Annotated in this window: 56 protein-coding genes and 2 pseudogenes (1 of these 58 only partly in view); 34 read left to right on the forward strand and 24 right to left on the reverse strand. The window is 67.4% G+C overall.

Annotated elements, in window-relative coordinates; translation table 11 throughout:
* Positions 1 to 124 precede the first annotated feature (124 nt).
* The gene (locus tag ACFV9C_RS42980; RefSeq protein WP_380203563.1) at positions 125 to 1126 is read left to right on the forward strand and encodes a right-handed parallel beta-helix repeat-containing protein; all 1002 of its coding nucleotides are present in this window, start codon (positions 125 to 127) and stop codon (positions 1124 to 1126) included.
* A gap of 199 nt (positions 1127 to 1325) precedes the next feature.
* Here the strand turns inward: ACFV9C_RS42980 and ACFV9C_RS42985 are convergent, their stop codons facing one another.
* Positions 1326 to 1811 carry a hypothetical protein gene (locus ACFV9C_RS42985; RefSeq protein ID WP_380203565.1) on the reverse strand — a complete coding sequence of 162 codons (486 nt, stop codon included), beginning with the start codon at positions 1809 to 1811 and terminating at the stop codon, positions 1326 to 1328.
* A 484-nt stretch (positions 1812 to 2295) separates the two neighbouring features.
* On the opposite strand from ACFV9C_RS42985, the gene ACFV9C_RS42990 reads away from it, so the two are divergent.
* Positions 2296 to 2811 (forward strand): helix-turn-helix domain-containing protein, encoded by a 516-nt coding sequence (locus ACFV9C_RS42990; RefSeq protein WP_380203567.1) that lies wholly within the window; start codon positions 2296 to 2298, stop codon positions 2809 to 2811.
* Here ACFV9C_RS42990 and ACFV9C_RS42995 read toward each other — a convergent pair.
* Positions 2805 to 3110 (reverse strand): hypothetical protein, encoded by a 306-nt coding sequence (locus ACFV9C_RS42995; protein ID WP_380203569.1) that lies wholly within the window; start codon positions 3108 to 3110, stop codon positions 2805 to 2807. The two genes, ACFV9C_RS42990 and ACFV9C_RS42995, sit on opposite strands and share 7 nt — an antisense overlap.
* A gap of 192 nt (positions 3111 to 3302) precedes the next feature.
* On the opposite strand from ACFV9C_RS42995, the pseudogene ACFV9C_RS43000 reads away from it, so the two are divergent.
* The 4 genes and pseudogenes from ACFV9C_RS43000 to ACFV9C_RS43015 all read left to right on the forward strand — a co-directional run.
* Positions 3303 to 3800, forward strand: a pseudogene (locus ACFV9C_RS43000) (hypothetical protein); the annotation flags it as partial.
* Positions 3801 to 3873: 73 nt separating this feature from the next.
* Entirely contained in the window at positions 3874 to 4416 is a 543-nt protein-coding gene (locus tag ACFV9C_RS43005) for a hypothetical protein (protein WP_380203690.1), read from the forward strand.
* 94 nt (positions 4417 to 4510) lie between these two features.
* Positions 4511 to 5356, forward strand: a complete 846-nt coding sequence (locus tag ACFV9C_RS43010; RefSeq protein ID WP_380203571.1) for an SDR family oxidoreductase — start codon at positions 4511 to 4513, stop codon at positions 5354 to 5356.
* A gap of 48 nt (positions 5357 to 5404) precedes the next feature.
* Positions 5405 to 6673, forward strand: coding sequence for a hypothetical protein (locus ACFV9C_RS43015; protein ID WP_380203573.1), 1269 nt, complete (start codon positions 5405 to 5407; stop codon positions 6671 to 6673).
* Positions 6674 to 6758: 85 nt separating this feature from the next.
* Here the strand turns inward: ACFV9C_RS43015 and ACFV9C_RS43020 are convergent, their stop codons facing one another.
* A complete protein-coding gene (locus tag ACFV9C_RS43020; protein WP_380203575.1) occupies positions 6759 to 7427 on the reverse strand; it encodes a helix-turn-helix transcriptional regulator in 669 nt (222 codons plus the stop codon).
* 183 nt (positions 7428 to 7610) lie between these two features.
* On the opposite strand from ACFV9C_RS43020, the gene ACFV9C_RS43025 reads away from it, so the two are divergent.
* The 3 genes and pseudogenes from ACFV9C_RS43025 (at position 7611) to ACFV9C_RS43035 (ending at position 9213) form a co-directional block, all read left to right on the forward strand.
* Complete coding sequence (locus ACFV9C_RS43025; protein WP_380203577.1) at positions 7611 to 7937, forward strand: hypothetical protein; 327 nt, start codon at positions 7611 to 7613, stop codon at positions 7935 to 7937.
* Positions 7938 to 7973: 36 nt separating this feature from the next.
* A pseudogene (locus ACFV9C_RS43030) lies at positions 7974 to 8747 on the forward strand (NAD(P)/FAD-dependent oxidoreductase).
* Positions 8632 to 9213 carry an FAD-dependent oxidoreductase gene (locus ACFV9C_RS43035; protein WP_380203579.1) on the forward strand — a complete coding sequence of 194 codons (582 nt, stop codon included), beginning with the start codon at positions 8632 to 8634 and terminating at the stop codon, positions 9211 to 9213. The pseudogene ACFV9C_RS43030 and the gene ACFV9C_RS43035 overlap by 116 nt, the downstream one beginning before the upstream one ends.
* A gap of 540 nt (positions 9214 to 9753) precedes the next feature.
* Here the strand turns inward: ACFV9C_RS43035 and ACFV9C_RS43040 are convergent.
* The 6 genes from ACFV9C_RS43040 to ACFV9C_RS43065 form a co-directional block, all read right to left on the reverse strand.
* Positions 9754 to 10713 (reverse strand): cation diffusion facilitator family transporter, encoded by a 960-nt coding sequence (locus ACFV9C_RS43040; RefSeq protein WP_380203581.1) that lies wholly within the window; start codon positions 10711 to 10713, stop codon positions 9754 to 9756.
* Between the two features lie 163 nt (positions 10714 to 10876).
* Positions 10877 to 11266, reverse strand: coding sequence for an ArsR/SmtB family transcription factor (locus ACFV9C_RS43045; protein ID WP_380203583.1), 390 nt, complete (start codon positions 11264 to 11266; stop codon positions 10877 to 10879).
* Between the two features lie 48 nt (positions 11267 to 11314).
* Complete coding sequence (locus tag ACFV9C_RS43050) at positions 11315 to 12499, reverse strand: NAD(P)/FAD-dependent oxidoreductase (RefSeq protein ID WP_380203585.1); 1185 nt, start codon at positions 12497 to 12499, stop codon at positions 11315 to 11317.
* The gene (locus tag ACFV9C_RS43055; protein WP_380203587.1) at positions 12496 to 14469 is read right to left on the reverse strand and encodes a heavy metal translocating P-type ATPase; all 1974 of its coding nucleotides are present in this window, start codon (positions 14467 to 14469) and stop codon (positions 12496 to 12498) included. Before ACFV9C_RS43055 ends, ACFV9C_RS43050 begins: the two co-directional genes overlap by 4 nt.
* Before the next feature lie 281 nt (positions 14470 to 14750).
* Positions 14751 to 15890, reverse strand: coding sequence for an N-methyl-L-tryptophan oxidase (gene solA, locus ACFV9C_RS43060; RefSeq protein WP_380203589.1), 1140 nt, complete (start codon positions 15888 to 15890; stop codon positions 14751 to 14753).
* Between the two features lie 34 nt (positions 15891 to 15924).
* Positions 15925 to 16953, reverse strand: a complete 1029-nt coding sequence (locus ACFV9C_RS43065; RefSeq protein WP_380203591.1) for an aldo/keto reductase — start codon at positions 16951 to 16953, stop codon at positions 15925 to 15927.
* Positions 16954 to 17093: 140 nt separating this feature from the next.
* Between ACFV9C_RS43065 and ACFV9C_RS43070 the strand changes: the two genes are divergently transcribed.
* The 5 genes from ACFV9C_RS43070 to ACFV9C_RS43090 are packed head-to-tail and all read left to right on the forward strand — an operon-like array spanning position 17094 to position 22471.
* Positions 17094 to 18476, forward strand: coding sequence for a lyase family protein (locus ACFV9C_RS43070; RefSeq protein WP_380203688.1), 1383 nt, complete (start codon positions 17094 to 17096; stop codon positions 18474 to 18476).
* Positions 18473 to 19657: an ABC transporter ATP-binding protein gene (locus ACFV9C_RS43075; RefSeq protein ID WP_380203593.1), complete on the forward strand. Its 1185-nt coding sequence runs from the start codon at positions 18473 to 18475 to the stop codon at positions 19655 to 19657. Before ACFV9C_RS43070 ends, ACFV9C_RS43075 begins: the two co-directional genes overlap by 4 nt.
* Positions 19657 to 20544 (forward strand): ABC transporter permease, encoded by an 888-nt coding sequence (locus tag ACFV9C_RS43080; RefSeq protein WP_380203595.1) that lies wholly within the window; start codon positions 19657 to 19659, stop codon positions 20542 to 20544. Before ACFV9C_RS43075 ends, ACFV9C_RS43080 begins: the two co-directional genes overlap by 1 nt.
* Before the next feature lie 2 nt (positions 20545 to 20546).
* Positions 20547 to 21377: an ABC transporter permease gene (locus tag ACFV9C_RS43085; RefSeq protein ID WP_380203597.1), complete on the forward strand. Its 831-nt coding sequence runs from the start codon at positions 20547 to 20549 to the stop codon at positions 21375 to 21377.
* A 2-nt stretch (positions 21378 to 21379) separates the two neighbouring features.
* A complete protein-coding gene (locus ACFV9C_RS43090) occupies positions 21380 to 22471 on the forward strand; it encodes an extracellular solute-binding protein (RefSeq protein WP_380203599.1) in 1092 nt (363 codons plus the stop codon).
* Between the two features lie 13 nt (positions 22472 to 22484).
* On the opposite strand, the gene ACFV9C_RS43095 is transcribed toward ACFV9C_RS43090, so the two are convergent.
* Both ACFV9C_RS43095 and ACFV9C_RS43100 read right to left on the reverse strand, forming a co-directional pair.
* Positions 22485 to 23216: a FadR/GntR family transcriptional regulator gene (locus ACFV9C_RS43095; RefSeq protein WP_380203601.1), complete on the reverse strand. Its 732-nt coding sequence runs from the start codon at positions 23214 to 23216 to the stop codon at positions 22485 to 22487.
* Between the two features lie 111 nt (positions 23217 to 23327).
* Positions 23328 to 23726, reverse strand: a complete 399-nt coding sequence (locus ACFV9C_RS43100) for a hypothetical protein (protein ID WP_380203603.1) — start codon at positions 23724 to 23726, stop codon at positions 23328 to 23330.
* A gap of 209 nt (positions 23727 to 23935) precedes the next feature.
* Between ACFV9C_RS43100 and ACFV9C_RS43105 the strand changes: the two genes are divergently transcribed.
* The 3 genes from ACFV9C_RS43105 (at position 23936) to ACFV9C_RS43115 (ending at position 26214) form a co-directional block, all read left to right on the forward strand.
* Positions 23936 to 24322, forward strand: a complete 387-nt coding sequence (locus tag ACFV9C_RS43105; RefSeq protein ID WP_380203605.1) for a hypothetical protein — start codon at positions 23936 to 23938, stop codon at positions 24320 to 24322.
* Positions 24323 to 24383: 61 nt separating this feature from the next.
* Entirely contained in the window at positions 24384 to 24749 is a 366-nt protein-coding gene (locus ACFV9C_RS43110) for an ArsR/SmtB family transcription factor (protein ID WP_380203607.1), read from the forward strand.
* Between the two features lie 7 nt (positions 24750 to 24756).
* Positions 24757 to 26214, forward strand: a complete 1458-nt coding sequence (locus tag ACFV9C_RS43115; protein ID WP_380203609.1) for an amidohydrolase family protein — start codon at positions 24757 to 24759, stop codon at positions 26212 to 26214.
* Here ACFV9C_RS43115 and ACFV9C_RS43120 read toward each other — a convergent pair.
* Genes ACFV9C_RS43120 through ACFV9C_RS43150 form a run of 7 tightly spaced genes read right to left on the reverse strand, consistent with a single transcriptional unit; the run spans position 26204 to position 32762 of the window.
* Complete coding sequence (locus ACFV9C_RS43120; protein ID WP_380203611.1) at positions 26204 to 26914, reverse strand: aspartate/glutamate racemase family protein; 711 nt, start codon at positions 26912 to 26914, stop codon at positions 26204 to 26206. The two genes, ACFV9C_RS43115 and ACFV9C_RS43120, sit on opposite strands and share 11 nt — an antisense overlap.
* The gene (gene solA, locus ACFV9C_RS43125; protein WP_380203614.1) at positions 26914 to 28029 is read right to left on the reverse strand and encodes an N-methyl-L-tryptophan oxidase; all 1116 of its coding nucleotides are present in this window, start codon (positions 28027 to 28029) and stop codon (positions 26914 to 26916) included. The genes ACFV9C_RS43120 and solA (ACFV9C_RS43125) overlap by 1 nt, the downstream gene beginning before the upstream one ends.
* Entirely contained in the window at positions 28026 to 29072 is a 1047-nt protein-coding gene (locus ACFV9C_RS43130) for an isocitrate/isopropylmalate dehydrogenase family protein (protein WP_380203616.1), read from the reverse strand. The genes solA (ACFV9C_RS43125) and ACFV9C_RS43130 overlap by 4 nt, the downstream gene beginning before the upstream one ends.
* On the reverse strand, positions 29069 to 30541 hold the full coding sequence (locus ACFV9C_RS43135; protein ID WP_380203618.1) for an NAD-dependent succinate-semialdehyde dehydrogenase: 1473 nt from the start codon (positions 30539 to 30541) through the stop codon (positions 29069 to 29071). Before ACFV9C_RS43135 ends, ACFV9C_RS43130 begins: the two co-directional genes overlap by 4 nt.
* Positions 30538 to 31782: an aspartate aminotransferase family protein gene (locus ACFV9C_RS43140; RefSeq protein WP_380203620.1), complete on the reverse strand. Its 1245-nt coding sequence runs from the start codon at positions 31780 to 31782 to the stop codon at positions 30538 to 30540. Before ACFV9C_RS43140 ends, ACFV9C_RS43135 begins: the two co-directional genes overlap by 4 nt.
* Before the next feature lie 12 nt (positions 31783 to 31794).
* The gene (locus ACFV9C_RS43145; RefSeq protein WP_380203622.1) at positions 31795 to 32199 is read right to left on the reverse strand and encodes a hypothetical protein; all 405 of its coding nucleotides are present in this window, start codon (positions 32197 to 32199) and stop codon (positions 31795 to 31797) included.
* A complete protein-coding gene (locus tag ACFV9C_RS43150) occupies positions 32196 to 32762 on the reverse strand; it encodes a GNAT family N-acetyltransferase (RefSeq protein WP_380203624.1) in 567 nt (188 codons plus the stop codon). The genes ACFV9C_RS43145 and ACFV9C_RS43150 overlap by 4 nt, the downstream gene beginning before the upstream one ends.
* A gap of 319 nt (positions 32763 to 33081) precedes the next feature.
* Here ACFV9C_RS43150 and ACFV9C_RS43155 point away from each other — a divergent pair, with 319 nt between their 5' ends.
* The 9 genes from ACFV9C_RS43155 to ACFV9C_RS43195 are packed head-to-tail and all read left to right on the forward strand — an operon-like array spanning position 33082 to position 42992.
* On the forward strand, positions 33082 to 34626 hold the full coding sequence (locus tag ACFV9C_RS43155) for an ABC transporter substrate-binding protein (protein WP_380203626.1): 1545 nt from the start codon (positions 33082 to 33084) through the stop codon (positions 34624 to 34626).
* A gap of 11 nt (positions 34627 to 34637) precedes the next feature.
* On the forward strand, positions 34638 to 35312 hold the full coding sequence (locus tag ACFV9C_RS43160) for a haloacid dehalogenase type II (protein ID WP_380203628.1): 675 nt from the start codon (positions 34638 to 34640) through the stop codon (positions 35310 to 35312).
* A gap of 4 nt (positions 35313 to 35316) precedes the next feature.
* Positions 35317 to 36594: an NAD(P)/FAD-dependent oxidoreductase gene (locus ACFV9C_RS43165; RefSeq protein ID WP_380203630.1), complete on the forward strand. Its 1278-nt coding sequence runs from the start codon at positions 35317 to 35319 to the stop codon at positions 36592 to 36594.
* A 6-nt stretch (positions 36595 to 36600) separates the two neighbouring features.
* Positions 36601 to 37545: an ABC transporter permease gene (locus tag ACFV9C_RS43170; protein WP_380203632.1), complete on the forward strand. Its 945-nt coding sequence runs from the start codon at positions 36601 to 36603 to the stop codon at positions 37543 to 37545.
* Positions 37532 to 38413, forward strand: a complete 882-nt coding sequence (locus ACFV9C_RS43175; protein WP_380203634.1) for an ABC transporter permease — start codon at positions 37532 to 37534, stop codon at positions 38411 to 38413. Before ACFV9C_RS43170 ends, ACFV9C_RS43175 begins: the two co-directional genes overlap by 14 nt.
* 32 nt (positions 38414 to 38445) lie before the next feature.
* Positions 38446 to 39171: a GntR family transcriptional regulator gene (locus ACFV9C_RS43180; protein ID WP_380203636.1), complete on the forward strand. Its 726-nt coding sequence runs from the start codon at positions 38446 to 38448 to the stop codon at positions 39169 to 39171.
* A 37-nt stretch (positions 39172 to 39208) separates the two neighbouring features.
* Positions 39209 to 40198, forward strand: coding sequence for an ABC transporter ATP-binding protein (locus ACFV9C_RS43185; RefSeq protein WP_380203638.1), 990 nt, complete (start codon positions 39209 to 39211; stop codon positions 40196 to 40198).
* Positions 40195 to 41538, forward strand: a complete 1344-nt coding sequence (locus ACFV9C_RS43190) for an oligopeptide/dipeptide ABC transporter ATP-binding protein (RefSeq protein WP_380203640.1) — start codon at positions 40195 to 40197, stop codon at positions 41536 to 41538. The genes ACFV9C_RS43185 and ACFV9C_RS43190 overlap by 4 nt, the downstream gene beginning before the upstream one ends.
* Positions 41535 to 42992, forward strand: a complete 1458-nt coding sequence (locus ACFV9C_RS43195) for an aldehyde dehydrogenase family protein (RefSeq protein WP_380203642.1) — start codon at positions 41535 to 41537, stop codon at positions 42990 to 42992. The genes ACFV9C_RS43190 and ACFV9C_RS43195 overlap by 4 nt, the downstream gene beginning before the upstream one ends.
* Before the next feature lie 648 nt (positions 42993 to 43640).
* Here the strand turns inward: ACFV9C_RS43195 and ACFV9C_RS43200 are convergent.
* From ACFV9C_RS43200 to ACFV9C_RS43225, 6 genes are all read right to left on the reverse strand, one after another.
* Positions 43641 to 44081, reverse strand: a complete 441-nt coding sequence (locus tag ACFV9C_RS43200) for a hypothetical protein (protein WP_380203644.1) — start codon at positions 44079 to 44081, stop codon at positions 43641 to 43643.
* A gap of 494 nt (positions 44082 to 44575) precedes the next feature.
* The gene (locus ACFV9C_RS43205) at positions 44576 to 45409 is read right to left on the reverse strand and encodes an alpha/beta fold hydrolase (RefSeq protein ID WP_380203646.1); all 834 of its coding nucleotides are present in this window, start codon (positions 45407 to 45409) and stop codon (positions 44576 to 44578) included.
* A gap of 27 nt (positions 45410 to 45436) precedes the next feature.
* A complete protein-coding gene (locus tag ACFV9C_RS43210) occupies positions 45437 to 45859 on the reverse strand; it encodes a DoxX family protein (RefSeq protein WP_380203648.1) in 423 nt (140 codons plus the stop codon).
* A gap of 37 nt (positions 45860 to 45896) precedes the next feature.
* Positions 45897 to 46742: an ABC transporter permease gene (locus ACFV9C_RS43215; protein ID WP_380203650.1), complete on the reverse strand. Its 846-nt coding sequence runs from the start codon at positions 46740 to 46742 to the stop codon at positions 45897 to 45899.
* Positions 46739 to 47704 carry an ATP-binding cassette domain-containing protein gene (locus tag ACFV9C_RS43220; RefSeq protein ID WP_380203652.1) on the reverse strand — a complete coding sequence of 322 codons (966 nt, stop codon included), beginning with the start codon at positions 47702 to 47704 and terminating at the stop codon, positions 46739 to 46741. Before ACFV9C_RS43220 ends, ACFV9C_RS43215 begins: the two co-directional genes overlap by 4 nt.
* A gap of 103 nt (positions 47705 to 47807) precedes the next feature.
* Positions 47808 to 48449, reverse strand: a complete 642-nt coding sequence (locus tag ACFV9C_RS43225; RefSeq protein WP_380203654.1) for a PadR family transcriptional regulator — start codon at positions 48447 to 48449, stop codon at positions 47808 to 47810.
* A 1978-nt stretch (positions 48450 to 50427) separates the two neighbouring features.
* Between ACFV9C_RS43225 and ACFV9C_RS43230 the strand changes: the two genes are divergently transcribed.
* From ACFV9C_RS43230 to ACFV9C_RS43265, 8 genes are all read left to right on the forward strand, one after another.
* Entirely contained in the window at positions 50428 to 51285 is an 858-nt protein-coding gene (locus ACFV9C_RS43230; protein ID WP_380203656.1) for a hypothetical protein, read from the forward strand.
* A gap of 92 nt (positions 51286 to 51377) precedes the next feature.
* The gene (locus ACFV9C_RS43235) at positions 51378 to 52241 is read left to right on the forward strand and encodes a hypothetical protein (protein WP_380203658.1); all 864 of its coding nucleotides are present in this window, start codon (positions 51378 to 51380) and stop codon (positions 52239 to 52241) included.
* Between the two features lie 32 nt (positions 52242 to 52273).
* Positions 52274 to 53317 (forward strand): toprim domain-containing protein, encoded by a 1044-nt coding sequence (locus ACFV9C_RS43240; protein ID WP_380203660.1) that lies wholly within the window; start codon positions 52274 to 52276, stop codon positions 53315 to 53317.
* Between the two features lie 49 nt (positions 53318 to 53366).
* Positions 53367 to 54092, forward strand: a complete 726-nt coding sequence (locus ACFV9C_RS43245; protein WP_380203662.1) for a hypothetical protein — start codon at positions 53367 to 53369, stop codon at positions 54090 to 54092.
* Between the two features lie 186 nt (positions 54093 to 54278).
* Positions 54279 to 54884 carry a hypothetical protein gene (locus ACFV9C_RS43250; protein WP_380203664.1) on the forward strand — a complete coding sequence of 202 codons (606 nt, stop codon included), beginning with the start codon at positions 54279 to 54281 and terminating at the stop codon, positions 54882 to 54884.
* Positions 54885 to 55057: 173 nt separating this feature from the next.
* The gene (locus ACFV9C_RS43255; RefSeq protein ID WP_380203666.1) at positions 55058 to 55417 is read left to right on the forward strand and encodes a CHAP domain-containing protein; all 360 of its coding nucleotides are present in this window, start codon (positions 55058 to 55060) and stop codon (positions 55415 to 55417) included.
* On the forward strand, positions 55414 to 55719 hold the full coding sequence (locus ACFV9C_RS43260; RefSeq protein ID WP_380203668.1) for a DUF6112 family protein: 306 nt from the start codon (positions 55414 to 55416) through the stop codon (positions 55717 to 55719). The genes ACFV9C_RS43255 and ACFV9C_RS43260 overlap by 4 nt, the downstream gene beginning before the upstream one ends.
* 12 nt (positions 55720 to 55731) lie before the next feature.
* Positions 55732 to 56247 carry the 5' portion of a hypothetical protein gene (locus ACFV9C_RS43265; protein ID WP_380203670.1) on the forward strand. The gene runs 645 nt beyond the window's last position, so only the first 516 of its 1161 coding nucleotides appear in the window; its start codon is at positions 55732 to 55734; its stop codon lies off the right edge, out of view.

The following is a 56247-nucleotide window of genomic DNA, read 5'->3' on the forward strand; positions in this document are numbered from 1 at the left end:
GCGCGTACGTCACACCCCCAGGCGCCCTGACGAACCGCTGGCTCTACACCGGCACCATCCAATCGATCCGCATCACCTCATGACCGGGACAACTGCCCGGCGGAGCGTACTTGCGGGTGCACTCGTGGGTTCCGTCGGGATCGCCTCGCGGAAGACTGGAGTCCTTCCGGTTCTGGAGCCGGACGACGACTTCGGAGCGTTCCTCGCGTCGCATCCGCAGGTCGAGTTGGTGCCGGCGGCGTCGTACGTACTGCCGGCACCGGTGGAGGTGCCGGACAATTGCGTGATCATCGGCAACGGTGCGCGGATCACGGTCACCGGGACAACCGCCGCCCTGCGGATCACGGGCCGTCGCGACGTGACGATCCGCGACGTCCGGTTCGTTGGCCAGCCCGCCGATCCGCTCGGAGCCGACCCGGTCTTCGAGCACGTCGCCGTCCGGATCACGCGCAGTACGAACGTCCGCGTCGTCGACTGCGACTTCGCGAACTGGCGCGGCGCCGGCGTCGTCTCGACCGGATCGGTGGCCGACGACTACTTCGGCTACCGCGTCAAGCTCCGCGGCAACTCGTTCATCCGGTGCTATTTCGGAGTCTCGGTGGCCGATCGCAGTGAGTACTCCGTCATGTCCGGGAACAGCTTCACGTACTGCCGGCTGGCGATCTGGAACTCGTCCGGGAACTGGGAGATCAACGACAACGACATCATCGGTTGTTATGGCGCCTACTACTCGTTCAACCGCACCTCGCCGTACGGCGTCGCATCGTCCGACAACTGGGGTCACGGCTCGTTCGCCGGGAACACTGCGAATCACAGCAATGGCGGCGCGAAAGCGCTCTGGTCGACCGGCACGTCGTTCCCGATCGGTGGCGTCCCGACCGACCCGGGGCACGGCATCGTCGTCAGCGGCGTCCTGCCGCCGACCTTCACCGGCAACACGTTGTGGTACACGGATCTGACTGCGAAGGATCTCGCCGACACCCGCTGGTTGATCACCGGCTGTACGCTGTCCAACCTCACGGTGAGCGCGACTGGCGCTGTACCCGTACAACTGGTTGGCGTTCAGTCGAACGTTGCCCCGATCCTTTCCGGCAGCGTGACCGACTTGCTGGCTTCGCTCTACTGACATGCTTGAGCCCAGGCAGTTGCCCGGGCTCAAGCGTCAGGTGCCGGAGTGCGTTCCGAGTACGGTCTTGGCCTTCGTCACCGCGGCCGTGGTGACGCCGTCGATGTCCTCCGGGGCGCCCGTGGGTTCGTGCCCGCCTTCGGAGCCGATACCTGGCTGACGCTGATCGGAGACCGGCCCTCACCCGGGATCGTCAGCGTCATCGTGCGGCAACTGGCGATCGCGTGCTGGAAGGAGCAGCGCAGGGCCTGGACGGCACCGGGGATCCCATCGGGTCCAGACTCTCGTCGATGAACGGCCCCTGGGCGCCGGCTGAGTACGACCGATTGGCGGACGCCTTCGAACCGGGCGGGTGGTCGGCATTGGTGAGGGCGACGAGCCGCGCGCAGCGTGCGTCCATGGACGAGACCGAGACGTCGGCACCTCCATCGCCGCTGTCGTCCTTGTCGATCGAGAATCCGGCCGGCAGTTCGGCGAGGGCGAGCAGCTGGCCGCCGGAGTTGACGGTGCAGCGGTAGGTCTGGTCACCACCGGAGTGCCGACGTCGGCGTCGCTGATGGGTCGCGGCGGTTTGGCCGTTAGCGGTCGAACTGGCGGACTGGGGCTTCGAGTCGCCGGAGCAGGCGGTCACCGCGAGCAGACGGATCGTGCTTGCGACGGAATGCTTTCGGAGGGAGTTGGGCATCGAGGGCTCTGCTCGAGCAGGGGCAGACCGCACAGTGTGTTACGGCCGTCGCCTGATCGTGACCGCACCCGATACGACGCCTCGTGTCCGCGTGTGGGAGCGTGATGGTGACGTCGGTGGTCGTATCGCGCTTCACGTCTCGGGTCGAGCCCGACCCATCCGCGGGGACGACGGCACCGAATTGAGAGTGTCCGGCAGTGCCCCTGCGCGGCCGGGCGCTCCGGGCGACGAGTAGCAGGTTGCCCGGAATGAGCGCGCCGTTGGATCAAAGGGGCGCCGCGCAGGACTCGTGGGTGCCGGCGGACTTCCCGGATTCGTCGTCCGCCCGGTCGGCCTACGGGCAGGCGGCCGGCTCCAGCAACTGGAGCCGGCCGTCGTGCATCCTAGGGAGGTTCGCATTGAGTGATGAGTCGGATCAGCCGGCTTCGGCAACAGGGGGTCTAGAGTGCCAGCCGAGAAGCTGAGTCAGGACTACCGTGCTCGGTTGGCCGAGTTGCTCGGTGAGCCGGTGATGGTCGACGACCCGTTGATCACCACCGCGCAGGCTGCCGTACTGCTCGGGGTTTCGCCGCAGCGCGTCGCCGGGCTCGTGCGCGCCGGGCACCTGCCGGCGCGCACGCGCACCCATCGACGGCTGCTGCTGTCCGACGTTGTCCAGTCGGGCCTTGACCACTGGATGTCGGTCTTGGAGGCGGGGGCGGTGCTGGGGCTTGGTTCTACCGGAGTACGGCGGTTGATTTCCGCGGGGCTCCTGCCTGCGTACGGCGCGCTGTTTCCGCTGCGCCGTGCCGACGTCGAGGCATTGGCCGGGTTGCGTGCCGCCTGGCTGGCGTTGCCGGCGGCGGCGAGTGCGCTCGGCGTCGATGTCAGCGAAGTTGAGCAACTGCTGCGGACCCGCGTTCTGAGCCACACAGGCGACGCCGCTCGCCCGGAGGACCGGAATGCTGTCATCCGCCTGCCTGCCGAACGATCCGCCGACCGTAGTGGGCTGAATCAGTAGCTGGTTTGCAGCGTCCAGGCCTCGCGGAGGACGAGGCTGATCAGCCCCGGGTCGGCGAGGTCGATGCGGACGACAACCTTCTGGTGTGCGTCGAACCGCGGCGGAACGAAGAGCGCCTCCGGGTACTGCTGCAGGAGTATCTCCCGCCGGGCGAACCCCATCCTGACGACCAAGGACTGCTCGTCGAGTCGACGGGCGACCAGCCGCCCGCCGATGGTCCAGCGGAGTGCTCCGTCGGTCGGGTACTCCTTCACCCCGGCGAGCGACCTCGCGATCTCGCACACTTCTGGCCACTCCATACGGCCAGACTCGCACGGATCCGCTGCGGTGGCGTCACAGGATCATCGCACCGACGTACAGACCTCGCGCTCGGGCTCTGCACTTTGCTGGGGGTGCCCCTCGGCGAGGGGGGAGGGCTGAGAGGCACCCCGGCCTGGGGCTGATGCCGAGCAGCCCATGGGTGCTGGTACCCACCGCCCGCGATTCGACGCATGGCCCGCTGGAACTGGCAGGCGACCCCAGCTGATTGGTGCGGCGCAGCGGCCCACAGTAGCTTGACTGCTGGCGTGGTCTGGCGGTTTACCCCCGTTGCGGCCAGACCCGTCGTCATCGAGCGCGCCCCGGTCGGCTACGGCATCGACTTCTCCGGTACAGGGTACGAGATCGCCCGCCGAATGGGCATCCTCGATCGACTCGCGGAGCGTCCACTGCGCTCGGACTCGATCGCATACGTCGACGACTCCGGCCGGGTCACCGGCCGCCTGGACAGGCCGCTCACGGAGAAGGTGCGGCGCGGCCCGTACCTCGCCCTGATGCACACCACGCTCGAGTCCGTCCTCGCCGACGCCGTCCGGCACCACGTCGAGGTCCGCCATCGTCAGAGCATCGCCGAGGTACAGCAGCGCGACGATGCCGTCGAGGTGATGTTCGCCGACGGCACCCGGGAGAAATTCGACGTACTGGTAGGCGCCGACGGTGTGCACTCGCGTACCCGTGAACTCGTCTTCGGTGCCGAGTCACGATGGGCCCGCGACCCTCGGATTTACCATGGCCTGCTACGCCGTGCCCGACGTCGCAGGACTTACCAACGTACGCGCCCACTTCGCAGAACCCGGGCGGCAGACCGTTCTCTATCGCACCGACGAGGTCGGCACCTCGATCGCACTGTTCCTCTACCGGGACCCGTCGCACGAGTACGTCCCGCGCCCAGAACGGGCGGCACGGTTGCGGACGATCTACGCCGGATCCGGCTGGCACACGCCCGAACTCCTCGCACACGCACCCACAGGCGACCTCTTCATGGACACCCTCACCCATATCGAGACGCCCCGCTGGTACGCCGGTCGCGTGGTACTGATCGGCGACGCCTCCGGTGCGCTGACCCTCGCCTCCGCGCAGGGTGCCTCGCTCGCGATGGCCGGCGGCTACCTGCTCGCCGAAGCGCTCGTTGCCCACCCCAACGACCCGCGGCCGCGTTCGCCACCTACGAGACCCGCCTGCGACCGGTCGTCACCGCCCGCCAACGCCGTACCCGCTCGTTCGCCCACAGCCTCGTACCGGCCACCCACGCAGGCCATGCGGTCCAGCGCCTGGCCGCCCGGCTGATCCTGCGGGGGAGCTGGGCGCCCTTGCTGCGCCGCGGCTTCGGCGACACCAGCAGCATCCTGCCCACAACACCAATTATGTAAGGAGAACAACGATGAGGGTTCTCGTCGCCGGCTCCACCGGCTACCTGGGACGCCACATCGTCCGCGTCCTGAAGGATCGCGGACACTACGTACGAGCGCTGGCCCGCAACCCCGCCCGGCTAGAGCCGGTGCGCGACTCGGTCGACGAGGTGTTCACCGCCGACGCCACCGACCCGAAGACACTCGCGGGCTGCTGCGACGACACGGACGCGGTCATCAGCTCGATCGGACTCGTGGGCAAGGCAGGCAAACAAACCTGCTGGGACGTCGACTACAGAGCCAACAGGAACCTGCTCGAAGATGCAGTCCGCGCCGGAGTCAGCAAGTTCGTCTATACCTCAGTAGTTCGCGCGCCCGCCCTCGAGAAGCTGCAACTGGTCCGCGCGAAGCGGGCCTTCGAACAAGAACTTCGCGAATCCGGTCTGGCGCACACGATCCTGCTGCCCAACGGCTACTTCTCCGACTTCGACGCGTACCTCGACATGGCCCGCAAGGGTCGCGTCTACCTCTTCGGCGACGGCAACTTCCGGATCAATCCCATAGACGGCGCCGACGTCGCCGCAGCAGCAGTCGACGCCCTCGACGCCGACGCGAGCGAGGTGGAACTGGGCGGCCCCGAGGTCCTCCCTCACGAGGAGATCGCCCACGAAGCCTTCGGCGCATTGGGTACGCAACCACGGATCACGCACATCCCGACCTGGATCATCGCGTCGAGCGTCGCGCTGATGCGGTGGCTGACGCCACTGCGCGTGCACGGCGTCGTCGAATTCCCGCTCACCGTCCTCACCCACGACGTACTCTCCCCGACCACCGGACGGCAACGTCTCCGCGACCACTACAAACAGACCGCACTGTGACCACTACCTCGACTCCCGGTACGGGCGGGCAAGGTCGATCATGTGAGGATGCAGATCAAGACGCACGAGGAACTCCAGCGTGCCGACGAACGCTCGCTCGCCTTCACGCCAAGGGGCCTCGGGCACATGGAGGCCGCGGCTGCGGCTGAGTTCCAGCAGGAAGTGGTCAGTGCGATCGAGCTGTCGAGCGATCTCGCCGCGCCGACGCGACGAGCGTTCGAACGGCTTCGCACCGTCTACGCGCACGGTGTTCTGTGTTACGAGACGTACACGTTGGTCCATGACCACTCGCTGCTGCTCGTCGAACGAGCATTACGAGATCGGCTGCTCGAGCACTACAACAACGTCGTACCCCTGGTGGACAAGCAAGGCAAGACGATCCCCGTCGAGGCTGACAACTACGAGACCGTGTTCGAGGCATGCCGCCGTAACCCTCGCCTGCTGGTCGGCGGCAACGATCCGATCCTGCCGTTCAGAGGAATGCTGGGACACCTCACCGACTGGGCGCGGAGAGTGGGGTACTTCCGCGGGCAACAGAACCGCCACCAAGAGCGTACCCACGGCGACCTGCGCAACATGATCGCCCATGGCAGCCCGCACCTGACCAGCCCTGTCGCCGCGTCCAACGAACTGCGTGCGGCGGCCGAGATCATCAACCAACTCTGGGGCCATCCGACACCAAACGGAAAGTACTACCCAGCACGGCGGCAGCGGCAGATCATCGCCATCGGCTGGTCCGGGGCCGGCGGCATCCAGATCGTCGACGCGCACCGGCTCGACGCCGAACCGGGCGTACACCAGGATTGGAAGTACACCGTCGTCAGAGCCGTGGCCGACGACCCGGACCTGTTCGACTTCAACTCGCGGTACGAGCAGACCGCCTACGCGGCCGAGTGGCTGTGGGGGCCCGGGTCAGTCGATGATGCCGTGGCATGGATGAAAGCCGCAGCGCCTGCTGTCGACGAACAGGACCACCTGGACCGAGTCTTCGCGATCCGGATCCACGACGGCCAACTGTGTGCGCCACAGCGACCCGAGATCGCACTCAAGGCCGCTCCCGCCGACCAGGCGGGGGAGTGGTCCGCGGTCAGAGCCGACTTCCCGACCCAGGCCCTGGTCCACGTCCGCAACCGGGTGACCACCGAGTACTGCCAAGACAGCGGGCCGTGCGAGACCTGCGCCGCAGACCTCCTCGCGCACGGTAGCTACGACGACATCCGCGAGACGCTCAGCCAATCGACCAGCCGGACTATCGACCAGCTCCCTCCGGAAGTGTCGACGCCGAGCTTCGTTCACCACCGAGCGGCGATCCAGTAGGCCGGCCGGTCACTTGTCGAGGAGGCGAGGTGTCACGGCCCGAACGCGGCGCCGATGTGTCGCGGAGCCGGGAACGGGCTGTTGTCTATTGGTGTTCGAGGCGGACGCAGCAGTGGCCGGGCGAGGGGTTGAGTTCGGCGTGCAGGTCGGTGGTCTTGAGGCTGGTGAGGAGGGCGTCGAGTAGGCAGAGGTTCATTTCGCAGACCAGGTCGGTGTGGTGCTCGGCGAGGGTGTGGAACGGGCAGTTGCCGAGCACGATGGCCGTTCCGTCGGTGCGTGGCTCGAATCCGTGGGCCTCGACTACGCGGAGTACTGCGTCGGGTCCGGCGCCGGCAGTGGCGGCGAGTTCGTTCCCCAGTTGGCGTGCGCGGCGGTTGAGGGCGGATCGGGGGGAGTCGCCGGTGGTTTCGGCATCCTCGATGGCGGTGGCGAGGAGTTGTCCGGCGAGGTCGTAGCGGTGTTCGGGCAGTGACACTTCGATGTGCCGGTCGGAGCGGAGGTACAGCTTCGACGGCCTGCCGGCGCCTGGTCCGGAGCGGCCGTTGCGGCGTTCGTGCACGGCGTCGAGGAGTCCGTCGCGGACTAGCCGGTTGAGGTGGAAGGCGGCAGTGGCTCGCGGGAGGCGTAGCGCGGTGGCTGCCTCGTCGCGACCCACCGGCTTGGCTCGTCGTACGACGTATTCGTACAGGCGGCGTCTGGTCGGTTCCTCCAGCGCGGCGACGGCGGTGATCCGTTCGGTCCGGCTCTCGTCCACGTCCTCATTCTAAACACAACGTTGATTGACGAAAGCTGGTTGACACTTCTAAAGTCAAAGTAGATCGATTTTAGAAGGAGTGGTAGCTATGAAGACCGGCGTACCGACTACCGGCACTGCCCGCCGCCCCGACCTGTCCGATCCGGCGTACCAGGCGTTCCTGGCGTTGCGGACCGTTTCACGGTGGCGCCGATCCTGTTCGGGCTCGACAAGTTCGCGAATCTCCTCACCGACTGGCCGCACTACCTGGCGCCGTGGATCAACGACATAGTCCCGGGCTCCGGGCAGGACGCGATGTACGTCGTGGGGATCATCGAGATCGTCGCCGGCGTCGCCGTCGCGTTGATCCCGCGGTACGGCTCGCTGCTGGTGGCGGCCTGGCTGCTGGGAATCATCGTGGACCTGCTCACGGTCCCTGGCTTCTACGACGTGGCACTACGGGACTTCGGCCTCTTGGTCGCGGCCGTCGCATTGTCCCGTCTCGCCCTGAAGTACCCGGCTCGGCGCTGAGCGCCGCCGGCCGGGAACTCGTGATCGAAGAGTGTTATGAGCAAGGAATCGACGTACGTGATCGTCGGCGCCAGCCTGGCGGGTGCTACCGCCGCGCAGACGCTGCGTGAGCTGGGGTTCGGTGGCCGGATCGTCCTGATCGGCGACGAGAGCGAACTGCCGTACGAGCGCCCGCCGCTGTCGAAAGGGTACCTGGCTGGCCGGGACGAGCGCGCGAAGATCTACGTCCACGACGAGGACTGGCACGACGAGCGCGCAGTCGATTTGCTGCTCGGCCACCGAGTGACCAGGCTCGAATGCGCGGCTCACCAGCTGGAACTCGAGGACGGCGAACGGATCGGGTACACGAAGTTGCTCTTGGCAACCGGAGCGTCGCCACGGCGCCTCGGCGTACCGGGCGCTGACCTTGACGGCGTGCATTAGCTGCGGCGCGTCGGCGATTCCGATCGGCTGAGGGCCGCGATCGCCGCCGGTGGCCGGATCGTCGTGGTCGGCGGCGGCTGGATCGGGCTGGAGGTCGCCGCGGCCGCGCGGGACGCCGGTGTTGAGGTCACTGTCATCGAGCCGCAGTCCGCGCCGCTGCTGGCGGCAATGGGCGAGGAGATGGGTGCGTTCTTCGCGGGCCTGCACCTCCACCATGGCGTCGATCTGCAGTTTGGGGCTCGCGGTCACTGGCTTCGAGGGCACGACGCGGGTGACCGGCGTCCGCACGGACGACGGCAGGGTGTTCGCGGCGGATGCGGTCGTGATCGGCATCGGCGCCATACCGAACGCCGAGCTCGCGGCGCAGGCCGGACTGGACTGTGCTGACGGCATCGTCGTCGACGAGGCGCTGCGCACGCACGATCCGGACGTCTTCGTGGCCGGTGACGTCGCAAGTGCGTACCACCCGTTCTACGGAACGCATCTGCGCAGTGAGCACTGGGCCAACGCGCTCCACGGTGCACCAGTTGCTGCCAGGTCGATCCTCGGCCGGCCGGCGGCCTACGACCGGCTCCCGTACTTCTACACCGATCAGTACGACATCGGCATGGAGTTCTGCGGACGGATCGGACCCGACGGTTACGACCAGCTGGTCACCCGCGGCGACGTCGAAGGCGCGGTGTTTCAGGCGTTCTGGCTGACCGACGGTCGCGTGGTCGCGGGCATGCACATCAACCTGTGGGACGACGGCATCGCACCAATCGAGGAACTGATCCGTAGAGCGGAGACCGCAGATCCGGCACGACTGACCGACCCGTCCATCCCATTGACAGCTGACACCGTCCCTCGCTAAGCCGATTCGAGCAGTTTGCGCCCCGCAACCTCGATCCGCAACGCCAGGGTCAACCTGCCGTGCGGATCCGCGAGGTCGACGCGGTCCACTTCTGCGGCGCACCTCAGCTCCAGGGCGTTCTCGCGGATGCGCACAGCTTCCGTGGCGGCCGGAATGTTGCGTGAGCCTCCACCCCGCGCGCCGGCCGAGCGATTTCAACCGCCCGCATGGCAATTACCAGGGACCGCGTGGCCTGCGAGGCACTCGCCTGGGATTGGAAGCGGGCTGCAAGGGGCGCTCCAGGACGCCGCTGTAGGTGGCGATGGTGCAGCACATTGGTAGCGATCGGGTCACACCGACAGAGCTGAGTACGTCTGACGCCGAACGGAAACGAACGCGCGGACGCGTCCTTCGCACCGCGGGCAGCCCTCGGTCACCGGCACCTACGCCGACTACTCGCCAGACATGTGGTGCTCGTTCGCCGAACTGGCCTGGCCAGGCGCCACCGATCCGAGGTTCCAGCGCGCCCTGGATGCCGTCGCGCGGCAGCAGCGGCACGGCCTAGTGGTGGTGGGCAACCAGTTCGTGCGCTGCCGTCGCCTCCGGATCGAGGGGTTCGGCGTGGATGGTGGCCGAGGTCAGTCTCCGGACGCCGTGCACGAGGTCGTGCTCGACCTGGTGGCTGAGGTGGTGGGCGTCGACGAGGGAGGTGTTCGTGTCGACGCTGATCCGGGCCTCGGCGCGCAGGCTGTGCCCGAGCCAGCGGAGCTGGACGCCGTGGACGTCGATGACGCCGGGCGTGGCGCGGATGACCTGTTCGGCCTGGTCGACGAGCGCCGGGTCGACCGCGTCCATCAGCCGGCGGTACACCTCGCGGGCGGCGTCGCGCAGTACGAACAGGATCGCGATCGTGATCAGCAGGCCGATGATCGGGTCGGCCAGGCGGAAGCCGAGCCACGCGCCGACCGCGCTGAGTACCACGGCCAGGCTGGTGAAGCCGTCGGTGCGGGCGTGCAGCCCGTCGGCGACCAGCGCGGCCGAGCCGATCCGCTTGCCGGTGCGGATCCGGTACTGCGCGACGACCTCGTTGCCGAGGAAGCCGACGACACCGGCGATGATCAGTACGCCGACGTGCCGGACGTCGGACGGGTGGATGAAGCGCATGATCGCTTCGTAGCCGGCGTACGCCGATGACAGCGCGATCAGGACCACGACGACGATGCCGGCGAGGTCCTCGGCGCGGCCGAAGCCGTAGGTGTACGCGCGGGTCGCCAGCCGGCGACCTACGAGGAATGCGATCGCCAGCGGGATCGCGGTGAGGGCGTCGGCGTAGTTGTGCAGGGTGTCGCCGAGCAGGGCGACCGAGTTCGTGTAGATGACGATCACGGTCTGGATGAGCGCGGTGCAGATCAGCCCGGCGAAGCTGATCTTCAGGCAGCGCATCCCCTCCTGGCTGGCCTCGAGCGCGGAGTCGACCTTGTCCGCGCTGTCGTGCGAGTGCGGGACAAAGATCTCCTTCACCTTGCCCAGGAAACCCTCGTCGTGTTCATGCCCATGACCATGCCCGTGACCGGCAGTCGGCTCGGGTGCGTGGCCGTGCCCATGTCCGTGACCGGCGTTGGGGGAGTCGTGGTGGGGGTGTCCGTGCTCAGTCGCGCTCATCGGCTCTTCGTCCTCTGAAAGGTCAGGAGTTGGCAGCGGTCGGGTCGACGTGCGTCACCGCACCGGTCGCCCGGTGGTGCTCGGGGAAGCCGCCGCTGGAGTGCTCGGCGTGGTAGATGGCGTCCTCGACCAGCTGGCTGGCGTGTGAGTTCTCGATCCGGTAGAAGACCTGGTTGCCCTGCTTGCGGGTGCGCACCAGCCGTGCCATCCGGAGCTTGGCGAGGTGCTGCGAGACGCCGGCGGGCGACTTGCCGACCGCGTCGGCGAGTTCGTTGACCGGCTTCTCGCCGTCGAGCAGCGCCCAGAGCAGCCGCACCCGGGTGGCGTCGGACAGCATCCGGAACACCTCGACCGCGAGCGCCACGTGCTCTTCGTCCGGGTCTCGCCGCGGTTGCTTAGTATCTGCACGCATACGTAGATACTAAGTCTGTCAGACACCTTCAGGCAAGAACCGCCGAGATCAAGCCGAGATTGACTGCCGCAGCGTGTTCGCGTGATCGGCAAGGTGGCCGGAGGCGTTCAGAGCTACGACAGCCACTGCGGTGTCGCCGCGGTAGAGCGCGATGACGACGGACTCGGCGCTGATCGAGCCCCACACCACGCGGCTCCGGTTCGCCGCCTGCGGGAACCCGGTCGCGCGGACGACCGCGCCGTGGATCGTCGTACCGAAGGTGGGCAGCGCTGACCAGGTCTGAGCCGCCGCCGGTCCGTGCAGCAGGTTGCGAGCCGCGAGGGCGGCCTGGTCGATCGCGCTGGCCCAGTGCTCGGCCCGGACGGGCGTTCTGCCGAGCAGTGGGTGCGGGACTCTGACGGCATCGCCGGCGCCGACCACCCCATCGTTGCCGAGGGCATGCAACGAGGGTCCACAGTTGAGGCCGTCGGTGACGTCGAGACCGGATCGGTCGAGCCAGTCGGTGTTCGGTTTGGTTCCGGTCGCCATGACCACGACGTCGGCTGGGAGCCGCAAGCCGTCGGACAGACGTACGCCGGTCACGCGGCCGGCCGAGCGGTCGAGATGTGCCACCCGAGCACGCCGGATGACACGTACGCCTGCCTTTCGATGCAGTGCCAGCAGATGACCGGCGACCGGGAGGCCGAGGTTGCGATGGGTCGGCAGGTTGCCGCTGTCGATCAGCGTGGTGTCATGACCGAACCCGACGGCCGCCGAGGCGACCTCAGCGCCGATGAGTCCGCCGCCGACCACCACCACGCGGCGGCCGCCGCCGGTCAGGGCGTTCCGCAGCAGGTGTCCGTCTTCCACGGTTCGGAGCACGAAGGCACCCTCGACGCCCCGGACGGTGGCGCAGTCTCGTGGGCGTGCGCCGGACGCGACCACCAGGCCGTCGTACGGGAGTTGGGTGTTGTCGTCGAGGTCGAGGATGCGTCGGGACAGGTCGACGCCGCGCACCCGCGTGCCGAATCGCCAGCACACGTCGGCGGCCGGGTCGGCCAGGTCGAGTGCTTGCCGGTCGGTGTCTCCGGTGAGGAACGATTTGGACAACGGGTAGCGGTCGTACGGGCGGTGTGGCTCGGCTCCGATCACTGTCAGGCTGCCGTCGAATCCGAGCCGGCGGAGGGCCTGTGCGGCGTGGTGGCCGGCGAGGGAGGCGCCGACCACCACGATGCGCCGCAATGCCACTGTCATGGGGCCGTTCGGTCTGCCTTGCGCCAGGCGGACCGTGCGAGCAGCCGGAGACCGTTGAGACCGACGACCATTGTCGAGCCTTCGTGGCCGGCGACGCCGAGGGGCAGCGGCAGGATCCAGACGATGTCCCAGATCACCAGGACCGTGATGACCATCGCGGCGAAGACGAGGTTGGCCTTGACGAGCCGATGGGCACGGCGTGCAAGGCCGATAACCTTGGGTACGGTGGCGAGTTCGTCGCGGACGACGACCGCGTCGGCGGTTTCGAGCGCGAGGTCCGATCCGTTGCGGCCCATCGCGATGCCGAGTTCCGCGGCAGCCATGGCGGGTGCGTCGTTGACACCGTCGCCGACCAGCATCACGCGCTGGCCTTCGGCTTGCAGGTCGCGTACGGCGGTCACCTTGTCGGCCGGCAGCAGGCCGGCGCGGACGTCCGTGATACCGACCTCCTCGGCGAGCCGGCGCGCGGCCCGCTCGTTGTCACCGGTCAGCAGGATCGGGCTGCGGCCGGTCAGCTCGGTCAGCTTGGCGACCGTCTCCCGCGCGCCGGGGCGAACTCGATCGGCCAGCCCGAGCACGCCGACCGCGCGTCCGTCCGCGACGACGACCACCGCCGTACGACCGGCCTCCTCCAACTGCGAGACCAGCACGTCGGCCTCCTTGTCGGCGACATCGTTCAAGAGCACAGGGGAGCCGACCTGGACGATGCGACCGTCGACAACAGCCGTGACTCCGCGCCCTGGAGTGGAAGTGAAGTCCTCGCCGTGTGGTACGGCGAGCTCCGCCTCGTGCGCCGCCAGGACCACGGCTCGCGCGAGCGGATGTTCGCTCGGTCGCTCAGCGGCCGCGGCCAGAGTCAGCACCTCCGCGGCCGTCAGCCCGCCTGCCGGGACGGCCTCGACCTCCGAGACGCGCGGAGTTCCTTCGGTCAGCGTGCCGGTCTTGTCGAACGCGACGAGGGTCGTCGTACCGAACTTCTCCAGCGCCACGGCCGACTTCACCAGCACGCCGTGCCGGCCGGCGTTGCCGATCGTGGACAGCAGCGGCGGCATGGTGGCCAGCACGACCGCACACGGGGAGGCGACGATCATGAAGGTCATCGCGCGGAGCAGGGTGGGCTCGAACGCCGCCCCCAGGACGAGCGGGATCGCGAACACCGCGAGGGTCGCGACGACGACCCCGACGGAGTAGCGCTGCTCGACCTTCTCGATGAACAGCTGCGTACGGGCCTTGGTCTGTGAGGCCTCTTCGACCATCGTGACGATGCGTGCGACCACCGAGTCGCGCGCGGCCCGGTTGACCATGACCTTCAGCGCGCCGGTGCCGTTCAGCGTTCCGGCGAAAACCTCGTCACCGACGGTCTTCGCTACCGGCAGCGGCTCGCCGGTGATGGATGCCTGGTCCACCTCACTCAGACCGTCGAGAACCTCACCGTCCGCACCGACACGTTCACCCGGCCGCACCAGCACGACGTCGCCCACAGCGAGGTCGACGGTGTCGACGAGCTCCTCGTCGCCGGACGTGGTGAGCCGGGTCGCGCGCTCCGGCGCGAGATCGAGCAACGCCCGGACCGAGTCCGCCGTACGCCGCGTGACGAAGGCCTCCAGGGCTCCGGACGTCGAGAAGATCACGATCAGCAGGGCACCGTCGAAGATCTGGCCGATCGAGATCGCGAGCAGGGCCGCGACGATCATCAGGATGTCGACGTCGAGCGTCTTCTCCCGGAGGGCCTGCAGCCCGGACCATGCGGGCTCCCAGCCTCCCGTGACGTAGCAGATCAAGTAGCACGCCCACCAGACCGGTGCCGGAAGGCCCAGTGCCTGGAGACCCGCACCGAGGAGGAAGAAGGCCGTTGCGAGCGCGGCCCAGCGGACCTCCGCCAACGAGAGCAGCGTCCAGAGCTGCGAACGTCGACTGATCGGACCGCTCTGGGGCAGTTCACGGGCAGGTGCGGACAAGGTCGAGGTCATGCCGGAAACGGTAAAACATGAACATGTATTCATGCAAGCCTGTGTCTGTGAGATGCTGTGCGGTATGGGCCGCGGAGTGGATGCGCGTGCTGTCACGTCGACACGGCTGGACCTGGTGTCTGAGAAGGCCTTCGAGGCGATGCTGCAGGCCTCGCCTCCTCCAGATGGAGTAGTCCGCGGTGTCCCATCCGCAACCTCGGACCGGTCGAGGGGCGTCCGGCGGGGCGCACGGTCGTCTACTCCCCGGGGACTTGTCAGCGGGGGCGTGGCCTGTGCTCTGGTCAGAACCGCTCGGGGGAGAAGCGGTCGATCGGTAGTTCGGTGGCGCCGTCGATCGCGAGGTCGACCGCGACGTCTCCACTGGCGCTCGCGTGTTTGAACCCGTGCCCGGAGAAACCGCCGGCAAGGACCAGGGATGGTGCTTTCTCCGGAATTCCGATGATGAAGTCTCGGTCAGCGGTGCGTGAGTTCATGCACGGTTCCGCGGCCTTGGCAACTGGGTCGAGTCCTGGAAATGCGCGCTCGCAGAAGCGCTCGCACGGGCCGGTGTCTCGTTCGTCGATCGGATAGGAGTTGTCGTCTGCGCGGTCGAGCAGCGGCTTCGGGGCAGACGGTCCGGCGCCGATCTTGACGCCTTTGCCGTCGATGTCGGTGATACCCCATCCGTCGAGGTCACCGCTCTTGCGGACGAAGACGGGGAATCGGTCGGGGCCGTAAGCAGCCCGATCTGGTCCGGTGAACCAGACCAGTGGGGAACGCACGATAGTGAGGGGAAGCGCGAGATCGGGGACGAGGTCAGTGAACCACGCCCCGGTGGCCACGATCGCGCGGCGTGCGAGGACCTCATTGCCCCCGCATACGATGCGTACCCCTTGGTCCTCATGGTCGATGCTGTCCACTCGCGCGTTCACAGCCACCTCGGCACCGTGCTGACGCGCCTGGGCCACTGCCGCCCGGATGCTCGCCTCGGGGTTCATCACGCCGGCACCGCGTTCGAAGACGGCGACATCGCCCTGGATGTGCGCGTGCTGCGGATACGTGCCGGCCAGGATTTCCTCATCCAGGAGTTCGTGTTCGAAACCCCCGGCTTGCGCCGACTCGAGTGCGACCTTGATGAGGGAGCTGCCGGCGGGACCGATCGTCAGGCCGCCGGTGCGCTGGAACAACTGGGCGCCCGATTGCTGCTGCAACTGCTGCCACAACCGCTTCGCCCTCCTGGCCAACGGGACGTACTCGACGCCTTCGAAGAGCGTCTGACGGAAGATGCGCGAGCCGCCGTGCGAGGATCCCCGTGGATGTCCGGGCTCGAACTGCTCGAACCCGATGACGCTCGCACCACGAGCGGCAGCCCGCCACAGCGCCGAGGCGCCGACCGCTCCGAGGCCGAGTACTGCGACGTCGTACCGCTGCGGGTTTGTCACTGTTCGTCTCCTGACTCTTCAATGGGTATTGGCGTCACCAGGCATAGGCCTCAGGTGCTGGACCCATCGGCGGAAAGATCTCGTCGAGGCGCGCGAGCACCTGCTCGTCGAGCGCGAGCGCGGTCGCCCGGAGGCCGACCTCGAGGTGTTCGATGGTTCGCGCGCCGATGACGGGTGCTGTGATGCCCGGTTGGTGAAGCAGCCAGGCGAGCCCGACCGCGGCCGGGTGTTCGCCCAACTCGGCACAGAGCTTCTCGTACTGCGCGATCTGGTCCTGGTACTGCGCCAACCCGCCGACCGCACGGCCGCTGGCGCTCCTGGAACCCTTGCTCGACTTCTGCAGTACGCCGGCCAGTAGGCCCGAGTTGAGCGGGCTGTAGGCGATGAGTCCGATGCCGAGGGCAACGCAAGCCGGAAGCACCTCGAGTTCGATATTGCGCTGCATCAGACTGTAGATGCTCTGCTCGGCGACGATTCCGAACATCCCGCGATCGACCGCGGCCAGCTGCCCCTGAACCAGTTGCCACGCTGCGTGGTTGCTGGTGCCGGCGTACACGATCTTGCCCTGCTGGCGAAGGACGCTGAGCGCTTCCCAGATCTCGTCCCAGGGAGTGTTCCGGTCGACATGGTGCAGCATGTAGATGTCGATGTGGTCGGTCTGCAGCCGTCGCAGCGATGCGTCGCAGGCCTTGCGGAGATGTACCGCCGACAGGTTGCGGTCGTTCGGCGCGGCTCCCATGGTCCCGAAGACCTTGGTGGTCAGCACCACCCGGTCACGTCGTCCCGGGGCCCCGGCGAACCAGCGGCCGAGGATCTCCTCGGTGCGGCCCTTGGCGGCGCTGACGCCGCCGATCGTGCGGTTGGCGTCCGCGCCGTACACATCTGCTGTGTCGATCAGGTTGACGCCCTCCGCCACGGCGGCGTCGAGGATCGTGTGAGCCTCCGGCTCGAAGGTGACGGGGCCGAAGTTCATCGTCCCGAGCGCAACGGGACTGACGCGTAGACCGCTGCGTCCGACCAGTCGACAGTCCATCACACGATCACCTCGTTCGCCAGGCTGCATGGTTGCCTGACCAATATTGCGCACCCTTTGCGCAGTTGGCAAGAAGGTCGCCCAATCCCTTGACGACCTCCATCGCCTGATGCAGATTGGTCAGGCAAACAGGTTACCTGTCGTCTTTAAGGCGGTTGAACATGGACCGGATGCGCAGTACAGAACCGCACAACGACGCTCGGCTCCGTCGTCTCGAGCACGACTTCCTCGGGGCCTGCGAAGTACCCGCGAGCGCACTTTTCGGAATCCATACGGTGCGAGCAATGCGAAACTTCGAGCTGGGTGGCCGGCGGCTGTCTGACCAGCCGACGCTGGTCGAGGCGCTGGGTGTGGTCAAGATCGCGACGGCCAGGGCGAACAAGGAGCTGGGGACGGTCGACCCCGAGCGCGCCGACGCGATCATCGGCGCCGCGCAGGAGCTCCGGGAGGGATCGCTCGATTCCAGTCTCCAGGTCGGCATGGTCGCGGGCGGCGGCGGTACGTCGATCCACATGAACGTCAACGAGGTCCTGGCCAACCGCGCGGGACAGCTTCTGGGGCATCCGGCCGGCAGCTACCACGTGCATCCCAACGACCACGTCAACCGAAGTCAGTCCACCAACGACGTAATCCCGACCGCTGCCGGCATTGCCGTGTATCTCGCGGGCCAGACGTGTCTCAGCCGTCTGGACCATCTGCGGCAGGCGCTGATCGAACAGGCGGAGCGGCACCAGGGCTGGGATCACCTCGGTCGAACCTGCCTCCAGGACGCGCTTCCCGTGCCGATCTCAGCGGTGCACGAATCGCAAGCCGCGGCGCTGGCGCGAGCGGCCCGCGGCCTGTCCGACAGCCTCGCCGCTCTGCTGGAGGTACCACTGGGCGGGACCGCGGTTGGGACAGGCGCCGGCGCGCCCCCCGGATTCCGGGATGTGGCCGTGGCCCGTCTCGCCGAAGAGACGGGCCTGCCGATCAGTGCCGCGGACAACCCGTTCGAAGGCCTGGCGTCTCTCGAGCCGCTTGTCTCCGTCGCGGACCGGATGTCCGCGGCGGCGCGGACGTGTGCACGAACGGCCGCGGATCTCCGGCTGCTGGCTTCCGGACCGGTCGGGGGCATCGCCGAGGTGGATCTGCCCCCTGTGCAGGCCGGGTCGTCCGCGATGCCAGGGAAAGTCAATCCGGTGATTCCGGAACTGGTGCTGCAAATGTCCTTCCGCTTGGCCGGCTCCGCACACACCGTCCAGCTCGCGGCCGGGGCGGGCGAGCTGGAGGTCAGCCCGATGGCGCCGGTCGCCATCGACGAGCTTCTCACCGGCCTTCAGATGCTCGGTCGAACCGCGCAGATCTTCGCGGACCGCTGCATCGCCGGCCTGAGCTGGTCCCGTGACGCCGTCCAGGCGAACCTGCGCGGGTCACTGGCCGCGGCGATGCAGAACGTGCAGAACGACGGCTACGACTCCGCGGCCCAAAGCTACTACGAAGACTCCAGGCAAAGGGCACGGCTCGTCGCCCTCCCGGCTCACCGATTCCCCGCCGGCTGGGAGGTCGAGCGATGAAGACTCCGTTCGCACTCCGTGCGCCGCAATCTCACGTCCAAGGTCGGCCAGCGACCACCGGAGCACCTGAGAGCCGGGTTGCGCTGGAGCTGACCGGGTTGCGCAAGGAGTACTCCGGTCAGCCCGTGGTCAACGACGTCGATCTCGCCGTCAACCAGGGCGAGTTCGTCACATTGCTCGGTCCCAGCGGGTCCGGGAAGACCAGCATCCTGATGATGATCGCAGGCTTCGTGATCCCGGAGGCCGGGAGTATCGCGATCGGCGGACGGCCGGCAACAAACACCAGCCCGCACCAGCGAAACATTGGGCTGGTCTTCCAGAACTACGCCTTGTTCCCGCACATGACGGTCGCCGACAACCTGGCGTTCCCGCTGAAGATGCGGCATCTGCCGAAGTCCCAGATTTCCCGCAAGGTCGACGAGATGCTGGACCTGGTCGACCTTGCGGAGAAGGCACACCAGAGGCCGGCGAGTCTCTCAGGAGGTCAGCAGCAGCGGGTCGCGCTGGCACGGGCACTCGTGTTCGATCCCGCCGTCGTGCTCCTGGACGAGCCGCTGTCCGCTCTCGACCGCAAGTTGCGTGAGCGTCTGCAACTCGAGATCAAGCGTATCCAGCGCAAGATGAACGCCACGATCATCCTGGTCACCCACGACCGCGACGAAGCCCTGACCATGTCAGACCGGATCGCGGTGATGCGGTCGGGTTCGATCCTGCAGTGCGACCGGCCAGAAGTCATCTACGAGCGGCCCCAGGACCGGTTTGTCGCCGAGTTCCTCGGTGAGTCGAACCTCCTGTGCGGCCGGGTGCGCGAGAGCACTCCCAGTGTGATCAGCGTCGAGGACCAGGACCTCGGCGTCGTACGGCTATGCCCGGATCCCGGCCGGTCGATCGCGGCCGGCGAGTGGGTCAGCGCAATCGTTCGGCCGGAAAGGATGGCGCTCTGCCGCGAACGCCGTCCGAACGCCGTCAACCAGTTCGCCGGACGGGTAACCGAGGTCGTGTACGTCGGCGACGCCGTGAGATACCAGATCGAGTGTGGCAACAAGCACTTCGTCGTCAAGTTGTCCAGTATGGACGCGGCCGCGCTGTCGCTCCACGAAGGCTCCGAGGCATACGCGCTCTGGACCGCCGCGGACGCCGTCGCGCTCGACCGCGAGCCGCTACGCGAGGCAGACGTCTGATGACCGCGCAACTGCTGCAAACGCCCCGGATCGACGCGCGGCAAAGCACGCGGACGAAGCGAGGGACGCAGCGTCGCGGCTATCTGGCGCTGCCGGCCGTTGTGTTTCTCGCCGTGATGTTCGTCCTCCCGCTGGCGAAGATGGTCATGCTGAGCGTTGGCCTTCCCAATGGTTTCTCCGTGGAGACCTACCGACGCATCCTCGGTGAGCCGGAATATCTGCGAGTCTTCCTGACCACGTTCGAGATCGGGGCAGTCTCTGCCCTGGCCAGCCTGGTCATCGGATACCCGTTGGCCTACATCCTGACCACATCGTCCCGCTGGATGACCGCGGTGTGCATGGTCGCGCTACTGGTCCCGTTCCTGACCAGCATCCTCGTGCGGATGTTCGGCTGGATCGTCATCCTCGCACCGAACGGCCTGGTTCCGGACGCCTTGCGGTCCCTCGGGCTCGGCGACGTCCCCCTGCTCTACAACCGGACTGGCGTACTCGTGGGGATGGTATACGCACTACTCCCCTACAGCGTGCTGACCGTGCGCACCGTGATGCTGCAACTGGATCCCCGGCTGATGCACGCCGCGCGAAGTCTCGGGGCGAGCGGCTGGCACACGTTCCGGCGTGTCTACTGGCCGTTGACGCTGCCTGGAGTCGTGGCCAGCCTGACCCTGACCTTCGTACTGTCCATCGGGTACTTCATGGCGCCGCGCCTGATGGGCGGCCCCAAGGACCAGACCGTTGCCTCGGTCATCGAGAACGCGGTGGAGGTGACGTTCGACGAGCGCCTTGCCGCGGCACTCGGAGTAGTGCTCCTGGTCGCCGTACTCACGCTTGTCGGCATCGTCAGCCGGATCGTCGGGCTGGCCCGGCTCGTGGACGTGAGGCGATAGCGATGAAGCCAGGCATCAAGATCCTCCGAGCGACCTTCGCCACCGCCGTCGTTCTCCTGATGGTCTTCCCGATGGTCGTCGTCGTGGCGTCGTCGTTCAACCCGGCGACGTACATCAGCTTCCCCCCGCACGAGCTGTCGCTCCACTGGTACGGGTCGTTGGCCAACGACCCGTTGTGGGCGATGTCGGCCGTCAACAGCGTGATCGCCGGCCTGGTGGCGACGGCGATCACGTTCGTCATCGGTCTGCCGGTATCGATTGCCCTGGTGCGAGGGTCCTTCCGTGGACAGCGGTTGATCTACGGATTGGTGATGTCCCCGATCATCGTGCCGCAGATCCTCACCGCACTGGGCCTGTACTACGTGCTTACCCCGGTCCATCTCACCGGGTCCCCGCTGATCATCGGTCTCGGTCACGTGGTGTTGTGCCTGCCGGTCTTCGTCCTGATCGTGTGCTCGAGCCTCGCCGGGTTCGACGTACGGCTGGAGGACGCAGCCGTGAGCCTTGGCGCCTCCCGGTTACGAGCCGTCCAGAAGATCACCTTGCCGGCGCTCGCACCGGGGCTGATCGCCGCGTGCCTGTTCTCGTTCCTGACGTCGTTCGACGAACTCGTCATCGCGTTGCTGCTCAGCGACCCGACGAGCAGGACGCTTCCGGTCAGCATCTGGAGCTCGATGATCTTCGAGACCAACCCGATCATCACCGCGGTCAGCGTGTACGTCTTCCTGCTGACGATCGCCGCGTTCGTGCTCACCCACCTCTTGAGTCGCGCGCGCCGGCAACAACGCGAGCAATCCCCTGCTGCTCTCCCAGCAGCCCGCACCCAGGAGTAGTCATGAACCAACTGAATCAGCCAACCCTCGGCCGACGGAGCCTGCTCAAGGCTGGAGTGCTGCTGGCCGGTGCCGGTACGGCGACGTCGATGACCGGCTGCGCACTCGGGGCGATCGGCAATGCCGGCTCGAAGAAGCTTTTCGTACGGTCGACGGCCGGGGCCAGGGAAGACGTGATGCGGAAGTATGTCTGGCCGCAGTTCACCAAGGAGACCGGGGCCGAGATCGTTCCGGTGACGGCGAACACTGCCAAGATGGTCGCGATGCTGAAGTCGGGCAGCGCTGATCTCGACGTGGTTGACACCGGCGGGCTCGGGATCGGCAAGCTCCGCAAGAGCGGCGGCCTGCTGCAGTTCGAGATGGATCGCTTCAAGCGGTTCAAGCTTGCGGACATCAGGCAGTCCGCACCGGACTGGCTGAGCCAGCAGATCTACTCGGAAGTGCTCGTCTACAACACCAAGCAGCTCAATGGAGCAGCACCCGCGAGCTGGGCGGACTTCTGGGACGTGAAGGCTTTTCCCGGGCGCCGGGTTCTCGAGGACGCGGCGGGGGAGAAGCCTCCGCTGGAGCAGGCGCTGATCGCCGATGGTGTCGCCCTCGACGCGCTCTACCCGCTCGACGTCGACCGGGCGTTCCGTGTCCTCGAGCAGATCAAGCCGCACATCCTGAAGTTCTGGACCTCCGGCTCCGAGAACGAGTCCCTGTTCTCTACCGGTCAGGCTGCGCTGGGCCAAGGCTGGTCGCCGCGGATGGCGGCGCTTGCCCATGGTGGCCTGCCGTTGCGGATCGTCTGGGCCGGTGCCGGCAACGCTGCCCAGTGCCTGGCGATCAACAAGGCGACCGCCAACAAGGACCTCGCCTACAGCTACGTGGACTTCATGATGTCGCCCGAGGTGAACGCCGAGTTCTCCACCTGGTTCCCCGGCGGGCCGGGTAACAGGGTGGCGCTCGGGCTCATCAAGGACCGCACCCGCCTCGCAGACTTCGGGAACGCCGATCAGTACAAGGGAAAGGTCTTCGACATCGACATCTCGTGGTGGGACGCGAACATGGCCGCGGTCCTGGATCGATGGGCGCGCTTCGTGTCCGCTTAGCCCGCCGGCACGATCACTGCGTCTCTCCCCTGCCCAGCATCTCGTCGCGGTACCGGAGCAGGTGGCTGCGCCATACCTCGGCCGCCTGGTCGGCCTCCCCGCGGGCGATGTGGTCGACGACCGCTCTGCTCTCGGCGACGTGGCTGGCGCGGTTGTCCTCCTGCGTCAGCGCGCGCGCCCGGAGCTCCGTCCACAAGTCCGTGTTCTGGTGCCGGAGGGCATCTTCGAGCGCCTCCTGGAGGAGCGGGTTGCGGGCCGCCCTGGCGATCGCGCGGTGCATCGCGAGATCGCTCTGGTAGGCGTGGGTCGCGGCGAACTCCTCCTCGAGGACGGTAAGGACCTGGCGCAGCTCCTCGATGTCCTCCGGGTAGCGTTTCGTCGCGGCCAGTGCGGCAAGATGCGGCTCGATCGCGATCCGTGCTTCGAACACCTGCGGTGGAATGATTTCCAGCCCCCAGGTCGCCACCTGCGCCGGCGTCGCGATCACGACGGTGCCGCTGCCGCGCTGCGAGCGAACCAGGCCGGCAAGCTCGAGCGCGGCAAGCGCCTCGCGGATCGTCGGGCGGCTGACACCGAAACGCTCGGCCATCTCGCGCTCGGTCGGCAGCCGGTCGAGCACCCGCCCCTCGCGAATGCCCAGCACCAGCTGGTCCGCCACCTGAGCGGCGGCACTGCGATGGACAACAGGCGTCATCCCGCTCAGCGGATGATCAGTCGACGTCACGGCTACCTCCAGTGGATCCACACAACCAAGATAAGACTAGCCTAGTTGCCAGGCTAATTGAGGACAGCAACGGGCCTGGCGGCGAACGCCGCCAGGCCCGTCCGGCGAGCAGTGACTCTCAGCGTCGACTCGTCACTGGCCCCAGACCATCTCGCGGAACAGGCGCTGACCGATGCTGACGCGCCATTGGTCCTTGTCCTTTAGCATCTCCGCCAGTTCTGGCCGGTCGGTCAGCAGTTTGGTCCGGTTCTCCTTCTCGATCCGGCCGAACTCCTCGTCCGGCCGGTCCAGGGCCGCCATGTTCTCCAGTTGCAGCAGGATGGCGAAGTTCCAGTCCTGAGGCGACCGGTACCGCGAGGTCACGAATTTGTAGTCGAGGATCAGGCCCGCCTGCTTCTGGGCCTCGATGTCGTGGCGATGCACCTCGCTGATGAACCGCTTGTAGTCCGCCCGGGTTTCCGCCGGAACATGGCAGAACCAGCCCTTCCAGACCGGCCCCGAACCGATTCCTGAGCTCTGACTCTCTCGCATGGACCCTCCAGAACTTATGTAAAGTAGCTAGGCAACTTGGCTTCCAACTATGCAGACACGCTGGAATGCCGTCAAGACGGAAGATCAGAATTTGCCTGACCACTTGTCCAATTAGGGCTCCTATGTTAGTAATTACGTAGATAGGCAGATTCGCCAGAGAGCACCAGGAAGGGAAGCTCATGAGCAGGCGACGCGAAACCATTGTGCTGATGTCGAAGCCGGGCAAGGATGCGCAGGCGCAAGACGCCCTACGCGCCTTTCTGCGGGAGATCGAGGGCCATCCGGGCTACCTCGGCGGTTCGGTGACGAAGAATTCCTCGGCGAGCGAACTACGCCATCTTCCGGGAGAACTCTTCGTGCTCACGTTCGACTTCGAGTCGACCGACACTGTGCGCGCGTTCCGGAAGGCGATCGGCGACGGCGTCAACCCGATCACCCAGGACGACAAGGCGACCAAGTCGAAGGACCAGGGTGCCGTCATGTTCGACGAGCAAGCCTCGGGCGAACTCGACTACGAGAAGGGCGGCGGCGTGTTCGCCCAGCTCATGCACGTCCATGCCTATCTCGTCGACGAGTATTCCTCGTCCTCGGCGTGAGGCGCCCTCATATGAACACGTGTTCATGCAATCTGGTGTTCATGTGTGTATGCTCTGGTGCATGGGGCATGGAGTGGAGGCGCGCCCGGGTGCGGCGGCCCGCCTGGATCTGACGTCGGCGAAGGCGATCGCCGCGACGTTGCAGGCCCTTGCCACGCCGAGCAGGCTGCTCATCCTCGGGCGGCTGCGTGAAGGGCCGGCGTCGGTGGGGGAGCTGGCGGAGACGGTCCAGATGGAGCAGTCCGCGGTGTCTCAGCAGCTTCGGGTGCTGCGGAATCTCGGTCTCGTCGACGGTGCGCGGCAGGGCCGCAGCGTCGTCTACTCGCTGTACGACAACCATGTTGCCCAGTTGCTCGACGAGGCGATCTACCACGCGGAGCATCTCCGGCTCGGCGTACCCGACCGGCCGTCGGACGCCGTCGGCTGACGGCGACATGGGGCTCGCCGGGGATCTCGTCGTACGGAACGGCCGCGTCGTCGATCCTGAGTCCGGTCTCGATCGAACGGCGGATGTGCTGGTGTCCGGCGGCCGGGTCACGGCGATCGGTGCGGGACCGTACGACGCGCCGCTGGCACTGGACGCCCGCGGACTGGTCGTCGCGCCGGGGTTCGTCGATCTGCACAGCCACGCGCAGAACGTCCCCTCGCAGCGACTCCAGGCACTCGACGGAGTCACGACGGCGCTCGAACTCGAGGCCGGGGTGCGAGATGTACGACGTGCCGTGGCAGAGGCAGCCGCCGAAGGCCGCCCGATCAACTACGGGTTCGCGGCGTCGTGGACCGCGGCCAGGATGCGGGTGCTCGACGGCTTCTCGGGATCGGACGAGAGCATCTTCGACTTCACCGCCGGAATGGAGGGGACGTCCTGGCGAGCGCCCGCGAGCTCGGCCGCACTCGTGCGGGTGCTGGGTCGTATCGAGGACGAGGTCGCCGCGGGTGCGATCGGCATCGGTGTGCTGCTCGGGTACGCGCCGGACACCGATCCGGGCGAGTACCAGGCCGTCGCGCGGCTCGGTCACCGGCTCGGGGTCGGCCTGTTCACCCATGCCCGCTCGAAGGCCGGTGAGGGCTCGGCGCCGCTGGCTGGTGTCGCCGAGCTGGCCGAGGTGTCGGCGGCGACCGGTGCGCAACTGCATGCCTGTCACCTGAACTCGACCTGCTTGCGCGTCGTCGAGGAGGGCCATCGGCTGGTCGAGAGCGCCCGGGCGAACGGCGCGCGGGTCAGTACCGAGATGTATCCGTACGGCGCGGGCATGACCGCCGTCGGCGCCGCCTTCCTGGCTCCGGATCGGCTGGCCGGTCTCGGGCTGGTGCCGCACGACCTCGTCGTCGCCGGGACCGGGCGGCCCGTCCACGACGCCGAAGAACTGCGCCGGCTGCGCGCCGAGGCACCGAGGACGCTGGTGATCATCCACTATCTCGATGAGAACGCCGAGCTGCTGCCGCGGGCGATCGCGGGCGCGGATGTGGCGGTCGCGTCCGACGCGGTGCCGTTCGTCGACAGCGAAGGGCGGATGCTGGATCGGGGCGATCCGGTACCCGGGGAGAGCCGTACTCATCCCCGGAGCGTCGGGACGTACGCCCGTTTCCTGCACACGATGCGGACGACCGGACGGCTGGATCTCGCCGCGGCGCTGCGGCGCTGTTCGTTGCTCCCGGCACAGATCATGGAGCCTGCCGCGCCGGTGATGCGGCGCAAGGGCAGGGTGCAGGTCGGTGCCGATGCGGATCTCGTGGTGTTCTCGCCGGACGAAGTACGCGATCGCGCGACGTACGCTGATCCGACCCTGGCGTCGACCGGCATGCGGCATGTGCTGGTCGGCGGCGTGCCGGTAGTCCGCGACGGTGTTCTCGACCGGTCGGTGCGCCCCGGCCGCCTGGTCAGGCCGTGACCGGCTCCACGATGTGCGCCAGTACTGCCTGAGCCAGCACCAGCGCGGGGTCGATCAACGGCCACGGCATGTCAGCCGGTGGCAGACCCAGTGGGATCTCCGTGCACCCAGCGATCAGCACCTCCGCGCCCTGCCCGACAAGCCCGGTCGCAGCCAGCAGGAGGTCTCGCCTGACCTGGTCACCGCGATCGCCTGCCTTGACGGCCCGCACGGCACGGTCCACGCGCAGACGCTGGACAGGCCCCGGTGGGACCACCGCGCGGATGTCCACCGCCGACAAAGCCTGCTGGTAGAGGCCAGCGCTCACTGTCCCGGCTGTTGCGAGTACGCCGGCCGTCCTGACGTCGGGCCTGGTCGCCGCCAGGAACTTCGCGACCTCGTCGATCATGTGCACCACCGGGATGTTCACCTGACCGGTGATACGAGGCAGGAAGGCGTGCGCGGTGTTGCAGGGGATCGCGAGTACGGTCGCGCCCGCCCGCTCGAGCGTCCGTACACCGTTCAGCAGCCACGGCGTCGGGTCCGGTCCGTCGCCGGTCAGCGCACGGGAGCGATCCGGAACGGTCGGGTCGGCCCAGATGACCACCCGCGGCTGGGCCTGGTCGGTACCGGCCGCGGAGAGCATCACGAGTTTTGTGTAGAAGTCGGCCGTTGCCGCAGGCCCCATACCGCCGAGGACGCCGATCACTCGGCCCGTCATCAGAGCCGTCCGGGTGCCAGGAAGGACACGTCGCGGGCGGTCGATCCATTGGTCGCCAGGTCGGCCGCGACATCGCCCAGCACCGGCGCGAACTTGAAGCCCGCGCCGGAGAACCCGCACGCGATCACGAGCCGTGGGTCGGACGGCGCGAGTCCCAGCAGCGGCAGGTCGTCCGGGCTGTATCCCTCGATGCCCGTCTGCAGGTTGACCGGGTCGGGGTGCAGACCGGGGAAGAACTCGCGGACCACCGTGGCGAGACGTGCCGCGAAGTCCACGCCTACCGACCGTTCGACATGGTGGAGGTCGTCGACCACCGGGTGCTGCTCCAGCTTGATCCCGATCTTGACGGTCGCGCCGTCGAGCGACGGGAAGCCGTACGCCGAGACGTCGCCGACGCGCTCGAAGACACCGAAGACCTCCGGCCGGTAGTCGGCCGGCCTGCGCGCCAGGTACCAGGCCTGCACGAGCCGTCGCGGTACGACGGTCTTGGCCGCCGGCACCAGCTCACTCGCCCAGGCACCCGGTGCCAGGACCACGCGGTCGTAGGCTTGCCGGCCGGCGGCGGTCACGACCCGTATGCCGTCCTCGCCTGCCTCGATCGCGAGAACCTCGGTGAAGAGATTGACCTGCGCGCCCAGTGCGGCCGCGCGTTCGACGGCCGTGGCGACGCTCGCCTCGGGGCGCAGATAACCCGCGAGCGGGTCGATGACGCCGACGTCTGTGTCCCGTACGGCGTGCTGCGGGAACCGCGAGCGCAGGACGTTCGCGCCGAACAGCTCGCACGGGAGTGCGTTCTCGTCCGCGGAGGCGATTGCCGACAGCAGCGCCGGCGTACCTTCGGGCCCGATGATCACGCCGCCGGTCTGGTGGAACAGTTCGCGGGCGGTGACGTCGGACAGCTCGCGCCACAGGTCGAGAGCTTCCACCGCGAGCGGGGTGAAGCGGCGTTCGCGCTGGCTCTGCACCGAGAAGCGCCGGGTCTGTCCGGCCGAGGCGCCGCGATCGTGCGCGAGACCGAAACGCTCGTACCCGTGCACGACGACGCCGCGCTGGGCGAGCCGCCACAGGGTCATCGACCCGATTGCCCCCAGGCCGATGACGGCCACCTCGGTCATTGGCCGATCCTCTCTGTCACGAAGGCGGTTACATCGGTTGTCGACGCAGTACCGCCGAGATCCGCGGTGCGGGTCTTGGGATCACGCAACGACTCCTCGATCGCGGTCATCAGCGCGGCGGCGGGCTTTGGCTGGTGGAGGTGCTCGAGCATGAGTACGACGGACCAAAGCATGCCGACCGGGTTGGCCAGGCCCTTCCCGGCGATGTCGGGCGCGGAGCCGTGGACGGGCTCGAACATCGACGGTCCCGGTCCGTCCGGTGCGAGGTTGGCCGACGGCGCGATGCCGATGCTGCCGCAGACGGCGGCGGCGAGGTCCGACAGGATGTCGCCGAACAGGTTCGAGGCCACCACGACGTCGAAGTCGGTCGGGTGCAGCACTATCCGGGCCGCCATCGCGTCCACGTGCTCACGGTGCAGCGTGACACCCGGGTGCCGCGCGGCGACCTGGTCGACCACCTCGTCCCAGAACGTCATCGTGTGGACGATCCCGTTGGACTTGGTCGCGGACCGGACCTGTCCTCGCCGGGTCTCTGCCAGTGCCATCGCGTATTCCGCGATGCGCTCCACGCCGACGCGGGAGAACGTTGCCTGCTGCAACGCGACCTCCGACGCCCCCTTGCCGAGCCGACCGCCCACCTCGCCGTACTCGCCCTCGGAGTTCTCCCGCACGATCACCAAGTCGGTACCCGCCGCACCCCGCACCGGAGCCGGGACGCTCTCGAACACCCGCATCGGACGGAGATTGACGTACTGCTCGAAGGCACGCCGGATCGGGATCAGCAGACCCCACAGCGACACGTGATCGGGTACGCCGGGCCGGCCGACCGCGCCGAGCAGGATCGCGTCGTGCCGGCCGAGGATCTCGAGACCGTCGTCGGGCATCATCGAGCCGGTCCGGTCGTACCGCTCGCAGGACCAGTCGAGCTCTGTCGTCTCGAACGTCGCGCCGTACCGGTCCTCCACGGCCGACAGCACCTGCCTGGCGGACTCCATCGCTTCGAGGCCGATGCCGTCGCCGGGGATGAGCGCGAGCCGGGTCACAGCTGGAACCCCGGTGACGACAGGTACTTGAAGTTCAGGTACTCGGCCAGTCCCTCTGGCCCGCCTTCACGTCCGAGCCCGGACTGCTTGATGCCGCCGAACGGCGCCGCCACGTCCGACACCAGGCCGCGGTTGATGCCGACCATGCCGCTCTGCAGCCGGCTCGCGATTCGGCGGGCGCGGTCGATGTCGCGGGTGATCACGAACGCGGCCAGGCCGTGCTCCGTGTCGTTGCCCGCCGCAACAGCCTCGTCCTCGGTGCCGAACCGCCGGATCGCCGCCACCGGGCCGAAGACCTCCTCGCGCAGGATGTCGGCGTCGCCGGGCACGTGGTCGAGCACGGTCGGGGCGGCGTAGTGTCCCGGGCTGTCCGGGATCGGCGCGCGGGCTACCACGACCGCGCCCTTGGCGACCGCGTCGTTGACCAGCCGGTTGACCTTGTCGACGGCGCGCGCGTCGACCAGCGGTCCGAGTTCCGAGGTGTCGTCAGCAGGAGGGCCGACGACGACCGAGCCCATCCGGCCGGCCAAGGCGTCGACGAAGGCGTCGGCGATGCCGTCCGCGACCAGGAACCGGTTGGCGGCCACACAGGACTGCCCGCCCATCCGCATCTTGGCGATCATCGCCTCCCGGACGGCGACGTCGAGATCCGCGTCGTCGAAGACGATGAACGGCGCGTTGCCGCCCAGCTCCATGGAGGTCCTCAGCACCCGGCTGCCGCTCTGTTCGAGCAGCAGGCGGCCGACCGCGGTCGATCCGGTGAAGGAGATCTTCCGCAACCGCGGATCGGACAGCAGCGGTCGGGAGACGTCGGCGGGAGTGCTTGTCGTGACGACTGTCAGCACCCCTGGAGGTGCGCCGGCCTCGAGCAACAGTTCGCCGAACACGAGTGATGTCAGGGGGGTGAGCTCGGGCGGCTTCAGTACGGCGGTGCAACCGGCAGCGACTGCCGGCCCGACCTTGCGCGCCGCCATCGCCAGCGGAACGTTCCACGGCGTGATGAGCAGACAGGGGCCGACGGGCTCGGCGACGGTGACAATGTGGTTCCGGCCGTCGGGTGAGACCGTACTGCGACCGTGTGGCCGCACGGCCTCTTCGGCGTACCAGCGGATGTAGTCGGCGGCGTAGACCACTTCGCCGCGGGCCTCTGTGATGGTCTTGCCGACTTCGAGCGTGAGCAGCTGGGCCAGCCGCTCCTTGTTGCTGTGCAGGAGTTCGTACAGGCGATGCAGTACGTCGGCCCGCGTGCGTGCGGTCGAAGCCGCCCAGTGCGGGGCGGTCCCGGCCGCGGCGTCAAGGGCAGCGAGAGCGTCGGCCGGCCCGCAGTCGGCCACCGCGGCGATGGGTTGTTCGGTCGACGGGTCGAAGACGTCGAACGTCGCGCCACCCGTCGCTGCCCGCCAATCGGTTGCCAGAAACCCGGCCGGAACAGATTGGAGGGCGTCGGTTTCCTCAGCGATCGTTGTCATGCGGCGTACCTTTCGGCGAGTGCGTCCGCCATCACGTCCGCCGCGAAGCGGATCTCGTCGGGAGTGATCACGAACGGCGGGCAGACATGCAAGGTGTTGGCGGCCAGCAGCCGGGTGAGAACACCACGTTGGCGACAGCCGCGGATCACGTCGTCGGCGGCGACATCGGGCAGCAGTTGGACGCCTGCCATCAGCCCGACCGAGCGGACCTCCTGGACCAGCGGTGAGGCGGTCAGCGCCCCGAACGCCGCCGCCAGCACCGGTTCGAGGGTGCCGACCCGCTCGACGAGGTTCTCGTCCTCGATGATGTCGAGGTTCTCCATCGCCACCGCGCACGCGGTCGCATGGCCGGCGTACGTGATGCCGTGCCGGAAGATCGGAGCGTCGTCGCCCGCCATGAACGGTTCGGCCACCCGGTCGGAGACCGCGACCGCGCCGAGTGGCAGGTAGCCGGACGTGAGGCCTTTGGCCATCGTCATCAGGTCCGGCTCGATGCCCCACCGGTGGCCGGCGAACCACTCGCCGGTGCGGCCGAAGCCGGTGACGACCTCGTCGGCGATCAACAGGATGCCGAACTCCCGGCACAGCGCCTGCAGTCCGGCGAGATAGCCGTCGGACGGCGGATGGACGCCGCCGGTGCCGACGACCGGCTCGGCGACCAGCGCGGCGATGTTGTCCGGTCCGATCCGCTCGATCTCCGCCCGCGTGCCGGCCAGGTCCATGAGGGGGATGCGCGCGGTTTCAGGGATCAGCGAATCAGTGCCGTAGCCGGCCCGGTTGAAGTCCAGCCCGGCGATCGACGTACCGAAGCCGTGCAGACCGTGATAGCCGCCGTCGCGGCTGAGAACGATCGTCTTCGTTGGCCTCGCCAACTGCTGCCAGTAGCGGCGGGCCAGTTTGCAGGCGGCGTCGATCGAGTCCGAGCCGCCGGAGGTGAAGATGATCGACGCGTCGCGGACCGGCACCAGAGCGCGGAGCCGTTCGGCGAGGTCGAGGGCCGGCCGGTTCGCGTGGATCCCGAACAGGTGATAGGTCTCCAGGGTTGTCAGCTGCCGTGCCGCTGCCTGTGCCACCCGCTCGCGGCCGTGGCCGATGTTCGCGTACCAGAGTCCGGCCGGCAGGTCGAGGAGGCGTTGGCCGTCCTCGGTCGTGAGCCACACACCCTGCGCGGACGCGATGACGAGGCGCTCCTTGAGGGTGGTGGGCATGTGGGCCTGCGGATGCCACAAGGCAGTGGACACGGCGAGCCCCTGTTACCGCACGCCGGCTGGCTCGGTGCTGAACTCGTCCGCGACGGCCGCGTGGATGTGCAGCATCCGGGCGAGCAGCCCGTTGCCACGGGTGTAGTTGAGGTCGGTGCTGCCGTCGAAGAACGCGGTGCCCTGGTCCGGCGACTTGTCGCTCTTGTCGTCGGGGTACAGCGGGTTGACGGTGTTCTCGATCTTCGGCCAGAGCGCCCGGGCCGCCTCGGTCGACTCGAACTCCAGCAGCATCACGAGGGTGTCCGGGAGGAGTTCGCCGGCCGTTTCCTCGAGCACCGAACCACCCAGGTAGCCGGGGTGTTCGCCGAGCGAGCGGAGCCAGTCGCCGAGGTAGGCCTTGGCCTCGATCGCCTTGCCTGGCTGGGGAACGAAGATGAAGATGTCGCGTCGCTTCACAGGGAAGTCCTTTCGGTCAGGGGGAGTTCGAAGAAGATCGCCCGGGTCGTGCCGTTCACGTCGTCCTCGACGACTTCGCAGCCGAGTGACTGCCAGAACGGCAGTGCGCCGGGGGAGTGTGGATACGTATGCAATGCGATCGTGTCGTAGTGGCCTTCCGTGCGGGCCCGGTCCAGGACGGCCTGGACGAGCGCCCGGGCGATGTGCCGCCGGCGGTGCTCCTTCAGGACGTACACGCGGACGAGTTGGCCGGTGCGGCCGTTGCGGTAGCGCTCGACGAGGTGTTCGGGGCTGAGTCCCTCCTTGAGCGCGCCGCCGCGGATGCCGCAGGTGGCGATCACCGCGCCGGTGATGGTGTCCTCGGCGACGAGCAAGAACGGCCCGTCGGGCTCGACGTACCAGCCCGTGATGTCGTCGATGTCGGCGTGCACGACCGGGTCGTACGTGGCGCCGAAGTCCTCGGTGACCGAGCGCATCATGACTGCCTGGGCGGCGGGGATGTCGGCCTCGGTCAGGTCCCGGATCCGAACGCCCTCCGGGCTGCTGGGGATGTGGGTGGTCATGTCCCGTCCTCTCCGGCCGCCGACCACGCGGCCTCCGGTTCGCTTCATGATGGACCACAGGACGGATTGTTGACAACCCTTCATCGCGTAATCTTGCCGTCATCTGAGCGTCATCGCCAAGAGTGGCTTCGCTGACTCATCCATCGACAATATCCCTTGTATTTAAGGCGTTCTGAGCTTCCGGGATCGCTCTCCAGCAAGTTACGCAGCGAAGTCTTTTTCGTCGACAAGCGATTCGCGGCCGTCGAGTTGTTGACAATCTTGCGCAGCCGCTCCTACCTTCCCAAACAACATCTCCTACCGATCCAGGTGGTGAAGCATGCGACCCATTCGTCCCCTGCCCGGCGCCGCGCTCGCGCTCGCCGCACTCCTCACGGTCACGGCCTGCGGAAGCTTCACCAGCTCCGGCGGCTCCGCGAACGCCGCGGACCGCAGCCTGACCATCGCACTCCAGTTCACGCCGAAGGCCGGCTACGCGCTCGAGACCGACGACGCGTTCGTGCTCTCGCAGGTCGGCTGCCTCGAAACGCTGCTGACGTACGACTTCGACGCCGGTGAGCTGAAGCCGTTGCTCGCCACGAAGTGGACGCAGACAAGTCCGACAGCGTGGGACTTCACCCTCCGCCAGGGGGTGAAGTTCCAGGACGGTACGGCGCTCGACGCGACCGAGGTTGCCTTCGCGCTGAACAGGCTGCTCAAGTCGGCGACACCGCCGCGGGCGTTCACACCGAAGGTGGTCACCGGCGTGCAGGCGGTCGACGCGTCGACCGTGCGGATCACTACTCCGACGCCGAGCGCCTTGCTGCCTTATCGTCTCGCCAGTGTGAACACCGGCATCCTGGCCAAGGCGGCGTTCGCCGGTCGCGGTGTCGATGTGATCAAGCACTGCACCGGGCCGTTCACCATCACCGCGCAGACGCCGCAGCAGTCGATGTCCCTGGAACGCAACGACGGTTACTGGGGCGACAAGGCGAAGCTGGCGAAGGCTGTGGCCAAGTTCCTCCCGGACGGCAACGCCCGGGCGACCCAGGTTCGCACCGGTGAGTCCCAGATCGGCCTCGGCATCCCTTCCGCGGCCATCGCCGAACTCAAGGCCGACAAGAGCGTGACTGTCTCGGATGCGAGTACGCCGCGGACGACAGGCCTCTACCTGAACGACGCGAAGGCGCCGTTCACGAATCCCGATGTCCGCAAGGCGATCCAGATGACCGTGGACCTGGACGCGATCGCGAAGACGATCTACGACGGCACCGCCACTCCGGCGTTCGGGCCGTTCTCGGCGAAGGAACCGTGGGCACCGAAGGGCGTGGAGCCTGCCAAACCCGACGTGGCGGCGGCGAAAGCCTTGCTGCAGAAGGCCGGTTACGGTCCGGGCAAGCTCACGCTCTCGCTGCGGGGCTACACGGAACGTCCCGAGTTCGGCGACCTTGCCGCGGTGGTTCAGGAACAGCTCAAGCAGATCGGCATCACGGTGAACGTGTCGATGACCGACTACGCCGGCCTGGAACCGTCGCTGCTCAGCGGGAACTACGACATGGCGCTGCTGTCGCGGAACCACCTCACCGACATCGCGGACCCGATCGGCTTCCTCGAATCCGACTACACCTGCAAGGGCACGTACAACATCAGCCACTACTGCGACCCGGCGTTCGACGCGAAGCTGGCGCAGGCGAACGGGGAGAAGGATCCGGCGGCTCGCTACGTGATCTACGCGGAGCTGGCGAAACAGCTGCAGGAGCGGGCGATCACCGTCTCCCTCGTGACCGAAACGACGATCGCGGCCCGGCGGTCCGGCGTACAGAATTTCGTCGACGACCCGCTGGCCCGGTACGCACTGACACCGCAGCTGTCTCTCACCGACTGAAAGGGCCTCCGATGGATCTCCTCGGGTTCAAGCCGAAGTACATCACCTTCGACTGCTATGGGACGTTGACCAACTTCCAGATGAACGACGCCGCGCGCCCGCTGATCGCGGACGTGATCGCGGCGGAGCAGACGGACCAGTTCCTGAAGGACTTCCGGGCGTACCGGATCGACGAGGTGCTCGGGGAGTTCAAGCTGTACCCGCTGGTCCTGCGGGACGCGTGGCAGCGGACCTGTAATCGTTGGCGGATCCAATTCAAACCGTCCGACGTCGACGCGATCGTCGCGGCGCTCGGCTCGTGGGGCCCGCATGCGGACGTGCCGGAGCCGTTGCAGAAGCTGGCGTCGCAGTACCCGTTGGTGATCCTGTCGAACGCGGTCGACAGCATCCTCGCGGGTAACGTCGCCAAGCTCGGCGTCGACTTCCACCGGCTCTTCACCGCCGAGCAGGCCGGCGCGTACAAGCCGCGGTACCGCGCGTTCGAGTACATGCTCGACCAGTTGAACGTCGACCGCACCGAGATCCTGCACGTGTCGTCGCACATCTGGTACGACGTGATCCCCTGTCACGAGCTGGGGATCAAGCACAAGGTGTACGTGAACCGCGGGTACGACCCGTCGACGCCGTACTACGAGTACGCCGAGACCACCGACCTGACCGGGGTCCCCGGGCTCCTGGGGCTCTGAGGCGATGAAGCTGACCTCGTACTGGCTCGACACCGCCAAGCCCGCCGGCGACTTCCGGCACCAGGATCTGCCGGCGTCGGTGGACGTCGCTGTGGTGGGCGGCGGCCTCACTGGCCTGTCCACCGCGCTGCACCTGGCCAAGCAGGGTGCGAGCGTAGCGGTCCTGGAGGCACACACCTTGGGCTGGGGCGCGTCGGGGCGCAACGGTGGGATGGCGACGACCGGGTTGGCGATCGACTTCACCAAGGCTGTCGAACGGTACGGTCTCGACGACGCGACGCGGATGTTCAAGCTGTACGACGAGGCGATCGACACCGTCGAGAACATGGTCGAGGCCGAAGGGATCGACTGCGACTTCGAGCGCGTCGGCAAGCTGAACCTGGCCTGCAAGCCCGCGCACTACGACGAGTTCGAGCGATCCGCCGACCTGTTGGCACGGCACGCGGATCACCAGATGACGCTGGTGCCGCGGAGCCGGATCCGCGAAGAGATCGGCAGCGACTTCTACAGCGGTGCGATGGTCGACCCGCTCGGTGCGGCAGTGCACGTCGGCAAGCTGTGCAGCGGACTGGCGATGGCCGCGTCGCAGTACGGCGCTTCGCTGCACGAGGACTGCGAGGTCGTGAAGCTGGTACGGATCGGCGATCGCCGGCACCGGGTGGTCACGTCGCAGGGGTCCCTGGTCGCCGAGAGCGTCGTCGTCGGGACCAGCGGGTACTCGGGCAAGTTGCTGCCGTGGCTGCGGCGCCGGATCGTGCCGATCGGCAGCTTCATCGTGGTGACCGAGCCGCTGGACCGGGCCGTCCTCGACGAAGTACTGCCCAAGCGGCGGGTCGCGTCCGACAGCAAGAACCTCACGTACTACTTCCGGATCACCCCGGACGGCCGGCTGCTGTTCGGCGGCCGGGCGCGGTTCGCGATGTCCAACCCGGGGTCGGACCTACGCTCGGGCGACATCCTCCGGCAGGCGGTGACGAAGGTGTTCCCGATCCTGCGAGGCGTCGGGATCGACTACTGCTGGGGCGGACTTGTCGACATGTCACTGGACCAGATGGTGCACGCCGGCTGGAAGGACGGCGTGTTCTACTCGGTCGGCTACAGCGGGCACGGCGTACAGATGGCGACTCATATGGGGAAGGTCGTCTCGCAGGTGCTGGGTGGCGACACCGGAGCCAATCCGTGGGGTGATCTGACGTTCCGCGCGGTGCCGGGCCATGTCGGGCCGCCGTGGTTCCTGCCTCCGGTGGGGGCCTATTACCGGTTCTTGGATCTAGTGAAGTAGGTCGTCATGCGATTTCTGCTCAGGCGATCGGCGGTCCTGGCCGCCGCGCTGCTCGTGGTCTCGTTCCTGGTGTTCCTGATTCCCTACCTGACACCGGGGGATCCGGCCCGCAAGATCCTCCGCGGGCGCGTGAACGCGCTGGAGATCGATCCGGAGCAACTGGCCTCACTGCGCAAGCAGTACGGCCTGGACCGGCCGTTGCTGGTGCAGTACGGCGATTGGCTGGGGTCTGTGCTGCACGGCAACTTCGGGTACTCGTACACCAGCCAGGCCGCTGTCATGCCGCAGATCGGCGCGGCCGCGATCGTCACGCTGGTCCTTGCGGTCGGTGCGCTGACGCTCGCCGTCGCGGTGGCCCTGCCGTCCGGGATCCTGGCCGCGATGCGGCGCGGCGGGGCGGTCGACACCGCGATCACGACGGTGACGCAAGGGTTCGTCGCGGTGCCGGAGTACTGGCTGGCCCCGCTGCTGATCCTGGTGTTCGCCGTCAAGTTCGGGGCGTTGCCGTCGGCGGGCTGGGCAGGGCCGGCGTGGATGGTGCTGCCGTGCGTGACGCTCGCGCTGCGGCCGATCAGCTACTTCACGCAGATCACCAGGGCGTCGATGGCCGAGGTACTGGATTCGCCGTACATCGTGGGTGCGCGTGCCCGCGGGCTGAGCTACTACCGCACGATCCTGCGGCACGGTATCCGGAACGCGTTGATCCCGGTGCTCACCTTGTTCTCGGTGTGGCTCGGCGGTCTGCTCGGCGGATCGGTCGTGGTCGAGGTGATCTTCGGGATCCCCGGGATGGGCCGGCTGGTCTACAACGCCGTACACAACGGGGACATCCCACTGATCCAGGCGTCGATGGTCACGATCGTGACGATCACTGTCGTGCTGGCGACAGTGACGGACGTGCTCTACACGGTGATCAACCCGACCGTTAGGGGAAGCCATGTCGGTGCTTGAGAGACCGAAGAGCATTGCCTCCGGGACGCTGGCGCCCGCAGGGCAGAAACGTTCCAAGCGTGTGTTGCGGCAGCCCTGGCAGCTCGTCGTGGGCGGCACGGTGCTCGGGCTCGTGGTGCTGCTCCTGCTGCTGACGCCATGGATCGCTCCCTCCGACCCGGCACAACAAGACCTCGGCCAGCGGCTGGCCGGCAGCAGTGCGGCGCACTGGTTGGGTACAGATCAACTGGGGCGCGATCTGTTGTCCCGGTTGATGTACGGCGGCCGGTTCTCGGCGACGATCGCCGGCATCACGGTCGTGATCTGCGCGGTCGTCGGTACGTTGCTGGGTATCTTGTGCGCCCGTATCCGGGGAGCGTTCGACGAGGCCGTGATGCGCGTCTGCGACGTACTGCTCGCGTTCCCTGAGATGATCGTCGCGATGTTCGTGGTGTCGATCCTGGGGGCGAGCAAGACGACGTTGATCCTGGCGCTGGCTGTGGGCGGCTGGACGCCGTTCGCGAAGCTCGCCCGCGGTGTCGCGATGGAGGTCGACGCGCGCGGCTTCATCGAGGCCGCGCGGGCGCTCGGCTGCTCGCGGCGGTTCATCGTGCTGCGGCACCTGCTGCCGAACTCGCTGAACCCGCTGCTGGCACATGCCGCGCTGCGCTTCGGGCACATGCTGATCACCGTCGGGGCCTTGTCCTTCCTGGGGCTCGGGGTGCAGCCGCCGGCCGCCGACTGGGGTTCGATGCTCGCGGCCGCGCAGCCGTTCCTGAGCCAGGCTCCGCACCTGGTGATCTATCCGGGTCTGACGATCTTCGTGACGGCGCTGAGTGTGACGATGATCGGCCAGGGCATCAACGCGCGGCGCGGGAGCCGGTCATGAGACGGCCCGTCGGGGGTCCGAAAGGGGACGAAATGGCGAAGAACCCAGAGGTACGCAAACGTCCGGCGCGGGTGCCGAAACCGACGCTCGCGGCGGTGATCACCGCCGAGCTGCGCGACGCCATCATCAGCGGGCGGATCCCGCCGGGCAGCCAGATGAACGAGGTGGAGCTGGCCGCCCGGTTCTCGACCAGCCGCGGGCCGGTGCGCGAGGGGATGCAGCGCCTGGTCCAGGAGGGGTTGCTGGTCAGCAGCCCGCACCGCGGCATCTTCGTGCCGGTGCTGTCCGCGGAGGACGTGGAAGACCTGTACTTCGCCCGGTCGGCGCTGGAACGGGCGGCGATGTTCCGCCTCGTCGATCGCGGCGTCCCGGCGGCGACACTCGCCGTACTGGAACAGGTCCTGGGGGAGATGGAGCTCGCCATCGCCGACGCCGACCCGGTGGCGGTGGCCGCCGCGGACCTCCGCTTCCACGAGGTGCTCGTGTCCGCAGCCGGGAGTCCGCGACTCAAGCAGATGTACGAGCAGCTGATCGGGCAGATGCGGCTCGGCCTGAACCTCGTCATCGACACGTACGTCGAACGGGCCGGTCTGGTCTCCGAGCACCGCGACATCGTCCGGCAGCTGAAGACCGGTGACCGGATGGCGCTGATGAGGGCGATCGACGAGCACTTCGACGTCGCCATGGACGACCTGGAGGCCGGCGCCGACAGCGCGGGCCATCGACATCACACCGCCCGGGCGACCCGCCGGGCCTGATCGCTGCGGGCGGGTCACTGCCCGGTGAGGAACGATCATGGAAACCCTTCTCGAGGTGGACGGCCTGACCGTCACGACGCAGGACCGGTCGAAGTGCCTGCTGGACGAGGTGAGTCTGCGGGTCGGCGTCGGCGAGGTACTGGCCGTCGTGGGGGAGTCGGGGTCGGGCAAGAGCCTGACCGCGCTCTCCGCGATGCAGATGCTGCCGCGCAACCTGACGATGTCGGCGCGCGGGATGACCCTCGCCGGTACCGACCTGAGGTCCTTGCCGCATCGCGAAGTCGACGCGTTGCACGGCGGCCGGATCGGCATGCTGTTCCAGCAGCCCCGCCGGATGCTGGACCCGACCGCGACGGTCGGCAGCCAGGTTGCCGAGCCGCTCGTGAAGCACCTGCGAGTGAGCCGGTCCGAGGCCCGCCGACGGGTGCTCGAGCTGCTGGCCGACGTTGGCATCGACGAGCCGGCGCGGCGCGCGCAGGCCTATCCGCACCAACTGTCCGGTGGGCTCGCGCAGCGCGTGATGATCGCGATCGCCATCGCGGCGTCCCCGCAGCTGCTGATCGCCGACGAGCCGACCACGGCACTCGACGTCACGGTCGAGGCGCAGATCCTGCAACTGCTCGAACAGAAGAAGCGTGAGCTCGGGATGAGCGTGCTCTTCATCTCGCACGACCTGAACGTGGTCTCCTCGATCGCCGACCGGATCGCGGTCATGTACGCCGGACGTGTCGTCGAGGTGGGGACCGCGGACCAGATCATGACCAGCCCGGAGCATCCGTACACGAAGGCACTCATCGAATGCGCGACACTGCGCCCCGATGCCGACGGTCAGCTGTACGTCATCCCGGGCGGCAGTGACACCGCACGCGAGCTCGACCACGGCTGCCGCTTCCGCCCGCGATGTGGGCTGGCGCAGGAGGCACGCCTGGAGAAGGTCTGCGGCGCGGACGAGCCTGTGCTGCTGTCGATCGGGCCTACCGCGACCGATCACGAGTGCCGCTGCTGGGGCACGAAGGAGGGGGCATGACGGCTCTCAGGCTGGAGAACGTGGTCAAACACTTTCCGTTGCGACGCCGCGGGTTCGGGAAGCGGGAGTTCGTCCATTCCGTCGACGACGTCACCGTCAGCCTCGACAGCGGACGGTCCCTCGGCATCGTCGGCGAATCCGGATCGGGCAAGAGCACCCTCGCCCGCATCATGCTCGGCCTGCAGGTACCGGACTCGGGACAGGTCGACGTCGCCGGCGTGCGCGTCACCGGCCTGAAACGCAAGGACGACAAGGCGTTCCGGCGCAAGGCGCAGATCGTGTTCCAGGATCCGCACGCGGTGATGGATCCGCGGATGACGGTTCGCGAGAGTCTGGTCGCCGTACTGGCGCAGCACCGGATCGGCACCGGCCCGGAGCGTGAGCGGCGCGTGGTGCGGGCACTGCAGGAGGTCGGGCTGGATGCGTCGTACCTCGACCACTATCCGGCGGACTGCTCTGGCGGTCAGCTACAGCGCATCGTCATCGCCCGGGCGCTGCTGCTCGAACCCACGGTGCTCGTGTGCGACGAGCCGACGTCGGCGCTCGACGCCTCCGTTCAGGCCACCGTACTGAACCTGCTCGGTCAGCTGCGGCGCGAGCGGGAGCTGACGATGGTGCTGATCTCGCACGACCTGCGCGTGGTCCGGCTGACGAGCGACCGGGTCGCGGTGATGTACCTCGGCCAGATCGTCGAGATCGCGGACCGCGAGCAGCTGTTCACCGACGCGCGACACCCGTACACCCTCGCCCTCCTGGCCGCGGCAACACACGCGAAAGGCGAGGAACGAGTAGTCGCCCAGGGCGAGCCGCCGTCCCCGGTCCACCCACCCACAGGCTGCCGCTTCAACACCCGCTGCCCCCTGGCCACCGACCGCTGCCGCACCGAAGCACCACAGCTGATCCCGGTCACATCACCGCCGGAGCCGCCGTCCGCCGGGGCGACCCCGACCGTCAACCCGACCCCGACTGGCGGGCCGACCCCGACTGTCAGTCCGACGGCGAGCGAGCGGCAGGCGGCGTCCGGCGGGGCGGGTTCTGGCGGGGTGGCACTGGCACGCGCGGCGACGCCGCCTAGCGGCGAGGTTCTGCGGATGGGGGTGTCCGCCGGGGGTGCGTCTGGTGGGGTGGAGGCCGGCCGGGCGACTCGGCCTGGCGGTGGGTTGCCGCAGCTCCCGCTTGTCTCCTCACCCGCGTCGCCGACTGCTCCATCGCCGAGCGGCGAGGGGCCGCCGGTGCACCGTGCGTCGTCCGCGCACGAGGTGTCCGCGGGGCGCCTGGAGGCGGGGGGACATGAGGTGCGGTGTTGGCGTGCTGCGGAGAGTCGGGAGTTGCTGGCGTGACATCGGCGGTTGTGTATGAGCCGCCGGGGTTCCAGCCCGCCGGGGACGCGTATCTGGAAGGGCGATGGATCTGGGGATCGCGTCAGCTCGAGGTCCTGGATCCAGGCACTGGCGAGGTCGTCGGTACGGTTGCCGAGTCCGGCGTACCCGAGGTGGACCGTGCCGTGTCCTACCTGGCCCGCGAATACCCGCGCGCCGACTGGCCGCTGTGGGCGCGCCGGGAGGCGATCACCGCGGCCGCCGGGCTGGTCGCCGCTCGCGCCGGCGAACTGGCCGCGGTGATCACGGCCGAGTCCTCGAAGACCCTCCGCGAAGCAGAGTCCGAGGTACGGCGTGCCGCCGAAACCCTCCGCCTCTCCGGCGAAGCCGCGACCGCGCTGGAGGGACGGACCGTACCCTTCGACAACACCGCGCGCGGCGCCGGCTGGACCGGTTGGTACACGCGCGAACCGGTCGGCATCGTCGGCGCGATCACGCCGTACAACGACCCGCTCAACCTCGTCGCCCACAAACTCGGCCCCGCACTCCTCGCCGGAAACGCCGTCGTCCTGAAGCCTTCCGAGCTGACCCCGTTGAGCGCCTACGCCCTGGTGGAGATCCTCATGGAAGCCGGCGTACCAGGCACCCACCTGGCCGTTCTGACCGGACTGGAAGCAGCCCGCGCGCTGGTCGCCGACGACCGGGTCGACGTCATCTCGTTCACCGGCGGCCGCCGTACCGCCGACGCCATCGCCCGCCACGGCCGCGCCCGCAAACTGCTTATGGAACTGGGCGGCAACAACCCCCTCGTCGCCTGCGCCGACGCAGACCCCGCCGAGGTAGCCACTGCGATCGTCGACGGCGCCTTCGGAGTAGCCGGCCAGAACTGCCTCTCGGTCCAGCGCGCCCTGATCGCCCGTCCCCTGTACGACGAGATCGTCGAGCGGGTCGTCCGCCAGGCCTCAGCGCTCCGCGTCGGCGCCAAGACCGATCCCAAGACCGACCTCGGTCCGATGATCACAACGGAGACTGCGATCACGGTGACCGAGCGGATCGCCACCGCCGTCGCGGAAGGAGCCGTCCTCCACTGTGGTGGCCAACGGCAACGGTCCTACGTCCGCCCAGCGGTGCTCACCGACGTACCGCACGACTCCACCCTGTGGCGCGACGAGATCTTCGGCCCGGTCGTGCTACTGGAACCCTGGGACGACCTCAGCACCGCGATCGCCGCCGCCAACGACATCGACACCGGCCTCCAGGCAGGCGTCTTCACCAACGACCTGGACCGCGCCCTGCACATCGCCGATCGCCTGCGCGTCGGCGCCGTCCTGATCAACTCCAGCCCCGATTTCCGCATCGACGCCATGCCCTTCGGCGGCTTCAAGTCCTCCGGCATCGGCCGCGAAGGCATCACGGCCGCGGTCGAGTCGTATACCGAGTCGAAGATCGTCGCCATCCGACGATCGACAACTTGAGGTTGCCATAGTTGAGGTGGACGAGTTGGCTGCTTCGCAGGATCCGTTGGAGACTGCGGTGCAGGTCGCCGAGCGACTGCACGAGTCGGCCGACGGGATGGTGGGTCACTACGTCGGCGGGTCCGGGAGCGCCGGAATGTGTGGACGGAGGTCGGGGATCGACTCGGCGTCTCCAAGCAAGCGGCTCGTCAGCGATACTCCGCCAGGATGGAGGCTGGTGCGGCGATCTCGAGGGAGTTCCCGGTGCCCGCACCTCGACTAGCGGCCTGTTTTCAGGTGGCTCCTGCGGTCGTTGAGGCGGAGTGCACGGTCGCGGGTATGCAGCATCTGCTGCTCGGCTTGTTGCATGTTGGGGTGGCAGCGAATGTCCTGGATCGGCTTGGCGTCTCGCGCGAGGGGGTAGGGGCGAGAGCGCCACATTGCTGGAGGCCCGCGAGACGACAACCGGCGGGCGAGCGATCGGCGACGGCGAGGCGGAGAACGCCCTCGCAGAGGCCCGGCGGCTTGCGGCAGACGCGGCCAGAACCTGACGGGAACTGGGCACTTGTTGTGCGGCACCCCGCCGAGCACGTTGAAGGCGTGGACGTGACCCTCGAAGAAGGCTTCCTGCCCAGCCGAGGCACTGACGCTGTGCACGGCCTTGCCCGACTAGGAGAGCCGAAGGCTGAACAGCGCGCAGGTTACGAGCTCGCCGCGCAGGCGGATGGCGACGTCGCCGAAGTCAACCTCGGCCCCGCGGCCCGGGAGGTGCTGTTGCGGGATGAACGCGTTGGCAGGTTCCCGTCCGACCTCGACGCGAATCTCACGGCGTCGGGTGGCGACGTACTCGCGGACCATCCAGTACGACACCACCCCGGCCCCGTCATGTTCGTCAAGCAGTCGATCGAAGATCCGCTTCGCGGTGTGTCGCTGCTTCCGCGGCGCGTCGAGGTCCGAGCGCAGCCAGTCGTCGATCACCACTCGGTACGCGTCAAGCCGTGGGCCGCGTTTGGGCGGTTGCTTTCTCTCCTTCGGCCATGCAGATTCCAGCGCCGCTGTCACGGTTCGGAAGCCGACGCTGTGCTTGCGCTGCAGCGCGCGGTTGGACATCCCAGATCGGGCATCCCGTCGGATCGCCGCGTACGGTCGACCCGGGAACGCGGCTGCGTCATCGGTGGCACTCCTGACGTGAGCACGCCATGAGCACGCCGTGGGCACGACTTTCGGCACCGGGCCACCGCCCGGGAACGGTGACCGCATGCGACCACAGCCCGGAATCACTGGCCCTACCGAGGTGCCTGGTCATGTGCTGCGCAGGGCTTCGGTGGGCGGTACTGAGTCGGCCCGGAGTGGAGGGTACGACCGACGACAGAGCCGATGAGCAGCGAGTAGGCCAGGTCGAGTCCCACTGAAGCCCAGGTCAGTACGACGGCCCGGCCTTGTGTGGTGGCGAAGACGTTGGTGATGAGCACGCCCAGGATCAGGCCTGTGATGCCGCCGACGACATCAACCTCGACACCACCTGTCCGCCCCGTGTCCCTGGCGCGACGAAGATCTGCTTGCGCGGTGCCTAATCGGTATTCCCGCAACACCTCGCAGGCCCCTCAGTGTTCGCTGCTGAAGAACCGTAGCAACAGCGGGCCGACGGTCTGTGGGTCGACGACGTGATCCGGCCCCTCGAGGGTCTCCCGTTGAGCGTGGGGTAATTGGTCTGCAAGCTCGTCGGCTGCGCGGTCGAAGAAGTCCGAGGGCAGGCCTGCCATATAGGGGACCGTGATCGGTCCTCCGGTGGTGACCAGGACCGGTTGGGTGACCGTTGCCAGTCGATCGGCCGGCAATTGGTAGCGGTTGTGGAAGACGCTGTCGTGGACCAGCGTGGGCGCGAGGGCGACCGAATCCGCCCAATGCGCCGTCTGCTTGCCTGCCGCTTTCCTGGCCGCGATGTTGTCGTCGGAAGCGCCGCTCAAGCGCATGAACAGTTCGAGAACCTCCTCGTCTCGCCCGGCGTCGAAGGCGCGTTGGGTGTCCGCGACGTACTCCTCGAATCGCGGGCGTATGTCGTCCCCGACCGCGTAGGGCACCTCCCACACGGCGATCGTGTCGATGGCTGACCCGGCCGCGGCGGCTTCCAGCGCGAGCGCGCCGCCTGAGGACGCCCCGAACAGGTGTGCCGAGCCGCCCGCCTCCGCGATCAACGCATCCAGGTCCTCGATCTCCCTCTCCACGGCGTACGGCTCGGTGAAGCCGCTCGCGCCGCGTCCCCGACGGGCATAGTTGTAGACCGTGAAGTGCTCGGCGAGAGCCGGCGCCAAGGGAGCGTTCTCCACCCCCTCGTCGAGTGCTCCGCCCACCAGAATGACGGCCGGACCGCTTCCCTTCCGGTCGTAGGCGATGGTGGTGCCATCGTTTGATGTCACGCAAAAGCCCATCTCGGTCATCTCACATCTCCGTTCGAGAGGTTTGTTTCAGCGCCTGACCAGCGTGCCGACGACGGCCTCGGTGCGCGACCACCGCGTCCTTGCGATCACGGCCGCTACGACGAGTAAGGCGAGCGGCAGCCAAGGGCTCTGCTCGAGCACGAACTGATCGGTGATGACAGCACCGGTCAGCAATGCCGCCAACCCGAGACTGGCCAGGCCCGCCAGAGCCGGGATCAGAAGTCCAACCCCTCCCGCGACCTCCAGCGCTCCGACCAGGTACCGGAGCCACTGGCCAGCCCCGATGCCGGCGAACATGTCCACCATGACCGGGTCGCCGGCGAGCTTCGAGATTCCGCCGCCGGCGATTATCGCCGCCAGCACGACGTGCAGAATCCAGACCCCGATGCTGCTCGCCCGCCCGGGCGTGTCCGCAACGGTTTCCGAGTTTTTCTTGGGGATGGTGCTCATTCGGCTCTCCTTGTCGTGTCCGGGCCTGTAGCGGCATCTATTGCTTGTTGCGGTAGAGGACCATGGTGATGGGACCGAAGACCGCGACGAGAAGTACGGACGAGACGAGCACCCAGCCGATTTCCCCGGCGGGCACCGAGCCGTCCATCAGGCCGCGGACCACGGTCGCCAGGTGGCTGATCGGGTTGACCTCGACGACCGCCTGCATCCACCCGGGCATCGTCTTCGGGTCCACGAAGATGTTGCTCACGAACGTCAGCGGGAACATCACCATCATGCTGACCCCCGCCACCGAGTTCGGCGTGCGCAGGATCAGGCTGAGCATCGTCCACAGCCACGACAGGCAGAACGAGAACACCAGCAGCAGCGCCACCGAGAGCACCACGCCGACGGCGCCGCCCTCCGGCCGGAACCCTAGGACCAGTCCGAGCGTGATCACGATCGCCGACCCGATCGAGTAGCGCATCACATCGCCGAGCAGGGCGCCGACCAGCGGCGACGGTCGCCACACCGGAAGTGACCTGAACCTGTCGAACACCCCCTTCTGGATGTCGGTGTTCAGCGTTATGCCGGTGTTCATGGTGATCATGACGTTCGCCTGCACCAGGATCCCCGGCAGCAGGAACTGCAGGTACTCCTGAGTCGACCCGGCGAGCGCGCCACCGAACAGGTAGGTGAACATCAGTGTGAACATGATCGGGAACATGGTCACGTCGACGAGCTGCTCCGGGACGTGTTTGATCTTCAGCAAAGCGCGCCAGCCGAACGTCAACGAGGTGCGCACCGGGCCGGGGCGAGACGGCCGCTCACCGGCCAACAGCACGCTGCGCAGCGCGTCCTCAGTGACCGGCGCCGACCCCTGCTCCGCGGACGTGGCGGTCATGCGGCATCCTCCTCGGGTGTCTCCTCGGCGGCGTGTCCGGTCAGGGTGAGGAACACCTCGTCCAGGCTCGGCTGACCGAGCGCGAACTCGGTGACGTCGATGCCGCTGCGGGACAGCTCGGCCAGGGAACGGGCGACCCGCTCGGGGTCGGAGATCCGCGCGGACAGCGCGGCCGGGTCAGCGGACGGCTCAGCCGCCACCTCGAGGACGCCGGCGAGGACCCGCTCTGCCTCGGCCCGCTGCTCGGGCGCACGTAGCCGTACGTGCAGCGAGCCGGCGCCGACCGATGCCTTGAGCTCGCCGCTCGAGCCCTCGGCGATCACCTTCCCGTGGTCGATCACCGCTATCCGGTCGGCCAACTGGTCGGCCTCGTCGAGGTACTGCGTGGTCAGCACCACGGTGGCGCCCTCGGCGACCATGCCCCTGACGATCTCCCAGACCTGGTTCCTGCTGCGCGGGTCGAGCCCGGTCGTGGGCTCGTCGAGGAAGATCAGTTCGGGGGTGACGACCAGGCTCGCCGCGATGTCGATGCGCCGGCGCATCCCGCCGGAGTACTTCTTCACCTGCCGGTCGGCCGCCTCGGCAAGACCGAACGCGTCGAGCAGGTCGGCCGCCCGTTCCCTGCCTCGGCGGCGTGAGTAGCCGAGCAGTCTGGCGAGCAGCAACAGGTTCTCCACCCCGGTGAGGTCTTCGTCGACCGACGCGAACTGCCCGGTGAGGCCCACCCTGCTTCGCACCGCCTGGGCGTCACGCACGACGTCGTAGCCGAGCACTTGCGCCTCTCCGGCGTCGGGGCGCAGGAGCGTGGCCAGCATGCAGATTGTGGTGGTCTTGCCCGCCCCGTTCGGACCGAGCACGCCGTACACGCCCCCGGCGCTCACGGCCAGGTCGACACCGGCGACCGCCTGGGTCGTGCCGAAGCTCTTCTTCAAACCTCTCGTCTCGATCGCGAGCTTTCCCATGGGTTCGATTCCTTCTCTCGGCGTTGCGAACGGATTGCTTGAGCTAGTCAAGTTTGACTACTCGGCCAGAGCAGACGAGGACGAAGCGTCTAGTCAAGTTTGATTAGAGGCGCATCTTGAGGTGATCGGGGACCGTTCGCCACGAACCCGGATCATCGGCCATGGCGTAGGCGCCCGCAGACAGTCGCTTGCTCAGGCTCTTCGCCCACTCCAGTTCGGTGCGTGCCTGTCCCGCCCACAGTTCGACCTGATCGCGGACGTGCTCGGGGGCGTCCCGATTGGGGTGCTCCCGCCACTTGGCCTGCTCTACGAGCTCCGCTTCCAGGCGCGCGACCCGCTCGTTAACCTGCGCGATGGCATCTGTCCTGGTCAACATGGGCAACATGGCGATGGACGCGTTGAGCATGTCCGGGTCGTGGGTGCGCCGCAGACCGTCGCGGACCAGTTCGACGATCTCCTCGCGGCCCCGAGCTGTCGCGCGGTACAGAACGCGCTCCGGCCCGGAGTTGCCCGGCTCGGCGTGTTCGGTAAGGAGGCCATCAGCCGCCGCCTTCCTCAGCGCGTGATAAATCGAGCCGCGCTTGATCTTGGCCCAACTCTCCGCACCCCAGCTCTCCAGTTCGGACCGCACCTGGTAGCCATGCGCGCCGCCGGAGAGGTGCACGATACCGAGCACCAGGAGCTTCGTCGCCGACGTGCGCCCACCTCCGCTCGACCCTTTCGTCTCGATCGCGAGGTTTCCCATGGGTCGATTCCTTCTCCCGGTGTTGCGAACGGATTAGTTGAGACTAGTCAAGTTTGGCTACTTGGCCAGAGTGCACGAGGAGGAGCGTCTAGTCAAGTTTGGCTAGAAGCGCATCTTGAGGTGATCGGGGACCGTTCGCCACGAACCCGGATCATCGGCCATGACGTAGGCGCCCTCAGACAGTCGCTTGCTCAGGCTCTTCGCCCACTCCAGTTCGGTGCGTGCCTGTCCCGCTCACATTTCGGCCTGATCGCGGACGTGCTCGGGGGTGTCCCTATTGGGGTGCTCCCGCCACTCGGCCTGCACTACGAGCTCCGCTTGGGCGCCCGCCAGGGTGGTGGCGACTCCCACCAACACTAGGGTGCCCTCCTGGTCCGGGTGGTGTCAGCACTGACCTACAAACGGTGCTGGTGGAGACCTCCAAAGCCAGGCGCAAGTCGGAGCACTGGTACGCCAGGATGTCGGCTTCACTTCGGACCCGTCGCTGATGTCTGCCGGCTCGGTCATAGCCGATGGCACGCCGGACGGCGTCAGGCCGCCTGTTCTGCCACCAGCATCGTCGAGGTCGCCGATCTCCATCCTTCATGGTCCCTGAATTGTGGGAGGAGTGGCAGGATCTTAAGTTCGGTTCGGAGCAGCGCATAGGACGTGCGCTTCAGCGGCTCAGCCGTGAGTTGGTGGTCACGACGGATCGCGAGAGCCCTGGGCGGATCACATCGTCGACCTCAGTGCCGTCAGTTGCCGCCTCGATTCGCCGTAGCGACAAGTGCACGGTCTCGGATACAGCGATCGGGATAGACATCGATGTACTCGGCGATGAGTTGCTTGACTCTCCCGTCCCGGCGCCGAGCGATCTCCGTCTGCCACACCTTGGCCAGGGCCTCGCTCAAAGTGGCGGCGCTGGCGGTGCGTCTGATCTAGGTGAGGATGGTATCGACTTGAGGAGTGGCTCCGCCGATTTCACAGCTCGCCGAGTGCGGGGCGTAGTGGTTCTTGAGCGCCCCGCGGTAGGTGATTAGGGACGTAGGCGAGCGCGTGCCGTTGGCGATCAGGACCTCGAATCGCTTCTCCAAGACGTCGGGAGATGGTCGAGCTTGTGGATCCGGTTCAGTTCGATGGACTGATTTGGGTCCTTGCTCGGTTCTGCAGCATCTTCACGCGGCGCGCTCGGCGGCGGTTTGCCGAATGCAGACACGACGCGGATACCGCCGTCGTGGTCGCGAAACTTCGCCTTGGCGCGGTAGGTAGCCGGCCTGTCTTAGTCATCGGTTCTCAGCATGCGGTTCGAGATGTGTCCGCGGCATGCGGTGGGCAGCGGTGGTCTCGACATCTCGGGCCACAACCCGGGCGATGGAAGGCAGCTCAACGCGGAGTAGCGCCGAGAATCGGAGAAGTCGGCAGCGATGACAACCGACGTGAGTTGAGAAGGGAACGATCGGTGGAGGTGCTGGGAGGCGGAGAAACGACGGTCTTGCCGAACGCGGTTGATGGGTCCTGGATCCCGCGATCGCGGTTCAGGGCACTTCGGACTCCCGTGATCGTCGTGCCATGGAACCGGACGCTACCCAGGCCATGGCGGAGAATCCAAAGACGCGGCAACCTACTGCTGGCCCTTGGGTGCACAGTCCCGCGTGGAGCATCGGCCAGCTAATCGATTTGATCGATGCGGCGATCGACTCGGCCGGGGCTCAGTTGGCGCGGTCGGCGGGGTTGTGGGCCGATTCGCCGAGCCCGTTTGACGAGCGCGAACGACCTGTGAGGCGCCGAGATCCGCAGGTGCTTGAAACACGAGCATTGTTGGAGCAGCCCGACGGCGACTGCGGTCCAGATCCAATGTGACCGTCGGTCATCGGCTGCGGATGCAGTCCTGGATGTCTGGTTCCAGGTTCTGATCGGTGTTGGTGCGCGATGAGCTTCGAGGCAGTCAGTTGTTGATGCTTCGGAGGTTGTTGTGGTTGGTCAGGATCTTGGGTTGTCAATGGATGAGCGGCGGCGGATGTTGGAGGCGAATGCCGCTGCGGCGCAATTCTTTCGGCGGGAGTTGCTTCGGGCAACGGGTGGATGGCCGTTGGAGTACTTGAGGGCGCATGGGGCGGATTCTGTGTTGTTGCCGGAGTCGCCGTGGAAGTTTGGTTACGCGCCGCGGACGGTGACGAACTTGGTGGATCACTTGCATGATCAGGGGTTCGGGTTCGGAACCTTGGCTCGGGCGGGGTTGTTGGACTGGAACGAGTTCGGGGAAGCGACTGATCTGCATCGTGACAAGTTGATGCTGATGGCTCGGGACCGGCGGTTGTCTGGGGTCGGGTTCGTGGGGATCGGGCCGGATGGTGTAGCGCGGTCGGTGAGTCCGGTCACGGCGATTCATCGGCCGGCGGGCGTGGTCGTGGGGGTTGCGGAGCAGCGGGAGTTGCTTGCACATGGTGCAGTGCCGGTGCTTGTCGACTCGCCGATGGACGCAATTGCCGTGTCGAATGTGAGCGGCGAGTTTGTAGCTGTTCCGTTGTGTGGTGGTGGTCTGTCGACATCACAGGCCAAGACGCTGCGGGAGTTCAGCGTGAGCGACAAGGTTGTGGTTGTCCTGAGCGGCAGGGAGGCGGAGCGGAAGCAGTCGCTCGAGCACGTTGGCGATCTTGCCTTCTTCTTCGATCGGGTGCGGGTGGTTGGGCTCGGGCCTGGGGAGTCGCTGGCAACGCTGGCGCAGAAGGATCTCGGGGCCGCTCGAGTGAACGACGTACTCGAGAACTCGCACCCGGTGATGGCGTACAGGTCCAGCGGCCGGGCGTACATCCCGGCGCAGACTGGTGACCGCGATCCGCCGGGTCCGGGCTTCTGAGGGTGGGACTCCTGGAAGCTGTGATCCGGGTTCGGTTGCTGGGTGTCTGAGGTGATCTTCGAAGTCGGATTGTTCGGCTTTCGGAGGTCATGGTGAATGACGATCTGCGCCAGTTGCGAGAGGCAACTGTCATCGCGGCACAGTTCTTTCGGGGCGAGTTGCTCCGCGATACGAGTGGGTGGCCGGTTGAGTACCTGAAGGAAGCCAGCGTCGAGCAGGTACTGTCTGCGGATTCGGACTGGAAGGTCGGGTACGCGCCGGACACGCGGACAAGCCTTGTCGATCATCTCGCCGCGGAGAACTTCTCCTACTCGACGATGGAGCGGGCCGGGCTGGTCAATCGGACCGGCGAAGCGGACGTCGTGGACAGGTTCCGGGACCAGCTCGTGCTCATGGCCAGGGACACCCAGCTGCGACCGGCTGGGTTTGTCGCGATCGGGTCGGACGGAACGATAGACATCCCTGGCCAGGCCGGCGTGCTCCATCAGCCGTCGAACGTTCTGATCGGTATCGAGGAGCAGTTGGATCTACTGCGGGGCGGCGCGACGCCTGTGGTTGTTGACCATCCGATCGATGCGATCGCCGTGTCGAACATCAGTCGGCAGCTGGACGGGCGCTGGGCTGGGATTCCGGTGTGCGGCGATGCGATGTCGACCGCACAGGTGAGGATGCTGCGGAAGTTCACGCTCGGGGACACGGCGCTCATCATCGCTTCCGGCGATGAGCATCGGCGGAAGCTGACCTCCAGCTACCTGATCGATCTGGCGAGGTACTACCCCAAGGTCCGGGCGCTGTCGTTGCCGGAGGCCCCGAGCCTGATCGCGGCCGGCGAGGACGGTCCGGAGTATCTGGCGACGGTGATGAGTACGACCCGGCCGGTCATGACGTACCGGATCGGCGCCACGGCCGATGTCGTCCACGATCCGCAGCCACCGGATCTCGGACAGGACTTGTGAAGGTTCGCCTGTACGCCGCCCACACTGAGGCGGTGGCGTTCTACCGGCAGGAGCTTGTCGACAGCCCGTCCGGTTGGGCGATGGAGCACTTGAGGAACCGCGGGCTTGGGGCAGTCGTGGAGCCGGACTCGACGTGGTCGGTGGGCTATGCACCTGACGGTTGGTCTCGGCTGGTCGGCCATCTGCGCAAGGAGGGGTTCGTTGACACCGAGATTGTGGCGGCGGGCCTGGCGTTCGTGACGAGTAACGGCTATCTGGTGGATCGCTTCCGGGACCGGATCGTGTTCGCGGCGCACGACAGCGAGCTCCGGCCGGCGGGCTTCATCGGACGCTCGGACGGCACCCGGCTGCGCTATCTGAACACGCGCAGCACGGAGATCTACTCCAAAGCGCGAACGCTGGTCGGACTCGATGCACAGCTGGCACGGCTGGGGGAAGGCGCGGTCCCGGTATTCGTGGAAGGCCCGATGGATGCACCGGCCATTAGCCTGGCTGGGGATGAGTGGGCGGGCGCCGCGTGCTGCGGTACGGCGATCACGTGGGAGCAGGCCGTGATGGCGCGCCGCTGCTCGCGGACGGGCACTGCGATCGTGGCGCTCGATGGGGACCTCGGCGGCAGGATGGGCGCAGTGCGCAGTCTGTCGGTCCTGGCGGCGGTGTTCGACGAGGTGCTGTTGGCGTATCTCCCGGATAGGCAGGACCCCGCGGCTCTACACGCCGCGGGTGGAGGCCGGTTGCGGGATGTCCTGCGCTCCGCGGCCCCGCTGGTCGATTTTGCGATCGAGATCGAACTCGCGAAGTGGGACAACGTTCTCGACCATCTCAGCGGACAGGTCAACGCCGTCAGGGCTGTCGCGCCACTGGTGGCGAGCATGCCGGCCACACGCATCGCGGGAGAGATCGCCAAGCTCGCGCGAGCTGTTCACCTTGATGAGCAGATCGTGTCCAACGAGGTCATAGCTACAGTCGGGCGCCGCGGGCGGTGCGGCGGCCGGCGCCTCAGTGGTCGCGCGCCGGCGCGCAACCATGACGTCGAACCTGGCCCTGAGCAAGCCGACTATTCCAGGAGTCCCTGATCCCGAAATCAAGGTTCTGGGATGCGTCGCCGGCCAGCAGATTGAGGGCATGGACGTTGATCTGGAGATATTGATCGCCGATGCGGAGCGGTCGGGTTGGGCGCCGGGGCCGTCGCGGAGGCTGGCGGACGGGATCGAGGCGCGGATCGTCGTACCGCTGTCGAGCAGGCTCCGCACCGCGCTCGGTCCCGACGAGGCGGCACAGCTGGCAAGGGTGATCGCCTGGGAGCGGTGCCTCGAGCTCGCGGTTGACCCGCCTGAGGACGGTGTGTCGTGGGGGTACCTGGCGAACCTGGTTCGCTGGCGACTACAGGACGCAGTGAGGGCCGAGGTGCTGCGGCGGCGCCGGCACCCACTCACGCCTCAGCTGCCAGAGGGTGAGGTGGGGCACGGCCCGGCGCTGGGTGAGCACTTGGAGCGGATCGCGCGCGAGCTTGCAGCCGAGGGGTTGCCGTCGAAGCACAGCCGGCGCCTGATCAGGGCAGCCGCAGACGGGCCGCCCTTCTATCGCGCGGGGATTGTTGCGCGGGTACGGCGAGCGGGCGCGACGCGCGGACAGGCCGAGGCGCTCGCGTGGCTCCTGCGCGGCGGTGCTGGACAGCCCTCAGCACTCGCGCGGCTAGCGACAGGTGAGCGCGCGACAACGGTGTTCGCGGACCCGATCGTGCGGCGCTGGATCAGAACCGCTTCGGGGCGTGACCTGCGGTTTTTCGGCAGACCCAGCCGCCCCGTCCACCGCCGAACGGTCGACGTCGAGTGGCTGCGAGCTGCCTGACGAAAAGTCTCGTGGTCTCAACCGTTGAGGCCACTCATGACCAAGAACTACCTGCGTCCGCCTGCTTACCACCAGTTCGCTCGGTGCTTTCGCGCGCCAGTCGGGATCGCGTTTGGCCTGTTCGCCGCGGCCTCGATCCTCGCCCGAAGTACCCGACCTACCCGAGTCCCCATCGGAGGACAGACTGTGAAGTCATCGCGCCGCTCCAAGATCCTGATCGTGCTCCTGGCGGTGGTCGGTGTGGTCGTGCTGATCGTGAGTCTCATGTCCAGCTGGCAGACGCCGAGCAAGAGGTCAGGTGCGGCGGCGAACCCGGGAGCAACGATCGTCCCGCCGGTGTCGGCCCAACAGCTGGAGGCCTGGCGGCGGCCCAACACGACCGACCCTCGTCAGTTCGCGATCGCCTATGCCCGGACGATCTGGAGCTACGACACGACCCGGCACAGCTATGTCGACTGGCAGAACGCCGTGAGTGTGTACGCCGACCCGACCTCGGCAGCCGCGCCAGAGGTCGCTAAGAGCCTGCTGCCGCAATGGTCGGAGTGGGATCAGCTCCAGCTGCACAAGGCCCGCGCGACGGCCAGCGACATGACGGCTCAGATCACGCCGGAACTCGAGGCGATGGTGAACCGCAGCGAGGCGCCACCGGGCTGGCACGCGTACGTGATGCGGGGCCGGCAGACCGTGGTGCTGGACACCGGCACGAGGATCCTCGATCGGCAGGCAGCGGTGGCTGTGGTCTGCACGCCGAACTGCCGCTTCTGGTCGGCGACCCCGCAGGTATCGCCGTGATCGGTAAGGCGCTGATCGCGTCCGCGGCGTTGGCCGGATCAGTCGCCATGATGGCACCGCTGGCGTTGGCGGGCGGCAGTGGCTCCTGCGACGGGGCAGCGTCGGTGAGCTGCAAGAAGCCCGTCGCCACAGGGAGCTGGTTACCCGGTGCGGATCAGGCAGTTGCTCGGGCGATGCGCCTGGTTGGCAGCCACGGCTACTACCAGCTGTGCGCTCGGCTGGCCGCCAACATCTGGGGCCGGCCGCGCGCCGGCTACTTCTCCGCCGCCGACCAGTGGCACCAGATGGTCGCGACCAACAATGCACACCCAGGCGACCGGCAACCACCCGCGGGAGCCCTCGTGTTCTGGGCGACCGGCGGACCGTACGGACACGTCGCGGTATACCTCGGCGACGGTCGCATCGTCTCGAACGACATCGACGATGACGTACCCGGCGAAGGCGGCGTGTACTTCGTCGACTTCCGCCTCATCGAGGCCAAGTGGGGCGCGACGTACCTCGGCTGGGCGCCGCCCATCTACTCAACTACGTGAAGGACATCGACGTGTTCAGCTACCTGATCCTGCAGGACCCGGGAGTCAGCCCAAACACCAGCGGGCTGCCGGGCTTGTCCGAAGTACGGACGCTGGCCGGCGCGACGATCACGTTCGCACTGGTCTCCTGTGTTGTGGCCTTGATCATCTCGGCGGCCGCGTGGGCCCTGGGCAACATCAACGGCAACCCGCACGTTGCCGGCAAGGGACGGCTCGGTGTCCTGGCTTCGCTCGGCGCGGCGATCCTGATCGGCTCGGCCAACAGCCTGATCCGCTTCTTCAGCGGCATCAACATCGGCTGAGCGGGGCAGAAGATGTCCTGGAAGGACTGCTTGTTCAACCCACAGGGATGCGTCACGTCAGCCGGGAAGGACGCGATCAGCCAGACGTTCTGGGACGCGATCGGCAGCTGGCTGGCCAAGGGCCTGACGGACATGACGACGAAGGTCTTCAACAAGGTCACCGCCAGTACGACGCCGGACTTCAACCAGGCCTGGTGGCACGACAACTTCGACCTCATAGTCACGATCTCACTGCCATTACTGGTACTGGCCTTCGTGCTGCAATGCGCAGCGGCTGCGATCCGTCGCGAACCGGCCCGCCTCGGTCAGGCCGTCTTCGGAGCGCTCCTCGGTACGGTCGGAGTGCCGTTCGCGGTCACGGTCGTCGCGGCCTGCGGGCACATGGTCGATCGACTCTCGATGACCATCCTGGGTACCAGCGCCTCGGTGACCAAGGGCTTCCGCAAGATCATCGATCTGACCACCGCTTTGGCCACGATGAACCCTCAGGGCGGAGTGTTGATCGCGGCGATCCAGTTCGCGATCTTC

Source organism: Kribbella sp. NPDC059898, from assembly GCF_042730855.1.
GTDB lineage: Bacteria > Actinomycetota > Actinomycetes > Propionibacteriales > Kribbellaceae > Kribbella.

Bases quoted from the DNA above. Each gene is read 5' to 3' on its own strand.
- ACFV9C_RS43045 (WP_380203583.1), bottom strand. From the start codon at position 11,266: ATGCGTGCAGATACTAAGCAACCGCGGCGAGACCCGGACGAAGAGCAC.
- ACFV9C_RS43220 (WP_380203652.1), bottom strand. From the start codon at position 47,704: ATGGGAAAGCTCGCGATCGAGACGAGAGGTTTGAAGAAGAGCTTCGGC.
- ACFV9C_RS43150 (WP_380203624.1), bottom strand. From the start codon at position 32,762: ATGACCACCCACATCCCCAGCAGCCCGGAGGGCGTTCGGATCCGGGAC.
- ACFV9C_RS43085 (WP_380203597.1), top strand. From the start codon at position 20,547: ATGAAGCCAGGCATCAAGATCCTCCGAGCGACCTTCGCCACCGCCGTC.
- ACFV9C_RS43100 (WP_380203603.1), bottom strand. From the start codon at position 23,726: ATGCGAGAGAGTCAGAGCTCAGGAATCGGTTCGGGGCCGGTCTGGAAG.
- ACFV9C_RS43170 (WP_380203632.1), top strand. From the start codon at position 36,601: ATGCGATTTCTGCTCAGGCGATCGGCGGTCCTGGCCGCCGCGCTGCTC.
- ACFV9C_RS43070 (WP_380203688.1), top strand. From the start codon at position 17,094: ATGCGCAGTACAGAACCGCACAACGACGCTCGGCTCCGTCGTCTCGAG.
- ACFV9C_RS43080 (WP_380203595.1), top strand. From the start codon at position 19,657: ATGACCGCGCAACTGCTGCAAACGCCCCGGATCGACGCGCGGCAAAGC.
- ACFV9C_RS43225 (WP_380203654.1), bottom strand. From the start codon at position 48,449: ATGGGAAACCTCGCGATCGAGACGAAAGGGTCGAGCGGAGGTGGGCGC.
- ACFV9C_RS43175 (WP_380203634.1), top strand. From the start codon at position 37,532: ATGTCGGTGCTTGAGAGACCGAAGAGCATTGCCTCCGGGACGCTGGCG.
- ACFV9C_RS43050 (WP_380203585.1), bottom strand. From the start codon at position 12,499: ATGACAGTGGCATTGCGGCGCATCGTGGTGGTCGGCGCCTCCCTCGCC.
- ACFV9C_RS43200 (WP_380203644.1), bottom strand. From the start codon at position 44,081: ATGTCCAACCGCGCGCTGCAGCGCAAGCACAGCGTCGGCTTCCGAACC.
- ACFV9C_RS43255 (WP_380203666.1), top strand. From the start codon at position 55,058: ATGCGCCTGGTTGGCAGCCACGGCTACTACCAGCTGTGCGCTCGGCTG.
- ACFV9C_RS43215 (WP_380203650.1), bottom strand. From the start codon at position 46,742: ATGACCGCCACGTCCGCGGAGCAGGGGTCGGCGCCGGTCACTGAGGAC.
- ACFV9C_RS43180 (WP_380203636.1), top strand. From the start codon at position 38,446: ATGGCGAAGAACCCAGAGGTACGCAAACGTCCGGCGCGGGTGCCGAAA.
- ACFV9C_RS43165 (WP_380203630.1), top strand. From the start codon at position 35,317: ATGAAGCTGACCTCGTACTGGCTCGACACCGCCAAGCCCGCCGGCGAC.
- ACFV9C_RS43160 (WP_380203628.1), top strand. From the start codon at position 34,638: ATGGATCTCCTCGGGTTCAAGCCGAAGTACATCACCTTCGACTGCTAT.
- ACFV9C_RS43135 (WP_380203618.1), bottom strand. From the start codon at position 30,541: ATGACAACGATCGCTGAGGAAACCGACGCCCTCCAATCTGTTCCGGCC.
- ACFV9C_RS43155 (WP_380203626.1), top strand. From the start codon at position 33,082: ATGCGACCCATTCGTCCCCTGCCCGGCGCCGCGCTCGCGCTCGCCGCA.
- ACFV9C_RS42985 (WP_380203565.1), bottom strand. From the start codon at position 1,811: ATGCCCAACTCCCTCCGAAAGCATTCCGTCGCAAGCACGATCCGTCTG.
- ACFV9C_RS43055 (WP_380203587.1), bottom strand. From the start codon at position 14,469: ATGACCTCGACCTTGTCCGCACCTGCCCGTGAACTGCCCCAGAGCGGT.
- solA (WP_380203614.1), bottom strand. From the start codon at position 28,029: ATGACCGAGGTGGCCGTCATCGGCCTGGGGGCAATCGGGTCGATGACC.
- ACFV9C_RS43230 (WP_380203656.1), top strand. From the start codon at position 50,428: ATGGATGAGCGGCGGCGGATGTTGGAGGCGAATGCCGCTGCGGCGCAA.
- ACFV9C_RS43205 (WP_380203646.1), bottom strand. From the start codon at position 45,409: ATGACCGAGATGGGCTTTTGCGTGACATCAAACGATGGCACCACCATC.
- ACFV9C_RS43015 (WP_380203573.1), top strand. From the start codon at position 5,405: ATGCAGATCAAGACGCACGAGGAACTCCAGCGTGCCGACGAACGCTCG.
- ACFV9C_RS43010 (WP_380203571.1), top strand. From the start codon at position 4,511: ATGAGGGTTCTCGTCGCCGGCTCCACCGGCTACCTGGGACGCCACATC.
- ACFV9C_RS43210 (WP_380203648.1), bottom strand. From the start codon at position 45,859: ATGAGCACCATCCCCAAGAAAAACTCGGAAACCGTTGCGGACACGCCC.
- ACFV9C_RS43105 (WP_380203605.1), top strand. From the start codon at position 23,936: ATGTCGAAGCCGGGCAAGGATGCGCAGGCGCAAGACGCCCTACGCGCC.
- ACFV9C_RS43190 (WP_380203640.1), top strand. From the start codon at position 40,195: ATGACGGCTCTCAGGCTGGAGAACGTGGTCAAACACTTTCCGTTGCGA.
- ACFV9C_RS42995 (WP_380203569.1), bottom strand. From the start codon at position 3,110: ATGGAGTGGCCAGAAGTGTGCGAGATCGCGAGGTCGCTCGCCGGGGTG.
- ACFV9C_RS43245 (WP_380203662.1), top strand. From the start codon at position 53,367: ATGGACGTTGATCTGGAGATATTGATCGCCGATGCGGAGCGGTCGGGT.
- ACFV9C_RS43065 (WP_380203591.1), bottom strand. From the start codon at position 16,953: ATGCAGCCTGGCGAACGAGGTGATCGTGTGATGGACTGTCGACTGGTC.
- ACFV9C_RS43185 (WP_380203638.1), top strand. From the start codon at position 39,209: ATGGAAACCCTTCTCGAGGTGGACGGCCTGACCGTCACGACGCAGGAC.
- ACFV9C_RS43090 (WP_380203599.1), top strand. From the start codon at position 21,380: ATGAACCAACTGAATCAGCCAACCCTCGGCCGACGGAGCCTGCTCAAG.
- ACFV9C_RS43120 (WP_380203611.1), bottom strand. From the start codon at position 26,914: ATGACGGGCCGAGTGATCGGCGTCCTCGGCGGTATGGGGCCTGCGGCA.
- ACFV9C_RS43115 (WP_380203609.1), top strand. From the start codon at position 24,757: ATGGGGCTCGCCGGGGATCTCGTCGTACGGAACGGCCGCGTCGTCGAT.
- ACFV9C_RS43075 (WP_380203593.1), top strand. From the start codon at position 18,473: ATGAAGACTCCGTTCGCACTCCGTGCGCCGCAATCTCACGTCCAAGGT.
- ACFV9C_RS43110 (WP_380203607.1), top strand. From the start codon at position 24,384: ATGGGGCATGGAGTGGAGGCGCGCCCGGGTGCGGCGGCCCGCCTGGAT.